Raw genomic sequence first — 57,671 nt, 5'->3', positions numbered from 1 at the left:
GCACACGGTGCGAACCAAGGCATACGGACTCAAGCGCATCGACCATCCGGAACTCGGCTCGCTCACCCTGTCGTACGAGATCACCCGCTTCCCCCAGGACGCGGAGCTGAGTCTGCTCGTCTATACGGCGGCTCCGGGGACGCCGGAGGACAAGGCGCTGCAAAGCCTGGCGGTTTAGAGGTGGCGCGGAAAGGGGTGCGGTCAGGGTCGGCGGTTCGGGCGTTCGTCCCAGCGGTGAGTCATCCATGCTTGCCGGATCAGGCTGCGCACGGTGATGACCGTGTCGGTGAGGTCGAAGAATGCGTTGACGACGGGGGCGCGCCGCTCGTAGCAGCGGGCGCGCCGGTGGAAGGCGTTCTGCCATGCATGGGTGCGTTCGACGGCCAGCGCTGACTGGCGTGGATGGGCGCCTTCTCGCCTTTGTGCGCGATGGGGCCGTGCGGGCGCGTTCGAGCTTTTCAGGCCCTGTTTGCCGCGGTCGACCGGGGAACGCCCGGCCACCTCACCGCCTCCTGGAGCTTCGGTGATGGAGCCGTCTACGGCGATCTGGTCGAGGACGAGACCGACGATCCGGTCGTAGGCGTTGAGGGCGATTTGCTTGAGTCGGGCGAAGACGCCCAGTCGTATCCATTGGTCGCGGCGGCTGCGGATCATGGTGGCCGAGCAGGTTGTGTCGGCGATCGCCTCGTAAGAACAGCCGAAGCGCAGGAGTTGCAGCATCTCGTCGAAGATGATCCGGTCGCTGATGCATCGGCGGTGGCAGCCAAGTGGATGATCCGGGTGGTATTCCGGGCGCTCAGGCAGCAGGACCGCGAATTGGTCCCAGAGCGGCTCGGTCAGCCATGATGGAAGCGTAGGCACGGGTCTTGTCGGTGATCACAGAGCGTCAGCAACTCCGTGATCAACGGGACCTGTGCCCGCTCGGCTACCTACCTTCCCAACCGCGCCTGTCCGCGCGGCCGAACGGCGTTGTCAAGCTTACGGTTACTTGCGCCATCCACTCCCGTGCCCGCCGTTTCCGGCGCTTCAGCCGGTCGTGTTCCCGACAGGCCCGGCGAACCAGGGTGGTCGACCTGCCCCCTCGACAACGCGCGTGCCGGCAATGGCTGAGGAACTCTTCCTACGGAGCCTCTGCGCACGGATGGCGAGAGCGTGGCCACTCAGATGCTGTTGGCGATGCGCTCGTGGTCCCGTTCGCCCTCGCGGGTCTGGATACCAGCGGCGAGCAGCTTGTGGGCGAGCTCGGTGACCTCATCGCCGAACGCCGCGAACAGACCCTCGTTCTCAACGGCGTACGCCGCATGAGGAATCGGCTGCGCGACCGCGTCGACCGCAGCCTTGGTAATGGGGATTACTTCTGGCCGCAGGCCGGCGATCCGTCGGGCGAGGGTGTCGACGAAGGAATCGAGTTCCGCGGCGGGCAGGGCACGGTTGATCAGACCGTACCGTTCCGCGAGCTCCGCGCCCACGAGTTCGGCGCCGAGGATGAGCTCCAGCGCGCGGGCCCTTCCAGCCAGGCGCGTCATGTTCACCGTGCCGCCGCCTCCGGGGAGGATCCCCATCAAGGACTCAGGCTGCGCCTGCCCCGACGTGCCGATCGCCGCGAATCGCATGTCCAGGTACATGAAGAACTCGTTGCCCGCGCCGCGTGCGAAGCCGGCGAGCTTGCCGATGGTGATCTGCGGCAGTGAGCGGACCTCCTCGCTCATCGCCTGGAGGATGTTCAGGCCCTCGGGGATGGCCGAGCCCGGTGCGGCCGCGATCGCGGCGCGAGTGGCTGCGGGCAGCGCGTCGGGGTCGGTGAGGTAGGCCATGTCACCGTGCGCAACGAAGAACTCCGGGTCGGCACTCTCGAAGACAATGACGCGGACGTCGGCGTCGTCCCGCACACGCGCGACGAATGCCCGGAGCGACGGCAGGAGGACCGCGTCCATCAGATTGAGCGGCGGGTGATCGATTGTCACCGTCGCGACCCCGTCCGAGACGTCGATCGTCAGGGCGGGAAGGTCTTCGTAGCTCATGAGGTGGCTCCATTTCGCGGTAAGGGACGGCCCGTGACCCGACCGGGCCGTCCGGCTGGGGACAGTCGCGAATCGCAGCATCACGACTGACACTGAGTATCAGGTTAGGAACCTGTGCTCGAAGAAGCAAATGAGTGTGTCGGAGTACACTCGTCCCCATGAGCGCAGCGCCAGTCGGTACCCGTGAGATCAGCCGCCACGCGGTGCGAGCAGAGCTGGCCCGCGTCGCGTTCAACCGGTTCTGCCTCACCGGCTTCAACCAGGTCACCTTCTCCGACCTCTCCGAAGCCGCCGGAGTGTCGCGGAGCACCTTCCTGCGCTACTTCGGCACCAAGGAAGACGTGGTCCTGTTCGTCTTCGACCCTGTCGGTGACGTCATCACTGACGCGCTCGATGCCGAGCGGGCCAACCAGGACGACTGGAGCAGGCTGCGCAACGCCATGGAGTCGGCCGTGACGTTCCTTGTACGCGACGTCCAGGAACTCGTGACGATCCTCGGCCTCATCGAGCAGACCCCAGCCCTGTGCGCACGCCTCCGCGAGAAGCAGACCGAATGGCGACCGGAGATCGTCGCCCGACTGCAGAAGACAACCCCCTCGACCGTCGGCTCATCGATCATCGCCAACGTTCGCGTAGCCGCGGCGCTCGAAATCCTGTGGATCGTCCTCGCGCAATGGAGTGCGAGCGACGGCCAAGAGGACCTTGGCAAACTGCTGGACGCTGCGTTCGCCGCCTTCTCGACCCCGACCTGCCAGCAGACGGACGCTCCGTCGTAAAGGGCCGCGGCGGCGGCTTCCTCGGCGGTGCCGAAGCAGCCGAAAGGAGTGGTTGACCCGGCGGCGGTGATCGCGTCGTCGGAATCCAGCCCCGGCCGCGAGTGCGGGAGTGTGCCGATCCGGCCGACGTGGACGGTGTCCACGCGCAGTCATGCGGGCCGGCGAGGCCCCCGCAGCGCCTGTCTGCGCGACCTCTTAGGTGTATTGCCGCACTCCGAGATCGCCGTGCCCGCGACGGCTCGACCAGCGCCGGGGGAGGGCTACGGGCGCGACGCACGCGCACCGGACGCGGCCTCGCCGCGCAGGCGACCGAGTGAGCCGCCGAGGTGTCCGTACCGCGGGGAAGGCGTCCGGCGCCGCCGGAGTCAGCCCGACTTCGGCGGCTTCTGCGTGTCGAAGGCGAAGACGGTGTTCTTGGCCGCGGTCACGATCAACGCACGCCCTACGACGGTCACGCGCGGGCTCGTGCCTTGCTCGCCCGTCAGACCGTCGGCCTGCGGATCTGTTGTCCACAGAGATCTGCCGTCGTGTGGCGACAGCGCGACCACCCGGCCGGTGGCCGAGCTGAAATACAGTGCGTCGGCTCCCGCCGTGGGGCCCGACGCGCCCTCCACGCCCGTCTGCCGCGACCACTTCGTCTTGCCGGTCGCGGGGTCGAGCGCCGTGACGAGACCGGTCTGCCCGCTCACGTAGACCGTGCCGTCCGCCATGCCGGGCGTCCCCGCGTATGTCTTCGCCAGCCGGGAGTATGTGACCTTCCGCGAGGCCGGGTCGACCCGCGCCACCCCGTCGTATCCGGCCAGCGCCGTTCCCTCCATATGTGCCAGAAGGAGTACGAGCTCGCCGTCGGCGACGCCCATCGGGACGGCGGGGCCGTTGACCGCGATGGGCCCGCTCAGTTTCCCCGAGGCGCGGTCGACCGGGTACAGAGTGGGGTGGCGCACCTCCAAGGCGTCCACCTCCGTATTCGTCGCGCACATAGCGAAGAGCTGTGGGCCCACTGGGACGGGAGCGCACTGTGTGCCTGAGGGGAACGGCGTCGTCCACGTGACCTCACCGCTGTGCGCGTCCCGGGCCTCGAAGCGGGAGTTGGAGGCGTCGACCGTCACGACGGCGGAGCCGACCACCAGGGCGTCCCGAGTCCGGCCCGTGACGGCCGTCGACTGGGCGCCGGACGGCACGGACCACAGCTCCTGGCCGGTGTTCGCGTCGATGGCCACCACCTCGCTCGGAGGGTCCTGTGGGGCGTCCTCGGCGGCGAAGCGGTAACCGAGCACCGTGTCGTCGGTGGCGCCCACCAGGTGCATGCCCTGGACGGGGACGCCCGGGCTCTTCGCCGTCCACACCCGCGAGCCGTCCTGGGCCCTGATACGGGTCGCGACAACACTGCCGCCCCCGCAGAACACCGCGTCGCCGCGCGCGACGCACCGCAGCTCGTCGGGGATGTCCTCGCGACCGCCCGGCACGGTCTCGCGCCACGGCTCGAAGCCCGCCGGAAGTGCGGCACCGGACGCCGCGACACCGGGCGCCGCAACGCTGTTGCGGCTGTCGTCGCCGTTGTTTCCTCCGACGCCGCCCGCCCGCAGCGCGGCGACTCCCCCGCCGATCGCCGCCACCGCGACCGCGGCGGCGAGCACAGTCCGCCATCGGCCGCGCAGACGGCGGCCGATGGGGGTGCCCGTGCTCCCTGTATCGGGACCGGCCGGTGCGGCGGTCGGGGCAGTCGGCGCCGGGCTGGCAGGCGCCGGGGTGGCAGGCGCCGCGAAGTTATGCTCGGTGATCATGTCGCGGGTGCGGCCCGCGCCGACTCCGTTCGTGTCGGTCCCGCCGACGTCGGCAGGCAGATCGCGCAGCAGCACCAGGAGTTCGTCCGCCGAGGGGCGCCCCCCGGGATCCTTGTCCAGGCACGGCTCGACGACCGCGCGCAAGGCCGCCGGCACCGAATCCAGCGACGGCTCCTCGTGCACCACCTGATACGCCGTCAGATAGGGGCTGTCCGCGTCGAAGGGCCCGTGGCCCGTCGCCGCGTACACCAGCAGTGTCCCCAGGGAGAAGACATCGGACCGCGGCCCCACACCACGCGGCGCCTGCAACTGTTCCGGCGACATGAAAGGCGGCGTGCCGATGACCCGTCCTGTCATCGTCAGCGTCTGCTGGTCCACGGCGCGCGAAATGCCGAAGTCGATGACGCGCGGGCCTTCGGGCGAGAGCACGACATTCGAGGGCTTCAGGTCACGGTGGACAACGCCCACCCGGTGGATGTCGCGCAGCGCCTCCGCCAGCCCGATGGCGAGCCTTCTCAGCTCCGGCCCGTTCAGCGGGCCCTTCGCGGCGATGTGCTGGGCGAGCGTGTGTCCCTCGATATAGGTCGTCGCCATCCACGGCTGCTCGGCCTCAGGGGCAGCGTCGACCACGGCGGCGGTGAACGCGCCGCTCACCCGCCTCGCGGCCGCCACCTCCTGCCGGAAGCGGATGCGGAACTCGTCGTCCCCCGCGAACTGCTGGTGGATCAGTTTGATCGCGACAGGTCGCCCCGAACTCGTACGGGCCAGAAAGACCGTGCCCATGCCACCCGAGCCGAGCCGCGCCTCAAGCGGATAACCGCCGATCTCAGCTGGATCGCCTACGCGCAGCGACACTCTTCCCCACCTCCCGTCCCCCGTGTACCACGGGCCCGCGTACCTGTCCTGCAACAAACTAGCCGAAGGGCTGTGGGGCAGACGGACCCGGGCAGCGCGGAGGCGGCGGAGCGGGGCGTACTTCAGGTTGGCCAGGTGGCCCGGAGGATCCGTTCGTACGGGTCTGCCGAGCCACCCACCGGTACGTCAGGCCGTGTTGGCGTCGCCTCGGCGGCGGAACCACCACAGACCGCCGCCGATGAGGGCGAGGACGACTACCACGAGGGCGGCGATCAGGACTGGACTCGATCCGTCGTCCTCCTTGTCGGCCGTCGCGGCTTCGGCGGGCGTGGCCGACTGCTTGTCCGTCGGTTCGCTCGCCGCCGGGCCGGCCGGCTCGGTCGTGCTCGGCTCCGCGGCCGGGCTGGGACTGGCCGGCTTTGCACCGGGCGCCGCGGGCTTGAGTTCAAGCATCGGCGCGGGGCTGCCGTGCTCGCCTTCCGCGGGCTCTTCCAGTTCGATCCATCGGTCGACGCGCCCGTCGCTGTAGGTCTGGAGCGTTTTGAAGGCCAGGGACTTGGCGTCCGGTAGCTGTCGCACGGTCACGGCGTAGGCGGCGTCCTTACCGACGGCGACCTGGGGGCCGCCCACGATGTAGCCCCGGTCCGTGGCTTCGAGCTTCCAGCCCGTGGGGCCCTCTTTGTAGGTGACGTCGGCCGGCGCGATGCCTTCGGGCAGGATCACCTCCAGCTTGGCGATCCGTGCCTTGTCGGACTCCGTCTCGGCGGTGAAGTTCAGGGCGACGTTCTCGGCGAGAGCGCGGGCGTCCTTCGCCTCGACTTCCACATGCGCCGACGCCGGAGCGGCGAGAGCGACGGAGGCGGCGAGAGCGAGGACGGTGATGGCGGACAGGCGTCGCGCGGTGTGCGGCGCGGTGAATCGGGACACGGGTAACTCCCATGATGGTGACGGGCGTACGGGCACGCGGCAGCGCGCCCCGAGGTCAGGTGGCCGGGACGGGTCCAGCCGGAGGACCTCGGCGCACCACCGCGTGCGCCAGTACCAGGGAGTTGTGCGGGGGTGACTGCGCCCGCGCTCCGACGGGTCGCAGAACGCGCGGCACGGTCGGCGGTACTCCTGCCGGGATCAGTCGTACGAGCACCTCGACGATCACATCGCCGAGGTGTTCTCCGGCCGCCCGGCACGCGGCGTCCGCTCGCTGCAGGCACCACGCCACCAGAAGGGCGGCCGCTATGTGCGCCGCGGTCATCGAGGTTCCGTGGTGCCCCGAGTGCCCTACCTCGTGGGCGTCGAGCGCCGCGTCATGGCCGGTCATCATGTGCGGATCAGTCGCCTGGTGCCCACCCGCCCGCGCGAGCCAGAAGTGCAGGGCGGTCTGTGTGGCTCCGGTGGCCGACATCACGGCGGGCAACGACCTGGGCCTGCGGACGGCAGGCATGGTCAGGAGGAAGAGCAGGACGAGCGCGACCGGGACGCTCCGCCAGGGCACTGGATGCCCTGAAGCCAGATGGTGTCCGGTGACGGCCAGCCCGGTACTCACCAGGGCGAACACCGCGGCGCGGACAGCCGCGACCGGCGCACCGGCCGGCGGGTCCGAGCCGGCCCGGCGCGCAGCGCGCAATCCGCTCGTCCACGACATGGCGGCCCCATCATGCGGCATGACCACCGGCTGCGGGTACGGACTTCCGGTATGTCATACGGCGTCCGGGACACGGATCGCTTCTCGGCCACAACTCAAGCCCGTCACACGCCGGCCCGCTCTCCCGGCGGCGTTCCCGCCCAGGCGTCCCACTGGTGGCTGAGGGCCTTCCCGCGAGCGGACACACCTACGATGTGTTCATGCCCGGACGCGCAGAACCCTCACCAGCAAGCGACGCGCATCAGCACACGCCCGGCGTCCGTGAGCTCGCCGCGGCGGCGTCGGTCTTCTCCCTGCTCGCCGACCCCACGCGGCTGCATCTGGTGTGGCTGCTGACCCGTGGTGAGTCGGATGTGACCGCGCTGGCGGAGGCGTGCGGGGCGGCGCGGCCCGCGGTGAGTCAGCATCTGGCCAAGTTGCGGCTGGCGGAGCTGGTGCGGGCGCGCAAGGACGGCCGTCATGTCGTCTACGCGCTCACGGACGGACACCTGCGCCGCCTGGTCGTTGAAGCGATCAGTCATGCGAACCACCAGGTCACCGGCGAACCCTGGCACGACTGAGCACTCCCGCGGATTTCCTCCTGGCCGGATCCGGGTCTAACGTGTGCATGGATGCGCACACGTGCACTAGATTGACGAGCGTATCCCGACAGCCGGTCTAGGGAGCACGTCGCATGCTCGTTGTGCTGCGCAACCGCACGTATCGGCATCTCTTCACGGCCCAGGTCATCGCGCTCGTTGGAACCGGTCTCGCCACGGTGGCCCTGAGCCTGCTCGCCTACGACATGGCCGGCGCGGACGCGTCCGCCGTCCTCGGCACGGCCCTGGCGATCAAGATGGTCGCGTACGTGGGCGTCGCCCCGGTCGTCGGCGCGTTCGCCGACCGGATACCGCGCCGTGCGCTGCTGGTGTCGATGGACGTGACCCGAGCCGGTGTGGCGCTCTCCCTGCCCTTCGTCACCCAGGTCTGGCAGGTCTACGTCCTGGTCTTCCTGCTGCAATGCGCCTCGGCGGCCTTCACTCCGGCGTTCCAGGCGACGATTCCGGACGTCCTTCCCGAGGAGCGCGACTACACCCGCGCGCTGTCTCTGTCGCGGCTGGCGTACGACCTGGAGAGCCTGTTCAGCCCGGCGCTGGCCGCCGCGCTGCTGACCGTGATCTCCTACAACTGGCTGTTCGCCGGCACCACGGTGGGCTTTCTCGCCTCGGGGGCACTGGTGGTCTCGGTGCTGCTGCCCCGGCCGACGCCGGTCGAACGCGGTGGTGGCGTGTACGCGAAGGCGTCCTTCGGTACGCGGCTGTTCCTCGCCACCCCCAGACTCCGTGCCCTGCTGGCGCTGGACCTGGCGGTCGCGGCGGGCGGCGCCATGGTCATCGTCAACACGGTGGTGCTGGTGCGCGACAACCTGGACCGGACCGTCGGCGACGTCTCGCTGGCGCTGGGCGCCTACGGAGCCTGATCCATGATCGCCGCGCTGTCGCTGCCGCGAGTACTCGACCGCGTCAATGACCGTACGGTGATGCTGCCCGCGGCCTTCATCCTGACCGGGGTGCTGATCGCCCTTGCCTTCGGTACCACCGCTGCTCCCGGTCTCTGGGCCTGGCCCGCCCTGTTGGCCGCCTGGACGGTGCTGGGCGCCACGTCCTCCGCGATCCTGACTCCCAGTGGACGGCTCCTGCGACGCTCCGCCACGGCCGCCGATCTTCCGGCCGCCTTCGCCGCACAGTTCTCACTGACACACAGCTGCTGGCTGCTCACCTACCCACTCGCGGGCTGGCTGGCGTCAAAGGGGGGCATGCCCATCGCGACCGCCGCACTGGCCGCTGTCGCGCTCTCCGCCGCCGTCACCGCACGGGTCATCTGGCCGCGCGAAGACCCCGACCAGCTCGACCACCTGCACGACGAACTCCCCGCAGAGCATCCGCATGTACGGGACGCGATCCCCACCCGTGACGGATGGTGGCACGGCCACGACTACCGCATCGATTCCCTGCACAGCCGCTGGCCCTCACCCCGCCGGGCCTCCGAGAGCGTCTGACCGCCGGGTTCCACGGAGGCCCCGGGAGATCAGTCTTCGAGTTCTCGCCGGACGCGGCGGGAGGGGGCGAAGGTGTAGAGGTCGAGGATCTCGGGCGGGTCGGCGAGTCCGGGGCCACCGTTCTTCACCCAGGTGGTGATGTCCGCGACGGCGTCGAGGTCGTTGACCAGGCCGAGCCAGACCGGGCGGCCACCGGCCCGGCGTCCCTCGGCGGAGGGCTGGATGACAACGACATTGGCCTGTTCGCAGGCGTCCAGGCAGTCGGTACGCCGTACGGAGGCCACGTCCGCCAACGACGCGCGCAGATCGGCCAGTTGAGCGACATGGTCAAGATGCGGGACTTTGGGGGTGCCGCAGCAACAGCCCCGGCAGACGGTCACGGTGGGACGCGCCGCCCCCGGCGGGCTGGCGGCCTTCCGGCTACGGCGGCTCATCGCGCGTCTTCCGTACCGGCGGGTGTGGCGGCGCGGCGCCAGGCCGCGTCGCGGAGCAGACGCAGGCCGTTGAGGCCCACGATGACGGTCGAGCCCTCGTGCCCCAGGACGCCGAGCGGCAGGGGCAGATGGCCGACGAGGTCCCAGATGACCAGGCCGGAGATGAACACCCCGGCGATGACCAGGTTCTGGATCACCAGGCGGCGGGCCGCGCGGGAGAGTGCGACGACGGCCGGCACGGTGGCGAGTTCGTCGCGGACGATGACGGCGTCGGCGGTCTCCAGGGCGAGATCGGAGCCGGCCCGGCCCATGGCGAGTCCGGTATGGGCCGCCGCCAGTGCGGGGGCGTCGTTGACGCCGTCGCCGACCACCAGCACCTTGCGGCCGGCCGCCTCCGCCTCCCGTACGGCCGCGACCTTGTCCTGTGGGAGCAGTCCGGCGCGGACGTCCGTGATCCCGGCCTCCGCGGCGAGGCGGGCGGCGGCTCGCGGGTTGTCGCCGGTGAGCAGGGTGGGGGCGGTGCCGGTCAGAGTGGTGAGAGCGGCGACGGTGGCGGCGGCGTCGGGGCGCAGCCGGTCCGCGATGCCCAGCACCCCGAGGGGGACACCGTCGCACTGGACGAGGACCGCGGTGCGGCCACCGTCCTCCAATTCACCCACGGCCAGAAGCACATCCGGGTCGGCCGTGTCGGAGTCGGCTTCCGTGAGGAGACGCGCGGGCGCGCCGACGGCGACCGTACGGCCGTCGACGACGGCGGTGACTCCGACGCCGGGGGAGGAGGAGAAGTCCCCTACGTCCGGGAGGACAAGGCCCCGTTCCCGCGCGGCGGTCACGATCGCGCGGGCGAGCGGGTGCTCGCTGGGATGCTCGGCCGCCGCCGCCAGGCTCAGCAGTCCGTCCTCGGTCAGCCCGTTCTCGGCCAGTCCGGCACCGGGCAGTCCGGCACCGGGCAGGGGACGGATGTCGGTGACACGGGGGGTGCCTTCGGTGAGTGTGCCCGTCTTGTCGAGAGCGACGGCGTCGATCTGGCCGAGCCGTTCCATGACCACGGCGGACTTGACCAGTACGCCATGGCGTCCCGCGTTGGCGATGGCGGACAGCAGCGGCGGCATCGTGGCCAGCACCACGGCGCACGGAGATGCCACGATCATGAACGTCATCGCCCGCAGGAGCGCGTCGGTCAGGCTCGCGCCGAAGGCCAGGGGTACGCCGAAGACCGCGAGGGTGGCGAGGACGATACCGACCGAGTACCGCTGCTCGACCTTCTCGATGAACAGCTGGGTCGGCGCCTTGGTCTCGGAGGCTTCCTCGACCATCGCGACGATCCGGGCGATCACCGAGTCGGACGCGTCGCGCTCGACCTTCACCCGAAGCGAGCCGGTGCCGTTGAGGGTCCCGGCGAACACCTCGTCCCCGGACTCCTTGGCCACCGGCAGCGGTTCACCGGTGATGGTCGCCTGATCCACCTCACTGGCGCCGTCCAGTACCCGGCCATCGGCGCCGACCCGCTCACCGGGCCGGATCAGGAGGGTGTCGCCGACCACGAGGTCCGCCGTGGCGACGGTCTCCTCCCCGCCGTCGTCCAGCAGCCGGGTCGCGGTCGCGGGCGCGAGATCGAGCAGGCCGCGCACGGAGTCCGCGGTACGGGCGGTGGCCAGCGCCTCCAGCGCGCCGGACGTGGCGAAGATGACGATCAGCAGCGCGCCGTCCATCACCTGGCCGATCGAGGCCGCTCCGATCGCCGCGACGATCATCAGCAGATCGACATCGAGGGTCTTCTCCCGCAGCGCCTGGAGCCCCGCCCAGGCGGGCTCCCATCCGCCGGTCGCATAGGCGAGCGCGTAGAGCGGCACCCAGGCCCATGCCGGGGCGCCGGTCAGTTGCAGGGGCAGCGCGATCAGGAAGAGGACCAGCGCCGCGGTCGCCCAGCGGGCCTCGGGCAGTGCGAACACGCGCGTACGACGCCGGGGAGCGGCGGCACCCCGCCCGGCCGTGACCGAGGCAGCGGGGTCGGTGAGCGTGGAGGACATGGAGGCGGATTCCTTCGGCAGCGGACGGCACGGAGCAGCGCATCCACCATACAAGAAAGAATGAACATGTCTTCATTTGTAGTCGGTGTCTCGCTGTTACTCACGATGCGTACCTAATACATGCTCGCGTGCGCGCATGTGCACATAATGGAGCGAGTGGGCAGTGTCCAACCCGCCTGCCCTGTACGCGAGGTCCGGAAGGTGTGAGTTGCCGTGAGCGAGACAAGCGCACCCCGGGAACCGCACGACCATGACCACGGAGGCCACGGACATGATCACGGTTCGGGCCGATGGGCGAGGATCAAGCATGGTGTCGCACATGTCGTGACCCCGCACAGTCACGAAGCCGCGGACAAGGTCGACCCGGCGATGGAGTCCTCGGCTCAGGGCGTGCGTACTCTGTGGATCTCGCTCGCCGTGCTGGGCGTCACGACGGTGCTGCAGGCCGTGGTGGTGGTCGTGTCCGGATCGGTCGCCCTGCTGGGGGACACGGTCCACAACGCGGCCGACGCGCTGACCGCCGTGCCGCTGGGCATCGCCTTCGTCCTCGGACGGCGGGTGGCGACCCGCAGGTTCACCTACGGCTATGGCCGGGCCGAGGACATCGCGGGCATCGTCATCCTGCTCACCATCACCGCGTCCGCCGTGCTCGCGGCCTGCACCTCGGTGGACCGGCTGCTGCATCCCCGTCAGATCCTCTACCTACCGGCGGTCGCGGCAGCGGCGGTCATCGGGTTCATCGGCAATGAGTGGGTGGCTCGCTACCGGATCAACACCGGCCGGAAGATCGGGTCGGCGGCGCTGGTCGCCGACGGTCTGCATGCCCGCACCGACGGCTTCACCTCGCTGGCCGTCCTGTTGGGCGTCGGCGGGGCCGCGATCGGCTGGCCCCTCGCCGACCCCATCGTCGGCCTGCTGATCACCCTCGCCATCCTCGCGGTCCTCAGGGACGCCGCGAAGGAGATCTTCCGCCGCCTCATGGACGCCGTCGATCCCGCCCTGGTCGACCGCGCCGAGGAGGCGTTGCGCGCCGTGCCCGGCGTGGTGGAGGTCGGCGAGCTGAGGATGCGGTGGATCGGCCACCAACTGCGAGCGGAGGCGGCTGTCGTCATCGACGGTTCCCTGAGCCTGTCGGCCGCTCATCAAGTAGCCGTCGACGCCGAGCACGCCCTGCTGCACGCCGTCCCCCGCCTGACGGCCGCCCTGATCCACCCCGACCCGACCTGTACGGACGGGGAGGACCCGCACGCCACTCTCGCCCACCACGGCAGGGCGGGGTGATCGCGGCCCTGCGTACCCGCCGCTGACGGTCACTGCCCTGTACGGTCCGCCGCGGTACGCGTGGCTTTGTTCACCCGAATCATGGGCAGCACCGCTTTCTACCGCTTTCTCCGCGCCACCGGCACCTCGCAGGGGGCCACCGAGCTCGCGTGACAGAGGAATCCGGCGCGGAGCCGGTGCCGGATGGTGCCGAGAGTCACCGCCGTCGTTCGTCTCTACGATGTTGGCGTCGGCCATCAATTCGGTGGCCAGGCAGGGGTTGAGACCACCGGGGGAGTGTCTTCGAGGTCCCGTCCGCGCGGCGCTGTGTGGTGCGCACGCTTCCTAGGGCAGTGCGGGAGGGGCGGGCTCCGTCGTACCGCGCCGCGCCACGAACACGAACTCCCTGCCCGGTCGGTCGGGTGCGTCGCGTACGTCCTCGACGACGAAGCCGTGCTCGTGCAAGTCCCGTTCGATCTCCGTACGTTCGCGGAAGCGCAGTGTCGATTCCGAGGTCAGTACGTCCCCGTCCGCGGCGAACACGTGCGTACCCCGGAAGCTCACCAGCGGCAGGCTCACGTCCGTCAATTCGGCCCAGGTCTCGACGTGGCCGACGCCCGGGATGTCCGTCACGCGGTACGTGGTCTCGCGCGTCCACTCCGCCCACTCCTCCCACACGCGCCGCGCCGGATCGCGCGTCTCGAAGACAAGCCGCCCGCCGGGCCGCAGCGCCGCGTACGCGCCGCGCAGTGTCGTATGCCACGCCTGGGGATCGGCGATCGCCTGGGCGACGTTCCCGGTCATCGTCACCAGGTCGGTCCGCATGGGCGGCAGGTCCCCCGCGTCGCCGTCGAGCCAGCGCACCCGCTCCGCGCCCGGTTTGCCGCGCGCGACGTCGACGGACGCCCGCGCGGGATCGATTCCGGTGACCGTCATCCCGCGCTCGGCGAGCAGCAGTGCGAACACGCCCGTACCGCACCCGATGTCCAGCACGGACCGTGCGCCGAACTCCTCCGCCATCGCGAGATACGCGTCGAGATCGCCGCGGTCCGGATCGAGTGGGTCGTAGATGGCGGCGAGGCGCGGATGCCCGAAAGATGCGTCAACCATGGAGGCGAACGTAGATGACCCGAGCCCGTGCGGCCACCGCATTTTCGGGTGACGGCGCCGGGCGGGCGCGGCGTGTCCGCCGGGAGTCCGCGATCCGGCGCGAACCGCGGACTCTCAAGGCGGCGCGCTCCGGCGGGGAGCGCACCGCCGGTCAGCCGGTTGCCCGCGATTCCAGCATTCCCCTGGCCTCGGCGACCACGGCTGGGTCGGTGACGAAGTACGTGTCCTGCTCGGCGGAGGCGCTGGAGGCGCCGAGGGGGATCCACGCACCCCCGCGCCGGGGTTCGGCGCGGCGCTTGGCGGAGAGGTGGACGGCGGCGACACCGGTGGCGGTCAGGGCCGGGATGTCGGCGGGGCGCACCCCGCCGCCCGCCATCACCTGCACGCCGGGCGCGGCCTCGACCATGGCGGCGAGCGCGGCGAGTCCTTCTCCGGCGGCCGGGGCGCCGCCGGAGGTGAGCACCCGGGTGAACCCCAGGGCGGGCAGCAGCGCGGCGGTGGCGACCGGGTCCGCGGACACGTCGATCGCGCGGTGCAGGGTCACCTCGACGGGGCGCCCCGCGTCATGAGCCGCCGCGGCGAGGCGGGTGACGGCGTCGATGTCGAGGCCACCGTCGGCGGTGAGCGCGCCGATGACCACGCCGGAGGCGCCGGAGGCGATCACGGACCGCACCTCGGCGACCATCAGGGCGATCTCCTCGGCGTCGTGGACGAAGTCGCCCGGCCGGCAGCGGACCAGGGCCTGCACCGGCAGGCCCACGGCGGCGACCGCCTCGACGAGGGCGGCCGACGGGGTCAGACCGCCCAGTTCCAGGCCGGTGCAGAGTTCGACGCGATCGGCTCGGTGGTCGAGGGCGACACGGGCACCGGCCGGCGAGGTGACGGCGATCTCCAGTGCGGGCCGGCGGCCCGGTCCGGCCGGTCCGGGCCGCCCGAGTCCGGCGATCTCGTCGGCCGCCACCGGTGCCGGAGCTCGGTCCGCACCGGCGGCGCGGGGCGGGCTGGGAGGCCGGGGGGTGTGGTCGGTCATTCGTCGTCCCCGGTGAGCGGCTGGTCGGAGGCCGGGATGATACGGGCCGTCAGGTCCGGGTCGGCCATGTCGCGGTCGAAGGGGAACATCGGGCGGCGGATGCGACGGTGGCCGAGGCGCACCAGGTCCTGGTCGACACCGCCGGGAGTGAGGGCCATCTTCCAGCCGACCGACATGTCGAACAGCTCGGGCTCCAGGTAGCCGATCTTGACGATCACGATGTCGGCGGAGCGCGGGTCGAGGTCGAGGTCGGTGAAGTCGTGCTCGTGGTGGTACGGCTTGCGCAGCCTGGTGAGGATCGCGTACACGCTGCCGGTCCGGATGACGACCTCGGTCTCGGCGTCCCGGTCGCCGTGCCGGATCGCGTGGACCACACCGGTGAGGGTGACGGGGCCGGCGTGCCGGTCGTCGACCTCGGCGCCGGCGGTGACGGTGACGGTGGCGCCGACCCCGGCGGCGACGGCGGTCTCGACAGCGGCGGGGCCGGGTACGGAGGCGTAGATGACGGTCGGCCCGTCCTCCCGCTGGAACTCGGGGCGCTCCAGCAGCCGGGTCAGGCCCCAGGTGACGTCACCGGCGCCGCCCGCGGTGGGGTTGTCGCCGGTGTCGCTGATGAAGTACGGCCGCTGGTCGGAGGCGAGGGCTTCGTCGAGAAGTCCGTCGTAGGTGCCGGTCCGGGCGACGAAGTCGAAGTCGTGGCGGGCGTTCCAGAAGCCCCGGGCGAGTCGTTCCGCCCCGGCCGAGACCGCCGCCGCGTCGTCGCCGGTGACGACCACGACGGCGCGGTTGCGGGGTTCGTCGGCCCAGGCGTAGCCGACCCAGATGGCGGCATCCGTCACGCCGTCGGTGGCCTCGATCTCGTCGATCGCCGCATACACGCTCTTCGCGGGTTCGATCCGGGTGGAGGTCTGCTCGCCGGCCAGCAGCACCGGGACCGGCACCCATGCCTTGACCGGGCGGGGGGCGCCGGACGCCAGCAGGTCGACCAGGTTGCGGACGGCACGCTCCTTGGTCTCCATGTGGTCCTCGTGCGGGGCCATCCGGTAGCAGGTGATCAGGTCGCTGCGGTGGGCGAGTTCGCGGGAGACGTTGCCGTGCAGGTCCATCGAGGTGGAGACGATCACGTCGGGGCCGACGGTGGCGCGGATCCGCGCCAGCAGCACGGCCTCGGCGTCGTCGATCCCCTCCACGGTCATGGCGCCGTGGATGTCGTACCAGAGGCCGTCCAACCGGGGCAGCGCGGCGACGCGCTCGATGAGCTCGTCGGTGAGCCCGGTCCAGGCGGCGGCGGTGACGGTACCGCCGGGCAGTGACTTGCCGACCAGCGCGCCGTGCCACTCGGCGGCCTCACGCAGTTCCTCGCCGGGGGCGAGGAAGGGGTACCGGTCGAAGATCTCGGCGCCGCGTGCGGGGTGGAAGGCGGGGGCTTCGGTGCGAGCCGGGGAGAAGGTGGAGGACTCGATGCCGAGCCCGGCGACGGCGATGACCGGGCGGGCGGCGGGGGTGCGGGTGTGCGACATAGCTCCTCGGACGGGGTGTGGTGCGTGAGGCTCGTTCCGCGGCCCGCCACGGGGGGCGTGCCGCGGACTTCGATACCCGGGCGGGTGCGGGGACTTCGGGAGCGCCCCTGGACAAGGCCCCTGGGCAAGCCCCCTGGACAAGGCCCCTGGGCTCAGCGTTCGGGCGCGGGGGCCGGGAATCGGTGGATCGTCCGGGAGCCGTGGTACGGGCCATGGCTCCCGGACGGTTGCTTCGTCGTGCGCAGGGACTAATTTCCGCGACAGTGAGGCTTTTTGCAGCGGCGTCAGATCCTTTCGCGGCCCGTGCCGGTGTGCTGCCGGTCGGCGCCGGGGGTGGCGCGGCCGATGTCGCCGAGGGCGCGGGTCAGGGCGAGCCGCAGGGCGAAGAGTCCGGCGCCGACCAGACCGGCGTCGGCGCCGAGACTGGCCCGCTCGATGGTGAGGTGTTCGGTCACCAGCGGGTGGCAGCTCTCGTAGAGCTTGCTGCGTACCGCGGCGACGAACGGTTCGAGGGTGGACAGGATGCCGCCGAGGTAGACGGCGTCAGGGTTGAAGAAGTTGACGTTCGCGGCGAGCACTTGGCCGAGGTGGTCGCCGGCCCTGCGGACGGCGCGGGTGGCCTCCGGGTCGGCGTCGGTGGCGAGCCGTACCACGTCCTCGGGGCTGGCGACGTCGAGACCGCGTTCGCGCAGGATGCGGACGAGCGCGGCGCCGGACGCCACGGTCTCCAGGCAACCGGTGTTGCCACAGGAGCAGGGGATGTCGGCCCCGCCGTCGATGCGGATGTGGGTGATGTCGCCGGCGGCTCCGGTGGCGCCCCGGTAGAGGCGGCCGTCGGCGATGACGCCGGCACCGATCGCCGAGCCGATCTTCACCATGATCGACTGCTGGTGCTCGGAGCGCCTGGCGCTCTGCTCGCCGACCGCCATGCAGTTGGCGTCGTTGTCGACGGCGACCGGGATCCCGAAGCGCTCCTCCAGCCAAGGGCCCACCGGGAAGCGGTTCCAGCCGAGCATCCGGGACGGCAGGACGACGGCGCCGGAGGCGACGTCCACCGGTCCGGGCAGGGAGAGCCCGACGCCCCGCAGCCGGTCACGTCCACGCCGCTCGGCGAGGGATTCCAGGTGCTCGACGAGCCTCGGCAGGGCGGCCTCGGGACCGTCGGAGACCTCGAACGGGACGTTGGTGACATCACGGACATCACCGCCCGGGAGCACCACACCGATCCGGGCATGGCGGCCGCCGACGTCGGCGGCGACCGCGTACTCGTCGTTGCTGCCCGCCCTGAGGACCCTGCGGGGGCGGCCGCCGGTGGAGGACTGGGTGCCCTCTTCGGCGATGAGTCCGCGCTCGACCAGCTGGGCCACGGTGAGGGAGATGGTGGAGGCGGCCGTGCCGAGGATTTCCGCGAGTTCGGCGCGGGACGACGCCTCGCCCGACGCGACGAGTTCGAGGACCCGTGTGGCGAGGGTGGTCGAGCCCTTCTGGGACACGCTCTTGGGGGTCTTGCGGTCCCGAGCACTTATTTCAGTCATGTACGAAGTAACTTCCGCAACGGTGGGTGTGACGGAGACAGTACGCCCGCCCGGACGGGTGGGGAACAGCCTCACGAAGAAAGTGGAGAACGTCGACGCGAGTGAAATCGCCTCAAATCGCTACATAGACACCTCCTGAGACAGCTGGAGCGGATGGGCGTGACGTTATCGAGATCGTGGAAACTTACTTTTTACTAATTCTTGTTTGTTTGTTCGTCCCGTCCGTCGTTGACTGTCGCCGTACGCAGCGCCGACCCCGCGGCGCCGACCCGGTCTCCCGGGACGTATGCGGGTCCTTTCACTCTGAGGAGAGTCATGTTCCTTGCTTACACGGCCGTCGGCCGCCGCTGGGCCCTCGTCGCGGGTGCCGCCGTCACCACCGGCGCGCTGCTCACCGGCTGTTCAGGCGGATCGTCGTCCTCCGGCTCGGCGTCGTCCGACACCATCAACTACGCCCTCCCGGCGAACTTCACGCCGAACTGGATCCTCCCGGTCGGCACCGCCTCGCACCTGAACACCAACAACTCCTCCATATCCCAGGCCGTCTGGGAGCCGCTGATCGCGTACGACGGCTCCACCGGCAAGGTCGGATGGAACAAGGACAACTCGCTGGCCACCGACGCGAAGTTCGCCGCGGACAGCAAGAGCGTGACGATCACCCTCGGCGATCGTCACTGGAGCGACGGCAAGCAGATCACCTCACGCGACGTGGAGTTCTGGTTCTCTCTGGTCAAGGCCAACAAGGAGGACTGGGCAAGCTTCAGCCCGGGCAAGGCGCCGGACAACTGGACCTCCTTCAAGACGATCGACGACACGCACTTCACGATCACTTTCGACAAGGCGTACAACCAGGAGTGGATGCTCGCCAACGAGCTGAGCATGATCCGCCCGATGCCGCAGCACGTCTGGGACAAGACCGGCGACTCCGGCGCCGTCTCCGACCTGGACCGCACCGCCGCCGGCGCCAAGAAGGTCTGGACGTATCTCAACAACGCCGCCAAGAAGATCTCCGGCTACGCGACCGACCCGTTGTGGAAGACGGTCAGCGGCCCGTACACCATCAAGTCGTTCTCCACCGCGGGCAAGGTCGAGCTGACCGCCAACGCAAAGTACGACGGCGGGGGCAAGGCCAACATCAAGAACGTCAATCTGCTGCCCTTCACCACGGCCGACGCCGAGGCGAACGCCCTGCGCGCCGGCACCGTCGACTACGGCTACATCAACGCCACCGACCTGAGCCAGGAGTCGTCCTTCAAGGCCAAGGGCTACTCGGTGAAGCCATGGACCGGCTGGGCGATCACCTACATGCCGTACAACTTCAACAACCCGACCATGGGCCCGGTGTTCAAGCAGCTGTACGCCCGCCAGGCGATCCAGATGTCGGTGGACCAGGCCACCCTCTCCAAGGTGGTCTTCAACGGCACCGCCGTCCCCACCTACGGACCGATCCCGCAGGGTCAGGACTCGTCCTTCGTCTCCCCGGAGCAGAAGACCAACCCGTACCCGTTCGACACGGCCAAGGCCAAGAAGCTCCTCACCGACCACGGTTGGACGGAACAGGCCGGCACCATGGTGTGCACCAGCCCCGGCACCGGCGACAGCCAGTGCGGCGCGGGCGTCGACAAGGGCACCAAGTTCGAGATGCAGGTGCTCTCCCAGTCCGGCTCGACCGTGACCGACAACATGATGAGCGCGCTGCAGTCGTCGTTCGCGAAGACCGGCATCACGTTCAGCATCAAGACCGCCCCGGTCAACTCCGTACTGTCGCAGTCCGGCCAGTGCACCGCCGGCGAGTCGAGCTGCACATGGCAGCTGTCCTTCTTCGGCACCGCGGGCAGCTGGTACTTCCCCGCCTACCCGAGCGGTGACTCGCTCTTCGCCACCGGTGGCGGTTCCAACTTCGGCAGCTACTCCAACGCCGAGGTCGACAAGCTGATCACCGAAACCACCACGTCCTCCTCGAACGAGGCGGTGCAGAAGTACAGCGCCGCGCTCGCCAAGGACCTCCCCGTGATCTGGCTGCCGGAGCCCGACTACCAGATCTCCGTGGTCAAGGACGGTCTCGGCGGCTTCGCCCAGGACTCCCTCGCCAACTTCCACCCCGCCATGTGGAAGTGGACCAAGTAAGCCCGGTCGGTGCCCGCGCGGGCCTGCGGAGTCGTCCGTCCACCCGGCCGGCCGACCCGGGGCCCGCGCGCACCCCCAGGGCGTGTCTTCAAAGTAGCGCCGTCCGCCCGCAGGGCGGGCCCGGCGCCCGCCGCGGAGCGGCTGATGTCACCGCGGTGCGTGCGATCGCAAGGCGGAGGGTCTCCCCAGTACTGGACGTACTGGGGTGATCCGACAACGCAGCGAGCGTGCGTGCCGGGCGTCGCCGGGCAGGCGGGACTTTGAAGACACGCCCTAGCGCCCCCGCCGCACTGGCACCCGCCACGCCGACACCCACGTCGCAGTGACGCCCGCGCGCACCACGAAGACGGAGCGACCGGAAAACACATGAGCACTTCCTCGTATCTGATCAAACGCGTCCTGCAGGCCGTCGCGGTGATCGTCATCGTGACGATCGTCGTCTTCGGCCTGCTGCACGCCCTGCCCGGAGGCCCCGCGCGCGGGATCCTCGGGCCGCAGGCCACCGCACAGCAGATCGCCCACTTCAACCACGAACAGGGCCTCGACAAGCCCCTGCCCGTGCAGTACTTCTACTACCTCGGCCAACTGCTGCACGGGGACCTCGGGACCTCGTACACCCTCAACGAGCCGGTCTCCCAGCTCATCACCGAGCGGCTGCCGAAGACCTTGGTCCTCACCATGCTGTCGGCTCTCGTCGGCCTCGTCCTCGCCATCCCGATGGGCATGTGGCAGGCGGTTCGCCGCAACAAGCCGGCGGACTATGTCATCACCACGCTGAGCTTCATCGCCTACTCCACACCCGTGTACTTCCTCGGGCTGATCCTGGTGCTGGTCTTCAGCCAGGGACTGGCGTGGTTCCCGTCGCAGGCTCCGCAGGGCGAGACGCTGGGCCAGGTGCTCTCAGAACCGCAGGCCCTGGTACTGCCCGTGGTCGCGGGCGCGGCCTCCATGGTCGCGGTGTTCAGCCGCTACATGCGGGCGGCCACCCTGGAGAACCTCTCCGAGGACTACGTCCGCACGGCCAGGGCGGGCGGCTCCCGCTCCCGCGCCATCCTGTGGCGGCATGTGTTCCGCAACTCGCTGACGCCCGTGGTCGCCATGCTCGGCTACTACGTGCCGGTGCTCTTCGGCGGTGCCCTGGTCGTCGAGCAGCTCTTCAACTACCCCGGCATGGGGCTGCTGTTCTGGACCGCGGCGCAGTCCTCCGACTACCCGGTCCTGCTGGGCTGCGTCCTCGTGATCGCCGTCGCCACCGTCGTCGGCACCCTGCTCGCCGACATCGTCCAGCGGATCATCGACCCCCGAGTGAAGGCAGGCCGGGCATGAGCGCCGTCATCCAGCCGGACATGGCCCCGGCGAAAGCCCGCCCGCCGCGTGAGGCATCCGGTGCCCGGCTCGCCGTCCGCCGCTTCCTGCGCAACAAGCTGGCCGTCGTCGGACTCGCCGTCGTCGTCTTCTTCTTCCTGTTCTGCTTCGCCGGTCCGCTGGTGTACTCCACCGACCAGACCCACACCATGCTCCAGCAGGTCAACCTCGCCCCCAGTGGCGCGCACTGGCTCGGCACCGACGCCGTCGGCCACGACGAGCTGGGCCGGCTGATGTACGGCGGCAAGGTCTCCCTGACCGTCGGCCTCGCCGCGGGCGTCCTCGCCACCGTCATCGGCACTCTGTGGGGCGCCGCCGCCGGTTACGCGGGCGGCTGGATCGACGCCGTGATGATGCGGATCGTCGACGCCGGCATCGCCATCCCCGCGCTGTTCATCCTGCTGGTGGTCTCCGCCATCACCACGCCGGGCCTGACGGGTCTCGTCGTCATCCTGGGCCTGGTGTCCTGGCTGGTGCCGTCCCGGCTGGTCCGCGCCGAGACGCTGACCCTGAAGAACCGGGACTACGTCCTGACCCTGCGCGCCACCGGCGGCACGCACGCCCGGGCGATCCTGCGTCACATCCTGCCGAACTCGGTCTCCACCATCATCGTCGCCGCGACCTTCCAGGTCGCCGACGCCATCCTGCTGGTCGCCTACGTCTCCTATCTGGGCATGGGAGTGCGGCCGCCACAGACCGACTGGGGCGGCATGCTCTCCGCCGGTCTCACCGCCGCCTACTCCGGCTACTGGTGGCTCATCCTGCCGCCCGGCCTGGCCATCATCCTCGTGGTGTGGGCGTTCAACGCGATCGGGGACGGACTCCGTGACGCATTCGATGTGAGGGGACGCGGATGACCGCCACCACCAAGGACTCCGCCGCGCGCACCGCGGCATCCGGCCCGATCCTCGAACTCGACGACCTCGGCGTCGTGTTCACCACCGAGACCGGCGACGTGCCCGCGGTCAAGGGCGTGTCCCTCCATGTCGAGCCGGGCGAGACCCTGGCCCTGGTCGGCGAGTCCGGCTCCGGCAAGTCGACCATCGCGCTCGCCGCGATGGGCCTGCTCGCCGGGAATGCCCGTGCCACCGGCAGCGCCGTCATCGCCGGCACCCAGATCGTCGGCGCCTCGGAGAACCGCCTCGCGACGCTGCGCGGCAAGACCGTCTCCATGGTGTTCCAGGAACCGGCCACCGCACTCGACCCGCTCACCCGGATCGGGAAGCAGATCACCGAGGTGATCCGCAACCACCGCGAGGTGTCCGCCAAGGACGCCGCCGCCGAGGCCGTCGAACTGCTGCGCCGTGTCGGCATCCCCGAACCGGAGAAGCGCGCCCACACCTACCCGTTCCAGCTCTCCGGCGGACAGCGCCAGCGGGTCGTGATCGCCATGGCCATCGCCAACGAGCCCGGCCTGCTCATCGCCGACGAGCCGACCACCGCCCTCGATGTGACTGTGCAAGCCGAGATCCTCGACCTGCTGCGCCGGCTCGCCGCCGAGACCGGCACCGGCGTGCTGCTCGTCACCCACAACATGGGCGTCGTCGCCGACTTCGCGGACCGGGTGGCCGTCATGTACCAGGGCGAGATCGTGGAAACCGGACCGGTCGAGGACGTCCTGCTGCGCCCCGCGCACGACTACACCCGGCGCCTGCTGGCCGCCGTACCCCGGCTGTCCGTCGCCGGGGCCGCGGACGGCACCGGCCGGCCGGCCGCGTCCGTGCCGGCCCGGACGAACCCTTCCACGGCCGAGCCGTCGGCCCCGCCTGCCGGGACCGGCGGACCCGAGGCCGAACCGGTGGTCGAACTGCGTGACATCAACGTGGTGTTCGGCCGCGGCAAGGCCGCCGTACGCGCCCTCGACGGAGTGTCGTTCCGGGTCGGTCCGGCGGAGACCCTGGGCCTGGTCGGCGAGTCCGGCTCCGGCAAGTCCACCGCCGCCAGGGTCGCGCTCGGCCTGATCCCGCCCACCTCCGGCACCGTCTCCCTGTTCGGCGCCGACCTCGGCCGCACCCGCGCCCGGGCCCGCCGCGCCCTGCGGGCCGGCATCGGTGTCGTCCTCCAGGACCCGGTGGCCTCCCTCGACGCTCGGATGACCGTCGGCGAGTGCGTCGCCGAACCCCTCCGGGTGCACCGTCGCGACCTGTCCGTCAAGGACCGGCAGGCCAAGGTCGCCGCCGTCCTCGACCGGGTCCGGCTGCCACGCGAACTCGCCCGCCGCGCGCCCCGCGAACTCTCCGGCGGACAGCGCCAGCGGGTCAGCCTGGCCCGGGCCCTGGTCCTGGAACCCCGGCTGCTGGTCGCCGACGAACCCACCAGCGCGCTCGACGTGAGCGTGCAGGAAGCGGTCCTGGAGGTCATCACCGAACTCCAGGACGAACTCGGCTTCGCCTGCCTGTTCGTCTCCCATGACCTCGCCGTCGTGCAGCACTTCGCGCAGCGCGTCGTCGTGATGCGCGCGGGCCGCATCGAGGAGCAAGGCACCACCGGGACGACCCTGCTGCACCCGGAGACCGACTACACACGCCGTTTGCTGGCCGCGGTGCCGGTACCCGACCCCGTGGTGCAGCAGGGCCGCAGAGCCGAACGCCTGGCCATCATCGCGGCCGGCCGTACGGAGGCCCAGGCGTGAGCGGACCTCTTTCTCCGCCCCGCACCCCGCGGGACCCGGCGATTCCCACCACCCTCCGGCCGCTGATCGCCGGCATCGACATCGGCGGCACCACCACCCAGGTGGTGGTCTGCTCGGACGATCTGACCGTCCTCGACGGCGCGGAGGTCGCCACCCCGGCGCTTGAGGGCGGCCGGGCCATGGTCGGCGCCGCGCTCGACGCGCTCGCCCCGTTGCTGGCCCGTACCCCGGGCCGCCTGGTGGGCGCCGGAATCGGCGCCGCCGGGGTGGTGGACTCCGTGAACGGCCGCATCCTGGTCGCAAGCGACTCCTTCCGCGGCTGGGCCGGCTTCGCTGTCACCGCCGCCGTCGAGGAGGCCCTGGGCGTCCCGGCCTTCCTGGACAACGACGTCAACGCCTTCCTCTACGGGGAGGTCTGCGCCGGAGCCGTACGCGGCGAGGCCGACGTCCTCGGCATGACCCTGGGGACCGGTGTCGGCGGCGCTCTGTGGACCAACGGCGCCCTGTTCCCGGGTCCGCACGGCGCGGCCGGCGAGATCGGGCACATCCCCGGCTTCGGTGACCTCCCCTGCTCCTGCGGCGGCCGGGGCCACCTGGAGACGTTGGCCTCCGGCCGTTCCATCACGGCTCGTTACGCCGACCGCACCGGCCACCGCCTCACCGCCCGTGAAGTCGCCGAGGCCGCCACCGAGGGTGACGAGAACGCGCTCGCGGTCTACCGCGCCGCGGGAACGGGCATCGCCCACGCGATCGTCATCACGGCGGGCGTCGTCGACATCACCACGGTGGTCGTCGGCGGTGGCGTCAGCCGAGCCTGGCACCTGCTGGAGCCCGCCATCCTGTCAGCCCTCGCCGTCGAACCCCCGGTCAGCGGCCACCCCGTCCGCCTGGTCCGGGCCGCCCTGGCCTCCGACGCCGTGGCGGTCGGCGCCGCCGCCCGCGCCCGACGTGAACTGGGCACGGAGGTGAGGGCGACGGCGTAGGGACAGCACCACCGGCCGCCGGTCCGCGGGCCCGACCCGCGGACCACACCGGCATGGCGGCCCGGCTGGTGATGTGCGACGCACGCCCCATCGGCGAACTGGCGACCCGTACCCGCCGTCGACTCGCAGCGGTTGACTCTTGGTCGTTGACCAACTTTACTGAGAGGAGGAATTGGTCACTGACCAAAATTGGAGGTGGTGAAGGGTGCCCGGAATCAAGGCGCTGATCTCCGGCGCCGGTATCGCGGGCCCGGCGCTCGCCTACTGGCTGGCGCGGTACGGGGCGCAGGTCACGGTCATCGAGTCCGCGCCCGCGCGCCGCACCGGCGGGCAGCTGATCGACATCCGCGGCAGCGGGCGCGACGTGATCGCCCGGGCGGGCCTGGCCGAGGTGGTTCGTGCCGCCCGCACGAGCGCGGACGGGCTGTCGTTCGTGGACGCGCGAGGACGGCGGCAGGCATCGGTCCGGGCGGACGGCTTCGGCGGGGACGGGCCGGTGACCGAGACCGAGATCCTGCGGGGCGCGCTGGTGGAGATCCTCCACGAGGCGACCGACGCCTCGGTCGAGTACGTCTTCGGCGACCGCGTCGACGCACTCGACGACCGACGCGACGGCGTGCACGTCACCTTCGCGAAGTCCGCGCCACGCCGCTTCGACGTTGTGGTCGGGGCCGACGGCCTGCACTCGGGCGTGCGCGCCCTGGCGTTCGGCCCGGACGGCGCGCGGCTGCGCCACGTCGGCTACTACCTGTCGTTCTGGACCGCGCGGAACACGCTGGGGCTGTGCGACTGGACCGAGGTGTACTCCGAACCGGGCCGCACCATCGGAGCCCGCGCCGTGAACGGCAACACGCAGCTGATGGCGTTCCTCTCGTTACGCTCCGCCCCGTTCCGGTACGACCCTCGCGACACCGCCGCGCTGAAGACCGTCGTGCGCTCGCGCGCCGCCGGGATGCGCTGGCACGCCGACAAGCTGATCGCCCAGTTGGAGGACACCGCGGACTTCTACTTCGACGCGTGCAGCCAGGTGGTCCTGCCGCGCTGGTCGTCGGGCCGCATCACCTTCCTCGGCGACGCCGCGTTCTGCGCCTCGCCCATGTCCGGGCACGGCACGACCATCGCGCTGGTGGGGGCCTACGTTCTCGCCGGCGAGCTGGCCCGGGCGCAGGGGGACGTCGCCGCCGGGCTGCGGGCGTACGAGGAGCGGCTGCGCCCGTGGATCACCCGAGTCCAGCGGTTCGGTCAGCACAACGGCAGGACCATGACGCCGCGGACGCGGGCCGGCATAGCGTTCCGGCGCGGCGTGGTGGCGCTCCAGGAGCGGCTGCCGCTCGGCGATCTGCTGCTGCGCGACCAGATCCGTCTGTCGAACGGCTTCGCGCTGCCCGACTACACCCTCTACGAGAGGACACGGCCGTGATCGAGCATGTCGACCCGCCCGCGCTGGCCCCTCCGGTCGGCGGCCTCTACCACCATCTCGCGATCGCCCGTACGGGATCCGTCGTCGCGATCGCGGGACAGGTCGCCCTGGACGCCGAGGGCCGGCTCGTCGGCGAGGGCGATCACGTGTCCCAGGCCGAGCAGGCGTTCCGCAACGTCGCCACCGCGCTGGCCGCGGTCGGCTGCGGCCCGCACGACCTGCTGAAGAACACCATCCACGTCGTGGGGCACCGCCCCGACCTGGTCGAGCCGGTCTTCGCCGCCGGACGGCGGGCCTTCGGCGGCCACTGGCCCCGCAGCGCCAGCACGTTCATCGGCGTCCAGGCGCTCGGCCGACCCGAATGGCTCATCGAGGTCGACGGCCTGGCCGTCGTCCCCGCACACTCCCCGCTCACCCAGCACGACCGGCGGGCACCGACCTGCACCGAGGAACACAGGAGCACGACATGACCACGAAGACGAAGGCATGGTTCATCACCGGCGCCTCCAAGGGGTTCGGCCGGCAGTGGACCGAAGCCGCCCTGGAGCGGGGCGACCGGGTCGCCGCCACGAGCCGCACCGCCGGCGCGTTCGACGACCTGGTCGACGCCCACGGCGACAACCTGCTGCCGATCCGGCTGGACGTCGTCGACCGCGCGGCCGTCGACGCCGCCGTGCGCCGGGCCGCCGACCACTTCGGCCGCCTCGACGTCGTCGTCAACAACGCCGGCTACGGCCTGTTCGGCATGGTCGAGGAGATCAGCGAGGAACAGGCCCGGGCACAGATAGAGGTGAACCTGCTCGGCCCGCTGTGGGTCACACAGGCCGCGCTGCCGCACCTGCGCGCCCAAGGCGGCGGACACATCATCCAGGTCTCCTCGATCGCGGGCGTCTTCTCCCTGCCGGGCCTGGGCGTCTACCACGCCTCGAAGTTCGGCCTGGAGGGATTCACCGCCAGCCTCGCCAAGGAGGTCAAGGACTTCGGCATCAAAGTCACCCTCGTAGAACCCGCCGGATACGCCACCGACTGGGCCGGACCCTCCTCCGTCCACGCCGAACCCCTGCCCGCCTACGACGGCTTCCGCGCTGCCATGCAGCGCCCGGCCGGAGTGCGCGGCGAGCCCACCGCCACCCGCGCGGCGATCCTCACCGTCGTCGACGCCGACGAGCCGCCCCTGCGGATCTTCTTCGGCAAGGGACCTCTCGATGTGATCCGGGCGGAGTACGCCTCCCGCGTCGACGAGTGGGAGCGCTGGGACGCGGTGTCCCAGGCCGCGTTCGGCGCCTGAAGAGGGCCTGAACAGGCCCGCTTGTACCATGAGCCGGTAAAACGCGGTGGGTGACGGAGAACGGAACGGGACACGAGGATGCGCTGGACGCTGGACGACGTGATCGAGGCGGCGTTCACCACGCTCGAAGCCGAAGGGCTCGACAAGCTGACGCTGCGCGGGGTCGCCCGCACCCTCGGCTCCCACCTCAACTCGGTGAGCTCATACGTGAAGACGAAGCAGACGCTCATCGAGACGATGGCCGACCACATCGTGGGCTCCGTCGACGTCACCCACCTGCCCGACGAACCCGTCGAACGGGCCCGCACGGTCGCCACCCGCTACCGGGACGCCCTGCTCGCACACCGCGACGGCGGCCGCCTGGTGGCCGGCACCTTCACCGGCACGGGCAAGACCCTGCGCGTCGGCGACACCATCGCCGGCGCCCTGCTGGACGCCGGACACCCCGAACCGGACGCCGCCCGCCTGTGCTGGTCGATCGTCTACTTCACCCTCGGCCTCACCCAGGAACAGCAGACGCCCTCCGACAACCCCCGCGGCTCGTTCCAGGAACTCGTCGCCACCGGCGGCTACCCCGCCCTCGCCCGGATCGGCGAACACCTCATGGTCGGGGACTCCTTCGACAACCGCTTCCACTACGGACTGTCACGGCTGCTGCCCCCAAGAGCCTGAACCCGCGAACACGGGACGAGACGGCAGTACCGCTCACGGCGGACTCCGGGCCGCCCGCGGGCGCGTCGGATCGTCGCCTCGTCAGCATGCGTCGCTGGGCGTACCCGCCCTTTCGAGGAGTTGAGCGGTAGCCGCCCACAGCCGCCGTTCCCGGTCGCGGTCCTGGGCGACGGGCCGTACCTCACGCACCTTGTCGATCACCACGAACTCGCCGTCGCGCAGGTTCGCCCACGTGTCGTCGAGCGCGACCGAGGCCAGCGCCGGCCCGGAACGTTCCGGGGTGGCGACCCCCGGCAGGCGCGCCAGGCCGCGCCCCACCGTCCGGATGGCCCGGGGCGCTCCCCGGCCCAGTGCGGTGCCGGGCATCCAGCCGGGTTCGAACACCGAGACGTTGATGCCGGGTCCGGCGTGGCGCTGGAGCTCGTGGGCGTAGTACAGGATCGCCAACTTGGCGTTGGAGTAGGCGACACCGGTGGACTTCAGGCCCGGATTCTTCTCTCCGGTCCCGGCCCTGGCGATGTCGACGGGGTCACGCCACTTCGCGGCGGGGACGCCGAGGATCCGTCGGTAGATATTGGCGTGGTAGGTGTTCGAACCGAGCAGCACGACACGGGCGGGCGCGGTGAATGAGCCGAGCAGGTCGCCGATGAGCTGGGTGTGCGCGAGATAGTTCACGGCGAAGGTCATCTCGTAGCCGTCGGCCGAGGCGACGCGCGTGTCGGCCGACATCTGGCCGGCGTTGGCGACCAGCGCCCGCAGGGGCCGTACCGCTCCCGCGTCGAGCAAGGCACGCGCGGTGGCCGCCGCAGCCCGCACATCGGCGAGCCGGGACAGGTCGCAGCCGACCTCGTGGACCGTGGCGCCCCGCGCGCGGGCCTCGTCGGCGACCTCCGTGAGCGCCTTTCCGGCGCGGCCCACCAGCAGCAGGTCGGGGCGCTCCCCGTCCGGGCGGTCCGCCATGGCGAGGGTGGCGGCACGGCCAAGGCCCCTGGTCGGGCCGGTGATCAGAACAGTTCCAGTTTCCGAGACAGTCATGGGCCGAGTTTCGGACACCGCAGTGCGGTCAACCAGTCGTCGCGTTGTCGTAGGAATACCAGGGCCAGGACAACGGCGACACCGCCCCGCACACTGAATACATGGAGTCGTGGGAGTTCGGCCGGATGGTGCGCCGGTGGCGTGACCGCGTGGCGCCCGAGACCGTCGGTGTTCCGGCCGGCCGGCGCCGCCGGGCGAGCGGGCTGCGACGCGAGGAGCTGGCCGGGCTCGCCGGGATCTCGACCGACTACCTGACCCGGCTCGAACAGGGGCGGGCGACCGCACCCTCGGCACAGGTCGTGGGGGCACTCACGCGGGCACTTCGCCTGTCCGACACGGAGCGCGACCTCCTTTACCGGCTGGCCGGTCACACAGCTCCCGGGCCCGACATCGTTTCGTCGCGTGTCGCGCCGAGCGTGCAGCGACTGCTGGACCGGCTGGCGAACACCCCGGTCGCCGTGTACGACGCCACCTGGACCCTCGTCACCGCCAACGCGCCCTACGACGCGCTCATGGGCGAGACGTCGACCTGGCACGGCATCGAACGCAACGCCATCTGGCGCAACCTCGTCGGACTCCGCAACCGCACCGTACACACCGCGGAAGAGCAGGCCGGCCACGAGGCGCGACTCGTCGCCGACCTGCGGCTGACCGCCGCCAAGTACCCCGCCGACCGAGCGTTGCGGCGGCTCATCGGCGAGCTCTCCGACCAGTGCCGGCGCTTCACCGACCTCTGGGAATCCGACGACCCGGCTCCGCTCCCGGACCCGTCACGGCGGAAGGTCGTCGATCACCCGGTGGTCGGCCGGATCACACTGGACTGCGACCCGCTCATCGTCGCGCTGGACGATCTGCGCATCATGGTCTACACCGCCGAGCCCGGCACCGAGGACGCCGATCGTCTCGCGCTCGCCATCGTTCTCGGCACCCAGACGCTCGTCTATTGACCCAGGCCGTGTCTGTTCGCGTCCTGGATCACTCGAACCCGCGCGCCGTGCCCCGTTCGAGCCGGTAGCCGTGCCCCCGCAGCGTGGTGATCCGAGGAAGACGGTACGGCTGTGCCACCGCCGGTGGCTGATGCTCCGCGTCGGTCAGACGGCGTCTCAGTCCGGCCATGGTCACATCCAGGGTCTTCGTGGAGCCGAACCAGTTCTCGTCCCAGACCTCGGCCATCAGTGTCTCGCGCGACACGGCCTCTCCCACGTGCCGGGCGAGCACGGCGAGCAGTTCGAACTCCTTGGGCCGCAGCGTGATTTCCCGGCCGCGAAGGGTGCACCGCCGCGCGGTGATGTCGATGACGATGTCACCCAGCGGGATCGGCATCTGGGGCTCGGCGCCGAGGGTTCGGCGCCGCAGATGGGCTCGCAGCCGGGCGAGCAGCACGGTCAGGCTGAACGGTTTGACGAGGTAGTCGTCGGCCCCCGCGTCGAGTCCCGCGATGACGTCGATGTCGTCCGTGCGGGCGGTGAGGATGACGATCAGCAGCTCGGGGAAGCGGGCGCGCAGGGCGCGGGCGACGTCCAGCCCGTCCATGTCGGGCAGGCCCAGGTCCAGCAGCAGGACGTCGTACGGGGTCCGCGCGGCCTCGGCGAGCGCGCCCGCGCCGGTCCTGCTCCAGGCGGGCGCGTAGCCGTTGCCGCGCAGTCCGGTTTCCAGATGGCGGCCGATGGTGTCGTCGTCCTCCACGACGAGGACGTGGATCCGGCCGCTCTCCGGTCGGGTGGGCGTGCGCATGAGGTGCAGCGTAGAGCGTGCCGGCTCACTCACAGATCGCGGAGCTCCTCGACGGCGGGCCGGGCGGCCCGGCGCACCCCGTTCAGGGCCGCGGCCAGCACGGCCGCCGCCGCGGCGACGGCGGTCAGCGTCAGATAGCCGCCGGGCACCGCCAGGGTGTCGGGCGGCGGATCGAACACCCCGGTCAGGACCTTGACCAGCATCTCCGACAGCACCCAGCCGATGAGCGCGCCCCCGGCCAGTCCGCCGGCGCTCAGCAGCAGTGCCTCGGTGATGACCATGCCGCGCAGTTGACGGCGTGTGGCGCCCAGGACGGTGGCGATGGCGAAGGTGCGACGCCGTTCCGCCAGACCGAGCGCGAGCGCGAGCCCGCCCGATCCGGCGGCCAGCAGCACCGCGAAGACCAGCTCGATCCGGGTCAGCCCGGACAGGTCCACCGAGGTCAGGCTGGTGCCGACGGTGCCGCGGGTCTGGGTGAGGTCGGTGACCGTGGCACCGGTACCGAGCCGATGCCTCAGCTCTGCCGCGACCCGCTTGTGGTGGGTGCCTCCGGTGTCCAGGAGGAACGCGCCGATCGCGTCACTGCCGGTCGCCTCGGCGACGTAGGACGCGTTGGCGACGAAGAAGCTGTCCTTCGGCGCGGTCGGGAACTCCTTCGCGACCCCCACGTAGTGGAAGGCGACCGTGCGCAGCGCCTTCGTGCGGGCGTCCTGGATCCGCAGATTGATCCTGTCACCGGGCGCGAGCTGGAAGTCCTTGACGGTCTCCGCGCTCACCAGCAGTCCGTCGGGCTGGTCCGCCAGGCGTTTCATCAGCGTCGCGGCGCTGCCTCCGGAGAAGTACGCGTCCCGCAGCGAGGTGGCCGAGGAGATGGTGTCCGGGCGCACACCGTAGAGGTCCTGGAGATCGGAGCCGACGTACGCGAACCGGTGCTGGAGCGGTTCGACATGGTGGACGCCGGAGACCTTCAAGGCGTCTGCCGCGCTCGGAGGCGTCCGCGCTCCGGGCGGCTCGGTGACCGTCACATCGGCACCGTTGGTGAGACGCGCGTCGACCTCCGCCTGCTGTTTGTACGTCGCGTTGAAGGTCGCCGTCGACACGGCGAACGACACGGCGAGGGCGAGCAGCACCACCGCGCGTGCCAGCGGTCGTCGGCGCCGTGCGAGTACGGCGGCGGTGGTGCCGGCCAGGTGGGAGGCGAACGGACGCGACAGCCGGGTCAGGATGGAGCGGCCGTGGGTGAGGGCGAGCAGTGTGAGCCGCCATATCAGCAGCGCCGCGCCGATCCACAGCAGTGCCGGGCCGAGGAAGGCCCAGTACGAGACCGAGATGTTCGGCACTCCCTCCGGGGCGAGGACCAGGGCGTACTGGTTTCCTGACGAGGCGCGGAACACCAGCCAGGAGCCGATGAGCAGGGCCAGGTCGAGCCCGTAGCGCAGCCACCAGGGGGAGCCCGTGCGGCGTTCGGCGCGGCGTGTGTCCGCGACCGTCACCGTGCGCAGGTCGCGCAGTGCGGGAACGAGCACGGCGCCCGCGGCCACCGCGACACCGAGCAGGAAGGCGAGGACGTACCAGAGGATCCATTGGCCGGCGCTCGTCCCGAACGAGGCGGATCCGAAGGCGACGCGGCCCGTCAGCGCGGCGATGCCGAGTCCGGCGGCGCCGCCGCAGACCCCCACCAGCGCGGCCTCCAGGCCGGACAGTGAGGCGATCTGCCGCGGCCGCAGTCCGCGCAGCCGGAGCAGGCCCTGCTCGTGGCGTCGGCGCTCGCCGCCCGCGGCGGCGACCGAGGAGGTCAGCGCGGCGGCCAGAACCGCCCCTGGTACGCCCAGGAACAGGAAGAGGATTTGTGCGTACAACGCGTCCTGACGGGCGGAGTCGAGCGCGGCGCCGAGGTTGTTCCCGACGATCGCCCCGCCTGAGGAGCGGGCCTCAAGGTTGTGTGCCGAGCCGGTCACCGTGGTGAAGGCGGCTGCGGGGTCGGCGGGCAGCCGGGCGTCGCGCGCGGCGTGGATCTGCGTGGTGACACCGGTGGCGTGCCCGGTCAGGGATGCGAAGGCGGCGGAAGGGAGCAGCAGTACGTTGTCGGGCGGCGCGGCGGGCTGGGTCTGGCTGGGGGCGCCGACCTTCTGGAACAGCGAGTCGGCCTGCGGGAGGTCGACGACTCCGGCCACCCGTACCTGTCGGGTGCCGGCGCCGGGGAGCTTGACGCCGATGGTGTCGCCGGGCGCGGCACGCAAGTTGGCCGCGGTCTGCTGGGCCAGCAGAACGCCGGTGTCGCTTCCGGTCAGGTGACGCACCGCGCCCGGGAAGAGGTGCTGGTAGCCGTCCGGCAGGCCGAGCACGACGCCGGGTCCCGTCGTCTGCGTACTGCCCTGGACGGTCGCCGCGAACGAATCGCTGCGGGCGAAGCCGACCGGGACGGCGCCGCGGACGCCGGGCGTCCCGCGCACCAGCGAGAGCATCGCGTGCGGGTCGGCGCCCGGCTGTACCTCGATCTGCCAGTCGACGGCGACCGAGCGCACGGCGCGCTGCGTCATGGTTGCCTTCGACGCGGTCAGGAAGGACCCGAGCGAGGCGATGAGGGCGACGGCCAGGGCGATCCCGGCGAGGGCGGCCAGGAGCCGTCCGGTGCGGTGGCGGGCGAGACCGCCGGCCCATGCGGTGATCATGATGTCTCCTGCGGTTGCGGGCCGTTTGCCGCCGTGCCCAGCAGCCGGCCGTCGTTCATGGTCAGCCGGGTGGTCAGGCGGGCCGCGACCGCCGGGTCATGGGTGGTGACGACGAGGGCGGCGCCCGTGCGGTCGGCCGCGGTCAGCAGAGCGTCCAGGACGTGCCTGCCGGTGGTGTGGTCGAGGCGGCCGGTGGGTTCGTCGGCGAGGATGAGCCGGGGTGCCTGGGCCAGTACCCGGGCGGCGGCGACGCGCTGTGCCTGACCGCCGGAGATCTCCTCCGGCAGCCGGTCGGCCAGGTCGGCCGCGTTCACGAGCGCGAGCGCCTTGACCGCCTCGGTGCGGGCGCGCCCGTCCGGCATCCCGGCAAGCACCAGCGGGAGCGCGGTGTTCTCGGCCACGTCCAGGGCCGGGATCAGGCTGTCGCTCTGGAAGACGAGTCCGATGCCGTGCGGACCGCCGGCGGCGGGCCAGGTCACGCTGCCCTTGGTCGGCTGTTCCAGGCCCCCCAGCAGATGCAGCAGCGACGACTTGCCCGAGCCCGAGGGCCCGACCACGGCGAGCCGGTCGCCGGCCCGCACCCGCAGACTCGCCCCGTGTACCGCGACCACGGCGCCCGCTCCCTGGCCGAAGGTGAGCGCGACGTCCTGGCAGGCGACGAGCACGTCGGTGGACGCCGACGAGTGTGGCGCGGGCTCGCCGCGCGCCGGTGTGGCCGGTGTGCTCGCCGGCCTCCGGGGGTTACGCGGTGCCATCGCCGGCCCTCCCGTCGTCCAGGGCGATCACCCGGTCGGCCACCCGGACGGCCTGCGCGCTGTGCGTGACGATGAGGACCGCGCAGCCAAGGGCGGCACGGTCGCGCAGCAGCTGGAGGATCAGGCGTTCGGTGGTGCCGTCGAGCTCGCCGGTGGGTTCGTCGGCGAGCAGTACGTCGGGGGTGTTGGCGAGCGCGACGGCCAGGCCCGCCCGCGCCAGCTCCCCGCCGGAGAGCTGCCGGGGCAGCGCGTGGGCGCGCTCCGCGAGGCCGACCTGGTCGAGCAGGTTTCGGGGCGACGCGGCCGGCCGGCCGCGCACGGCGCTGTGCGCGAGGCGGATGTTGTCGCGCACGCTGAGATGCGCGACCAGATTGCGCGTCTGCAGCAGTACGCCGATACGGCGGGCCCGCAGCCGGGCCCGCTCTGTCTCGGGCCGGTGACTGATACGGATGCCCGCGACACGCACCTCGCCGCCCGACGGCTCGTCCAGACCGGCCAGACAGGACAGAAGCGTGGACTTCCCCGCCCCGGACGGCCCGACGACGGCGACGGTCTCACCGCGCCGCACCCGCAGCGACACCCCGCGCAGCGCGAGCGTCTCCTCCTCGCCGGCCCGGAAGAAGCGGTACAACTCCCGGGCGCAGAGGGCGACATCGGCCTCCAGGGCCGTATCCGCATCCGCATCCGGATCCGCGTTCACGTCTGCGCCGGGAACACCGCCGGCCGAGACCTGACCTCGCATCATGGCCCTCACTTCCACGCGAAGGAGTCGCTGATGATGCGCCAGGGATCGACGTTGTCGGCGTTCACCGGCCCCGACAGGGTGAGGTCCACTTCATGGCCCTGCCGGTAGAACGCGTACCGCTCGAACGCGTCGCGCACGACCTTGCCCGTGACCGCATCGGCGGCCGAGTCACCCTGGTACGTGAGCAGGACGGCCGGGCCCGAGTGCCGGGTCACCCGCGAGGCCCGGGGGTCAGCGAACTTCGGTACCTGGCCGCGCAGTTGAGGGACGACCTCGGTGTTCACCGAGGCGACGCCCGGGGCCGTGGAGGTGGTCGCGGTGGAGATCTGGACCCGGTTGAGCTTGTCCGTGAACACCGCCGTGCCGCCCTTGACCGTACGGGCCCAGCCCTCGGGGACCTTCACCGTGAAACCGCCACCGGACGGCCCGTAGGTGACGAAGGCCTGATTGTCGGGGATGTCACCGGGCGGATTGGACTCGGTGGGCGCCGGGGCGGCGCTGTCGCCGCTCGGCGAGCCGGATCCGGCACCGGTGGACGACCCGGACCCGTTCCCCGACGAACACCCGGCGGTCACCGTCGCCGCCAGCACGAGCCCGACGACACCGATGGTACGTACGCCTGCCATGGCCACTGCCCTCCTGAGAATGCCCTGCCGAGTCACCCCTCCGATGGGCGGGTGGATGGCCGGGCGGTCATGGCACCGACGCTAGGAGCCGGTGGGTTAACAGCCTGCTCGGCCCGGGTTAGACGACGGCAAAAGCGTGCGGGGCACCCCATGGCGGGGCGGGCGGGGCGCATGATGAGGGAATGAGACAGCGTGTCGCGCGGGTGGCCGTCACCGCGGTGCTGGTCGCCCTGGTCCTCCTCGCGACCCCCCTTGCCCTCGCCATCCGGTCCTCCCTGTACGCCGATCAGCGGGACACCCTTGAGCGGGCGGCCCTGGCCGCCGCCGTCCATGTCAACGCGGACTACCGGACCGGTGACCCGGCCGAACTGCGGGCACCGGGAGCCGGTGAACGCGTCGGCCTGTACGACCCGGGACAGGCGCTGCGAGCGGGCACCGGGCCCCGGGCCGGGGACACGATGGTGCGCCAGGCGCTGCACGGGCTGATCGCGCGGACCACGACGGGCAGCGAGCTCGTCGTCGCCGTCCCCGTCTCCCACAACGAGGAGGTCATCGGCGTCGTCCGGGCCTCCTCCGCCGTATCAGCCGTGCGTGAGCGAGTGTTCCTCGGCTGGGCGGCGCTCTGCGGCGCGGCCCTGCTCGCCCTCACCGTCGCCGTCCTTGTCACCCGCCGCCAGGCGCGGGTGCTCGCCGCACCGCTGGAGGACCTGTCCCGGCACTGCCGGGCCGTCACCGAGGGGGATCTGACCGCGAGGGCGGCGCCCAGCGCCATCGCCGAGATCGACCAGGTGGCCCGTACGCACAACGACATGCTGCACAGCCTGGCCGAACTCCTGCGCCACGAGCGGGACTTCACCACCAACGCATCACACCAGCTGCGCACGCCCCTCACCGGCCTCCAGCTCACCCTGGAGTCGGGTCTCGAACGAGACGACGCACAGCTGCGGCCCGTGGTGGAGGAGGCCCTGGCCGCCACCCGCCGCCTGCACCGCACGGTGGAGGAGGTGCTGCGGCTGGCCGGATCGGGCGGCCTGCCGTACCACGCGGTGCCGGACCGCCCCCTGGACCAGATACTGGAGGAGGCCGTACAGCGCCGGCACGGGCTGTTCGCCCAGGCCGGCAGACGACTGGAGTACCCGCTCCAGGACATCCCGGCCGGTGTACGCGTGCCGGGCGGGCCCGTCACCGAGATCCTCGGCGTCCTGCTGGACAACGCCCACGGACACGGCAGCGGCAGCGTCCGGGTCACCGTCCGTGATCTCGGCGACGCCCTCGCGATCGACGTCGGCGACGAAGGCACCCTGCGCACCGATCCGGCGCGCCTGTTCTCCCGCGGGCACACGGGCGGCGACCCGGTCTCCACCGGCGGTACGGGCATCGGCCTCGCACTCGCCCAGGATCTGGCCGTCTCGCTGGGCGGCAGGCTCTTCCTCGCCGGCGGCGACCCCACGACGTTCACCCTCCTCATCCCGGTCCGCTCGGTCGAGTAGGCGTACCTCCTCGGCGGTCAGGATGTGTTCAGGATCCGGCTGGCAGGGTCCGGAGGCATGGCATACGAGACTTCTGACATCACCGGGGCAGGCGGGTCGTACCGACGAGCCGAAGCCGCTCCCGGCCACCGCCTCCGCCTCCGCCGGAACAAGGTTCCCGAGGTCACCGCGTACTTCTGGATCATCAAGGTGCTGTGCACGACGGTCGGCGAGACCGCGGCCGACATGCTGAACACCAACCTGGGGCTGGGCCTGACCGGGGTGTCGCTGCTGATGAGCGCACTGCTGGCGGGGGTCCTCGTCGTCCAGTTCCGCACGAAGGCCTACCGGCCGGGCGTCTACTGGCTCGCCGTGGCCCTGATCAGCGTCGTCGGCACCCTGATCAGTGACAATCTCACCGACAACATGGGCGTACCGCTGGAGGCCAGCACATCCGTGTTCGCGCTCGCCCTCGCCGTGGTCTTCGCCGTCTGGTACAGCCGCGAGAAGACCCTGTCCATCCACAGCATCGACACGGTGTCCCGCGAGGGCTACTACTGGCTGGCCGTGCTGTTCACCTTCGCGCTTGGCACCGCGGCCGGTGACCTCGTCGCCGAGCGGATGGCCCTCGGCTACTGGGTCTCCGCCGTCCTGTTCGGCCTCGCCATCGCCGCGATCGCCGTCACGCGTCTCGCGCTCGGTCTGAACGCCGTGCTGAGCTTCTGGATCGCGTACATCCTCACCCGCCCGCTGGGCGCCTCGATCGGCGACTACCTGTCGCAGCCGACCGGCGACGGCGGCCTCGGCTTCGGCACCGTCGTCACCAGCGTTCTCTTCCTCGCCGTCATCCTCGGCCTGGTCGTGTACCTCTCGATCACGCGCCGCGACGTCATCAAGGCGGACCGGCTCAGCCCGGAGGCAGGCTGACCACGAAGGCCGCGCCCGGGGTGTGCCGCTCTTCGTGGTGCACCTCGCCGCCGGCCGAGCGGGCCAGGCGTCGCGAGAGCGGCAGCCCGAGGCCCGCTCCGCCGTGCCCGTCCCCCGGATCGGCGCGGCGCCCCGGCTGGAACAGCTGCGACGTGAACGACGCGGGTACGCCCGGACCGTCGTCCACGACCTCGACCCGTACACCGTCGGCATGCGGGCGCACCCGGATCTCGACCCGCTCCCGCGCGTGCCGCAGCGCGTTGTCGAGCAGGGGACTGACGATGCGCTCCACGAGGGGCCCCGGCACTCCTGCCGACAGGCCGGTGTCCTGTCCGGAGAGGACGACCGTCACCTGCCGCGGCCTGGCGGCACTCGCCGCGAGCCGCCGCAGGACGGGCAGTACGTCCGTGGAGCCCGGTACGGCGACCATGCTCTCGCGGGCGTCATCGAGGAGGGTGTCGCAGATCGTGCGCATGGACCGGGCGGCGTCGAGGATCGCCGCGTGCGTGGCCAGGGTGTCCGCGGCGGAGCGGGGGCGGGTCTGCCACCAGTCGAGTTCGGCGATGATGAGGGCGAGCGGATTGCGCAGCTCGTGCGAGAGCTCCCGGGTGAGCTGCCGCTCGTGCCGCAGCAGTGCCCGGATACGGTCCAGGAGCGCGTCCAGCGACCGGCCCAACTCGGCCAGTTCCCTGGGCCGTTCCCCGTTCCCGAAGCGCTCGTCGGAGGCCGTCGCGCTCCACCGGCCGGCGTCCTCGGTCATGGTGGCCACGGGGCGCAGCGCGCGCCGGACCGACAGCCGCGTCAGCGCGTAGGTGCAGGCCAGCATGACCGCGTCGAGCGCGAGCGACGCGTAGAACAAGGTACGGGCCGAGCTTCGATAGGGCGAGAGGTCCAGCGCGGTGACGACGGCCATGTCCTGCTTGCCGCCCGGCACCGGCCGCACACACAGCCGGACCGTGCCGTGGCCCCGGGCGGTGGCGCAGGCCGGTCCGCCCGCTGCGGCCAGCCGGCCGGCGGCGCGGGTCAGCGAGCCGTTGGCCGTGGCGGACCCGGGCTTCTCGATGAGCCGGCCGCCCGCGTAGATCCACACGTTCGTGTCGAGCAGTTCCTCGCCCGGCGACTCCCTGACGTTCACCCGGGGCCCGATCGTGTCGACGGTCGCGGCGACCACCGCGGCCCGCGCGCGCAGTTCGTCGTCGGCCTGGCGTTGCAGATGGCGCTGGACAACGGCGTTGAACACGACGGTGAGGATCACCATCAGCAGCGTGGCGGTGGTCAGCGCGACCAGGGAGAGCCGGCCGCGCAGGGTGCGCGGCCGGCACCGGGAGAGGAACGCCTTCATGACAAGCGGTGCCCGACGCCGCGCGCGGTGGTGACGCTGAGCGCGCTGCCGCCCGCACGGAGCTTGCGGCGCAGCCGGGTCACATACTGGTCGAGCGTGTTGTCGCTGACCTGGGCGCCCTCGGGCCAGCCGACCCTGATCAGTTCCCGCCTGCTCACGATGCCCCCGGACGAGGCGATGAGAGCCGCGAGAAGCCGGAACTCCGTGGGCGTGAGGCCGACCTCGGTACCGCGTACCGACAGACTGTGTCCGACCGGGTCCAGCGTCACATCGCCGGTCGCCGCGACCGGTACGGGACCGGCGCGCTTGAGGGCCGCCCGCAGCCGGGCCGCCAGCTCCGCCAGATGGAACGGCTTGGGCAGGTAGTCGTCGCCCCCGGCGGAGAATCCGGCGAGCCGGTCCGTGAGGTGGTGATGGGCCGTCAGGAAGATGACGGGCCAGAGGAGGCCTCTGGCCCGCACCGCCTGGCAGACGTCCCGGCCGTCGGCGTCAGGCAGTCCGACATCGATGACGGCCGCGTCGACGACGTCACCGGCCAGCCGCAGCGCCGTCGCCCCATCGGGGGCCGGCGCGGTGCGGAAACCCTCGTCACGCAGGCCGCGCACCAGGACGTCACGCAGGGCGTGATCGTCCTCGACGACCAGAATCCTGTGCGGCATGATCCTCCCTGGTCCACCCGTGTACGTCGTCGCCCACGTGCCGTGCCACAGGACCGCGAGCTGTGACGCGGTAACCAAAGGTGGGGCCGTCGCTCGTGGCCCCGACCCGTGTGACTACAATCCTGTAGACGGTCTACTGAACTGTAGACGATAGCTCGGCGAGGATCGTTCCCATGGACCAGGATCGTTCCCATGGACCAGCTCGAAGGACGAACGCCGGCCGACGGGTGAGCTCGGGGCCGGCATGACGGCGGCACTGTGGTCGGCCCGGGAAGCCGCTCACCACCGGTGGGCGGTCGACAGATCCTGACCCTCGGCCGTCGCCTGGAACTGGCGAGCCGGTCGAGCCTCAGGGGGCACCACGGCTCCGGCTCGGGTCTGGGACGGGCAGCTGTCCGCCTCAGAGGTGTACTACCCGGAAAACCGCTTGCCCGCGTCAACCGTCGTGATCATCCTGGTCCGATGGACTTCGAAGATGCGGCGCGAGCGTGGCGTGAAGATGGCTTCGTCATCCTCCCTGGCTTCATCCCACCCGATGAGCTGAAGTCTGCGGCGGACGAACTGGATCTGCTGTTCCCGTCCGCCGAGGGATTCCACGACGCAACCGATGCGCGCCGCGAGCGCTTCATCGGCGACCAGTTCGCCGGGATCGACTACTTCCCGTTCGCCAGCACGGAGATCAGCCTCCTGGCTGTGAACCACCGGATCCTGACCCTCGCCGAGACGCTGCTGGAGGACGACGGCGTCCAGATCTACGGGGCGGAGGCATGGGCGAAGTATGCCGGCGCCAGCGACTACGACCAGGACCTGCACCGCGACTACCTGGGCCACACTCTCCTGGTGCCCAGCACTGCGCCCGGCTTCCGCCAGCTGGAGATGTTCGTGTACCTGGCGGACGTGCCCGAGGAGTTCGGCCCGGCGCACCTCGTCCCGCGGAAGCACACGGCCGACCTTCCCGCCGTGCCCGACAGGTATCTGCGACCCGGCGTCGAAAGCAGGAGCCGCTTCCACGACGGCAGCGGCAGCCCGCACCTGTACGGAGCGCAGGTGTCCGCGGCCGGTCCTGCCGGGACAGTCGTCGCCTTCGAGATCGGCACCGTTCATCGCGGCACGGCGATGACCGCGCCGCGCGGCGCCCGCTACACCATGCACCTGAACTTCCGTCCCTCCGGTGTCCAATGGGGGCAGCGCCGGGGCTGGGCCTACTCCGCCGGTCAGCGGGACTGGTTCACGTTCGTCGAGCGGGCCACGCCGCGCCAGCTCCAGGCGTTCGGGTTCCCGCCGCCTGGACATCCGTACTGGACACCGGAGACGCTGGCCGGGACGGCGCTGCGGTATCCGGGGCTCGACCTCACGCCGTGGCGCCAGCCTGGCTGACCCCCTGCCGCATGGGGTGGACATATGGACGGGGTCGGTACGGACCGCACGGCATGCCGCCCGACGGCACACCCGACGAGCCACCGTGTTCCTGACCGCGTACACATGCCAGGCGTCATCCCTCGGCCACCACGGCGACCTCGCCCGCCGGGACGGTGATCATGCCCGGTGAACGGGTGCCCGAGAGGACATCGATCCCGGTGGTGGCCACCTGCGCGGGGTGGTCGGTGTGGTTCACGGCGAAGAGCCAGGTCATGCCGTCGGGGTTGGTTCGGCGGGTGACCTCCACTCCGCCGCCGGCCCCTTGGACCGGCGCGGCGCAGCCTGCCTGTGCGGCCCACCGGGAAAGGAGCCGCAGGAGGGAGGTGGAGTCCGGGCGGGTGGCCAGGTAGCGCGCGGTGCCGCGACGGAGGATGGCCGGGCCTCCTCGCGCGGGTCCGTCGAGGAATCGGCTCTCCACCTCGGTGCCCGGATCGGGCAGGACGCGCTCGGCCCACAGATGGCCGGTCACGTCGTCGTCCAGGCCGACCGATGCGCCGGAGGCGAGCGGAAGGTATTCGTCCACCCGCAGGCCGAGCAGGTCACGCAGCGCGCCGGGGTACGGGCCGGGGTGGACGCGGTCGTGCGGGTCGACCACTCCGCTGAACGGGCCGACGACCAGGTGGCCGCCGCGTGCCGTGTAGTCCTCCAGCGCCCTGGCCGTGTCGGTGGACAGGGCGTAGAGCGAAGGCACCAGCAGGAGGCGCTGTTCTCCTGGAGCCGGTACCACGTCGCAGGACAGACCGAGGCTCCACAGAGCGCGGTGCCAGTCACGAAGAACGCCGGAGCAGGTCATGTCGCCGCTGGGCCGGTGGGGCAGTTGCAGGGCCCACATGGCTTCGTAGTCCAGCAGGAGGGCGATGTCGGCGGGCGGGCACGTGCTGCCGGCGATGTCGGCGAGGCCGGCCACGGTGGTGCCGAGGGCTTTGGCCTCCCGCCAGATCCTGGTGTCCTCCCCGCCGTGGGGAACCATCGCCGAGTGCCATTTCTCCGGGCCGTAGGCGGACTGGCGCCACTGGAAGAACAGGGCGCCGTCCGCGCCGCGGGCGAGGTGGGTCAGTGTGTTGCGGGTCATCTCCCCCGGGGTTTTGGCGACGTTGCGGGGTTGCCACTGCACCGCGGAGGTGGAGTGCTCCATGAGGATCCAGGGCGCTCCGTCCGCGAGACCACGGGTCAGGTCGGCGGCGAAGGCGAGGTCGGCGGCGCGGTCGGGGTCCTCGGACATGAGGTAGTGGTCGTTCGAGACGATGTCGACCTCGCGCGCCCAGCGCCAGTAGTCGCTCCAGCGGAGCGCGCTCGCCGTGAAGTTGGTGGTGACGGGGCGGCCGGGGGAGTGGGCGCGTACGATGTCCCGCTCCGCGCGGAAGCAGGCCAGCTGCTCGCTGTCGCTGAAGCGGTAGAAGTCCAGCCAGAGCCCCGGCGAGAGGCTGCCGGTGCTGGTGCGCGGCGGGGTGACCTGGCCCCAGTCGCTGTAGCGCACTCCCCAAAGGGCCGTGCCCCAGCGGCCGTTGAGGGCGTCCAGATCGTCTCCGTAGGTGGTGCGCAGCCAGTCGCGGAACGCGTCGGCCGAGGTCGCGCACCAGCAGTGGGCGTTGCCGTTGGCGTACTCGTTGTTGATGTGCCACATCACCACGGCCGGGTGATCGCCGTAGCGTTCGGCGAGGCGGCGGGTGACCAGCGCGGCGCGTTCCCGGTAGGCGGGTGACGATGCGCAGTACGCCTGACGGGAGCCGGGCGCGAGCGTACGCCCGTCGGCCGTGACCGGCAGCGATTCGGGGTGGGCGTGGGAGAACCACAGCGGGGGTGCCGCGGTGGGCGTGGCCAGGTCGACGGCGATGCCCGACGCGTGCAGGAGAGCGATGACCTCGTCGAGGCCGGAGAAGTCAAAGGCGTCCGGCCCGGGTTCGATCCAGGACCAGGCGAAGACACCGAGGGTCACCAGGTTGACGTCGGCCTCGCGCATCAGGCGGACATCGTCCTTCCAGATCGCTCTGTCCCACTGCTCGGGGTTGTAGTCGGCGCCGTAGGCGGGGCGTGGAATGCGGCCCCACGCGAGACGCGGGTGGTCGGATCGCGGCATGGCGAAGCTCCTGAGTCCTGAGCTGCGGACAACGCGGTCGAGAAGCGGGCCGGTGGGTGCGATCGGCGAGGGCACCGGGACGTCCCAGGAGCCGGCGGTGGACGCGTTGCCGGTTACTGCTCGACGCGGGGTCCAGGAGGCGGCGGTCGATGCCGCCCGCGGCGACGAGCGCGCTCAACTTAGGCGGGCCGCGTCGAGGTGTCAATGAGTGTGTCGTGCCGTAAGTCCCGTGCCTCGGCGTCCCGTTGAGCCCACCGCTGAAGAGGGGTGGCCGAAAAAAACCTTCACGTCACACTCTTGACGCACCCTCGCAACGTCCGTACGTTCCCTGGTCATACGTAGAAGCGGAGTCCCAAGGGTCTCCCACGGTCGAGGTCATACGTATGCGCAATTCTTCCGTGCCCAGCTCAGCCCTCACGAGGAGCCAGGAGTCAGCCATGCCCACGAGAAGAGTCTTTCTAGCGCGCACCGCCGCGGCGGCCCTCGCGATCCCTCTCGGAGCGAGCGCCTGCACGGCTGGTACCGGCGGAGCCGGGGCGGGAGGCACGGGCACACAGGCGCTCGTATTCGGCAAGACCGACGGCGGGACCACCTTCGTCCGCAACTACAACATGTTCGGCCCCGCCACCCAGAAGTCCCCCAACAGCGAGTTGATCTATGAGCCGCTGGCGCGTATCGACTACAGCGACGGTGCGAAGGTCAAGCCGTGGCTGGCCGAGAGCCTGGAGTTCGACGAGGCCGGCACCACCCTCACCGTGAAGCTGCGTGACGATGTGACGTTCTCCGACGGCAAGCCCATGACCGCCGACGACGTGGTCTTCTCCCTGGGCGTTCCTCTCAAGGACCCCGCCTTCAACACCGGTGGCACCACCTACGACCGCGTCACCAAGAAGGACGCCACCACCGTCACCGTCCACTGGCAGCGCCCCGCCTTCAGCGAAGTGGGTCAACTCGCCTCCCCGCAACTGCCCGTCGTGCCGCGGCACATCTGGGACGGCAAGGACCTCAAGAGCTGGGCCAACCCGGACCCGGTGGGCACCGGCCCGTTCGTCCTGGAGCGGTTCGCGCCCCAGCAGGTCACGCTCGGCGCCCGGAGCGACTACTGGGGCGGTCGCTTCGCGCTGAAGCAGCTCAAGATCATCCCGACCAGTGGCGATTCCGTACGGGCCCAACTGCTGCGCGGTGAGGTGGACTGGGCACTCGTGGCCTGGAACGGGGCGGAGCAGGAGTACGTCGGCAAGGACCCCGAGCACCACCTCTACCAGAAGTACGCCACAGGCGGCGCCTACTCACTCTTCTTCAACACCGGCCGGGCCCCCTTCGACAATGTCCATCTGCGGCGGGCGCTCGCGATGACGATTCCGCGCAAGGACATCGTCACCACGCTCCAGCGTCCCGGTACGGAGGCGGGTCCCACCGGGCTGGTCGACGAGATCTACGCCGACGCGATCCTTCCCGAATACCGGCACAAGGTGCAGGAGCTGGACGCCGCTGAAGCGCGGAAGGAACTGGCGCTCAGCGGCTTCGAGGTCAAGGGCGGCGAACTGGTCAAGGACGGCGAGTCCTACGCTCCGAGGCTGTCGTTCAACCAGGACTTCGGCTGGGACCCCTATGCCAACATCATGATCCGCAGCTGGAAGAAGCACCTCGGGATCGAGGTGAAGTCGGTCGGTGCTCCCAGCGCCAATCTCTACGAGCAGCAGCAGACCGGTGACTTCGACCTCACCATCAACTTCACGGGCGGCGCCGGAGTCGCCGGCATCTACAGCGCGCTGAGCAGCCGGGCCTACCGCCCGCTGGGCGAGACGGCCGCCACCAACGTCGGCCGCTGGAAGGACAGGGCCACCGACGCCGCGATCGAGAAGCTGCTGGAAACGAACGATCCGGCGGTGGCGCGGAGCGCCGGGCACGAGCTCCAGAGGATCGTCGCCGAGCAGGTGCCGTACAGCCCCATCTACAACAGTTACTGGTTCATAGCCATCAGCGCGGACCACTGGGCCGGCTGGCCCACCCCCGAGGACTTCGGCTACGTACCGTTCCCGGGCCTGGGCCCCGACACCACGCTCACCCTCCTGAACCTGAAGCAGGCCACCAAGTGACCGCGGCGACCACTGCCACGGAGCCCGCCGCGCCCGCCGCGTCTGCCGTGCGCCGGGCCGTGGCTCCCCGGCGCTGGGGATTCCTGGTGCGCCGGCTCGGCTTCTATCTGGCCGCCGTCTGGTCGGCCATCACCCTGAACTTCTTTCTGCCGCGGCTGATGCCGGGCGACCCGTCCGCCGCGATCGTCGAGAAGCTCCAGCGGGTCAGCGGCCAGCAACTGTCGCCCAGCGCCATGGAGTCGATCCAGAAGGTCTTCGGCGACCCGGACGCCAATCTCGGCCGCCAGTACCTCGACTACCTGGGCCAGTTGGCGCGCTTCGACCTCGGTGTCTCGGTCAGCAACTTCCCCATGCCCGTCAGCGACCTGGTGTGGCAGGGTCTGCCCTGGACCATGCTGCTGGTCGGCACGACCACCGTCATCGCGTTCGTCCTCGGCACCGGCATCGGCGCCGCGGCCGGCTGGAAGGCGGGCGGCCGCTTCGACTCCGTGATCAGCCCGCTCACCACATTCGTCTCGGCCATCCCCTACTTCTGGATGGCGCTCCTGGGGCTGTGGCTCTTCGCCTTCCTGCTGGGCTGGTTCCCGCTGTCCGGTGGATACGACGCCGACCTCCCGATCGGCTTCTCCCCGTCCTTCCTCCTCAGCGTGCTGCACTACGGCGCCCTTCCCGCCGCCACCATCATCTTCTCGGCCTTCGGCGGCTGGCTGCTCGGCATGCGCAACATGACGGTCACCACCGTGCGCGAGGACTACGTCCTGCTCGCCCAGGCCAAGGGCCTGTCCAACCGCAGGGTGATGCTCCGCTACGCGGCCCGCAACGCCGTCCTGCCGAACTTCACGGGCTTCGCCCTCGCCCTCGGCCACGTCGTCGGCGGGGCCCTGCTCACCGAAGTCGTCTTCAACTACCCGGGCATCGGCTATCTGCTCTACACCTCGCTCCAGCAGCGCGACTACCCGGTGATGCAAGGGGTCTTCTTCCTCATCATGCTGACCGTCCTGCTGGCCAACCTGCTGGCCGACTCGGTGTACACCCTGCTCGACCCGCGTATCAGAGAAGGAGGGTGACGGGCAGTGCGCACCGCGTTCCTCGCCAGTTGGAAGGTCCGTGCCGGCCTCGCCATCCTGGCCCTCTTCTGCCTGCTGGCCGTGCTCGGCCCCTGGCTGGCGCAGAGTCTGCTCGGCATCGACCCGCGCGCCAACGACACCAGCGTCATCGCCCAGCCGCCCGGCGGCGCACACCTGCTCGGCACCGACCAGTTCGGCCAGGATGTCCTCGCCCAGGTCATTGCCGGCGCCCGGGGATCGATGTACGTCGGACTGCTCGGCGCGGTGGTCGGCACGGCGATGGCCATCCTGATCGGCGTGCCCGCCGGATACTACGGCGGCCGGGTCGACGCGGCCCTGAACTTTCTGACGAACCTGTTCCTCGTCCTGCCCGTGCTGCCGCTGATCCTGATCGTGGCCGGCTATCTGGAGGGCACGGGACTCACCACCATCGCCCTGATCATCGGCTTCTTCGGCTGGTCCGGCGGCGCCCGCACGCTGCGCGCCCAGGCCCTCAGCATCGCCAACCGCGACTTCGTACGGGCCATGCGCATGCTCGGTGAACGAGGCCGCCGACTGGTCTTCGCCGAAGTGCTGCCCCATCTGACCGGCCTGATCGCGTCCATGTTCCTCCACGCGATGATCGGCGCGGTGATGGCCGAGGCGGGGCTGGCGTTCCTCGGTATCTCCGACTCCTCGGCGATCAGCTGGGGAACGATGATCCAGTCGGCGCAGCAGCAGAGCGCCGTTCTGCGTGGCCTGTGGTGGTGGTTCGTCCCGCCCGGCCTGTGCATCGCCCTGATCGGTACGGCCGCCGCCCTGGTCAACTTCGGCGTCGACGAACTCGCCAACCCGAAGCTACGGGTCGCCCGCACCGCGTCGGTACGGCGCGCAAAGCGGCTCGCACGAGTGGGCGGTGGGGCGTGATGACCGTGTCTCCCGCGCCGCCGCGCCCCCTGACCGTTCCGCCCGGAGGTGGATTCCGATGACCGTACAGGCCGAGCAGCACACGCCGTCCGTGGCCCCCGCCGGGCAGGCCGTCCTCGACGTACGCGGCCTGACCGTCGAGTACGCCACCGACAGCGACCCCGTACGCGCCTGCTCCGACGTCTCCTTCACGCTGCGCCGAGGTGAGATCCTCGGCGTCGCGGGGGAGTCGGGATCGGGCAAGTCCACGCTGATCACCGCCCTGACCCGGCTGCAGCGCCCGCCCGCCGTCACCATCGCCGGGCAGATCCTCTTCCACGGCCGGGACGGCGGGCCGCCCGTCGACCTCGTCACGCTCGACGCCGGGCAGCTGCGCCGCTACCGGTGGACGGCGCTGTCCATCGTGCTGCAGTCCGCGATGGACGCGCTCAATCCGGTGATGCGGATCGGTGCCCAGTTCGCCGACGTCCTGAGGGCTCGCGACCGGTCGATGAGCAAACGGGCCGCCTGGGCACGGGCCGCGGAACTGCTCGCCCTGGTCGGCATCTCGGCGGACCGCTACCGCGACTACCCGCACCAGCTCTCCGGCGGTATGCGCCAGCGCGCCGCCATCGCCCTGGCCCTGGCCTGCCGCCCCGAGCTGGTGGTGATGGACGAGCCGACGACGGCGGTCGACGTGGTGATGCAGCGGCAGATTCTCGCCCAGGTACTGAGGCTGCGAAGGGAGTTGGGATTCTCCGTGGTCTTCGTCACTCACGACCTGTCACTGCTGCTCGAACTGGCGGACCGCATCGCCATCATGTACGCCGGCCGCATCGTCGAGGTGGGCGACGCGGCAACCCTCTACAGCGCCCCGAAACACCCCTACACCCAGGGTCTGCGGGACTCCTTCCCGCCTTTGCGCGCCCCGCTGCGCACCCTGCGCGGCATCCCCGGCATCCCGCCCGACCTGCGCCGCCCACCGGCCGGCTGCCCGTTCCACCCGCGCTGCGCGCGGCGGACGGACGGCTGCGACCAACGGCTGCCGGTCCTGCTGCCGGTGGGACCGCGGCCGGGGCACGAGGCGGCATGCCTGCTCAACGAGACCGGGGCCCGGACCGGGACCGGGAGCCACAGCGCCGAGACGGGAGGCGGAATCCGATGAGCGAGATCCTGCGCGAGAAAGCGCCGGCGGCGGAGGACAAAGCGGAGGAGGCGGAGGAACCGGAGTACATCCTGGAAGCACGGGACGTCTCCAAGCACTTCACCGTCCGCGGTCCGCTCGGCCGTACCTCCGTCGTCCGCGCCGTCGAGGGCGCGACCGTCCGCCTGAAGCCCGGACAGATCCTGGCACTGGTGGGGGAGAGCGGCAGCGGCAAGACCACGCTGGCTCGGATGCTGGCCCGCTTCCACGAACCGACGCGGGGCGAGATCGTGCTGCGGGGCGAGCCCGTGGGCCGCGGCCGGCGGGCACGGCGCGCCTACCACTCCGAGGTGCAGCTGATCTTCCAGGACCCCTTCGGCTCGCTGAATCCGCTGCACCGCGTTCGCTACAACCTCGACCGTGCGCTGCGACTGCACCAGCCGCACCTGAACGCCGCCCTGCGCGAGAGGAGGATCACCGAATTGCTGGAAGGGGTCAGCCTCACCCCGGCCGCCGAGTTCGCGGCGAAGTTCCCGCACGAACTCTCGGGCGGGCAGCGCCAGCGCGCCGTCATCGCCCGGGCGCTCGCCGTGGAGCCCAGGGTGCTGCTCGGGGACGAGCCGATCTCCATGCTGGATGTGTCGATCCGGCTGGAGATGCTCAACCTGCTGCAGCGGTTGCGCACCGAGGACGGCCTCGCGCTGCTGTACGTCACGCACGACATCGCCGGCGCCCGCTATCTGTGCGACGAGATCGCCGTGATGTACGCCGGGCAGATGGTGGAGTCGGGCCCCAAGGAAGAGGTGATCGCCTCCCCGCGGCACCCGTACACCAAACTGCTCATAGAGTCTTCCCCGGACCCCGAGCGCTCAGTGGGGGACCGCGAAACCCTCTTCGCGGGGGCCGACGAGCTGGGTGAGCCGCCCAGCCTGATCGACCCGCCGGCCGGCTGCCGGTTCCACCCCCGCTGCCCGTTCGCGATGCCGGAGTGCCGCGTCGAGGCGCCGCCGCGCACTGAGTTGGGCAACGGGCACTGGGCGACGTGCTGGCTGCACGTCAGGGGCAGGGCCGGGGAACTGGCCGGGACGACACACGCCGCGGCGACCGCCGCCCGGCGCGAGACGCTGCAGGGAGCACCGTGACAGCACGACGGCGTGAGAAGGCGCCCAGCCAGGCGGACGTGGCACGGCTGGCCGGCGTGTCCCAGTCGGCGGTGTCCCGGGTGATCAGTGGCGACGCGGCGACCGCACGGATCCCCGAGGAGACCCGGCAGCGCGTCTTCGAGGCGGTGCGTGAACTGGGTTATGTCGCCAACCCCGCTGCCCGCGCGATGCGCAAACGGCGCAACAACCTCCTGGGCGTGCACACCTTCGAACGTGTCTTCCCGCGCGCACGCGAGGACTTCTACTTCGAATTCCTGCTCGGGGTGGAGGAGCGGGCCGAGGAAACCGGCTTCGACCTGGTCCTGTTCACCTCGACCGGGTCCGGCACCGACGGCGAACGCAAGATCTACAACAACGGCACCAACCGGCTCAATCTGGCCGACGGGAGCATCCTGCTCGGCGTCGCCACCGACCGCGGGGAGCTGGTCCGCCTCTGGTACGAGGGCTACCCCTTCGTCCACATCGGCCGCCGCGAGGTGCCCGGTGCGGAGATCCCGCAGATCATCCCCGACTACCGGTCGGCGAGCGCGCGGATCGTCGACCGGCTCGCGCGCCACGGCCACCGGCGACTCGGCTACGTACGCGACTGGCAGGAGATGGAGCCGTACGAGGACCGCCGCGTCGGGTACGCCGACGCAGTCGAGCGGCTCGGACTGACCGACACCTCGCCGGGTTCCCGCGGCACCGTGGGCCTTGACGGAGCCTGGCTCGACGAGGTGGCGGCCGGCGCGGTGACCGCGATCGTGGTGGAGTCCGTGGGGCTCGCGAATTCCCTGCGCGAGCAACTGGCCGCCCGCGGGCGGAAGATCCCCGACGACGTGTCCGTCGCCGTGCTGGAGGCGGCGCCCGCGGACCTGTCCGGGCAGTGGGACTCCCTGGTGATTCCCCGAGTGGAGATCGGCCGTCTCGCCGTGGACCGGCTGCAGGCCATGCTCGACGACCCCGGGCTGCGGACCGGCAGCCTGCTGGTGCCCTGCCCGCTGATACCCGGCACCACCATCACGGACGCGAACGAGTAGGCCCGAGCACCACGCGACACCGGCCGGCACCACCGGGCAGCTGACACCACCCGGCACCCCGGCGGCTCCGGACCGCGCCGACAGGCGGGTGGCGCCGTCCGCCGGTCCCGGCTGCCCCGAACCCGATGGCCGGCCACCCCGAATACTCCGACCGGCACCACCGGCACAACCGGCAGAAGGAACCCCAGCTCCCATGAGAGAAATGCGAACCGAGGTCCTCGTCATCGGCGGCGGCCTGGGCGGCGTGGCCGCAGCGCTCACCGCCGCCCGGCTCGGCCGGACCGTAGTGCTCACCGAGGCCACCGACTGGCTCGGCGGACAGCTCACCGCACAGGCCGTGCCGCCCGACGAACATCCCTGGATCGAAGGCCCGGCCGCCCCGCCGGGCTACGCCGAACTGCGCCGCCGCGTACGCGACTACTACCGTCGCAACTACCCCCTCGGACCCGATGCCGCACAGGACCCGCTGCTCGACCCCGGCCTCGGCGTCGTGAGCCGGATGTGCCACGAACCGCGCGTGGCCGTGGCCGCCATCGAGGAGATGCTCGCCCCATGGCGGTCCTCCGGCGCGATCACCGTCCTGACCGGGTACGAGCCGGTCGCCGCGCACACCGACGGCGACCGCGTCGATGCGGTCACGCTGACCGATCCGCGCGAGGGACGCGAGATCACCGTCCACGCCGCCTATGTCGCCGACGCCACCGAACTCGGCGAGCTGCTGGAACTGGCCGATGTCGAGCATGTCTTCGGCGCGGAGGGCCGCGACGAGACCGGGGAGCCGCACGCGCCCGAGACCGCCGATCCGCTCGACCAGCAGGCCGTGTCCTGGTGCTTCGCCCTGGAGCACCGGCCAGGCGAGGACCATGTGATCGACCGGCCCGCCGCCTACGACCACTGGCGCACGGCCGTCGCCCCGTTCTGGCCCGGTCCGCAGCTCTCCTTCACGGACGTCGTTCCCATCACCCTCCAGCACCGCACCTGGACGCTGATGGACGCCGACCGAACGCCGGGCGACCATTTCGACCTGTGGCGGTTCCGCCGCATTCTGGCCCGCGAACAGTTCACGCCCGGCGCCTTCGCCTCCGACCTCACCGTGGTCAACTGGCCGCAGATCGACTACTGGGAGGCGCCACTCCTCGGTGTCGACGCCCAGCAGCGACGGAAAGCGCTCGACGCCAGCCGCGACCTCTCGCTGTCCTTTCTGCACTGGCTGCAGACCGAGGCCCCCCGCCCCGACGGCGGCACCGGCTGGCCGGGACTGCGCCTGCGACCCGATGTCACCGGTACCCCGGACGGACTGGCCAAGGCGCCCTATATCCGCGAATCGCGCCGTATCAGAGCCGAGTTCACCGTCGTCGAACAGCATGTGGGCGTCGAGGCCCGGCCGCCGGGCGCCGGCGGCGCGGTGTTCCACGACAGCGTGGGCATCGGCGGCTACCGCATCGACCTGCACCCCAGCACAGCGGGCCGCACCTACATCGACATCGAGTCCTACCCGTTCCAGATTCCGCTGGGCGCCCTGATCCCCGTACGCGTCGACAACCTCCTGCCCGCCAACAAGAACATCGGCACCACACACATCACCAACGGCTGCTACCGGCTGCACCCCGTGGAGTGGGCCATCGGCGAGGCGGTCGGCGCCCTCGCCGGATTCTGCCTCGACCGGGCCCTGCCGCCCCGCAAGGTCCGCTCCGACCAGACCCAACTGGCCGACTACCAGCGGCTGCTCAGCCACACCCTCGGCATCCAACTGGCCTGGCCGGAGGAGATCCGCAGCCGACCGCACCACTACTGACCTACCGCGCACGCCATCGGCCGTCGCCCGACGACCACGTCAGCTCCCGCTCCCCGGTCCCCTGACAACAGGGGCGCGGGTCCGATCCATCCCTGAGAGGAATCCGCCATGAGCGGCCATGACCACGAGTCCCTTATCGGGGAACTCCTGGGCCGGATGACCGTAGAGGAGAAGTTCGGCCAGCTGCAGCAGTTGGCCTGGGCCTGGGACACCGGGCCGGGCGGTGGCGGCACCGAGGCGACCGAGGCCGCCGCCCGCAAGGGCCTGCTCGGCTCGGTGCTCAACGTCGTCGGCGCCGGGGCGAGCAACGCGCTGCAGCGCATCGCCGTCGAGGAATCCCGCCTGGGCATCCCGCTGGTCTTCGGCCTGGACGTGATCCACGGCTACCACACCACGTTCCCGATCCCGCTCGCCCAGGCCGCCGCGTTCGATCCGTCGGTGACCAGGACGGACGCCGAGGTCTCCGCACGTGAGGCCCGCTCCAACGGTATCCACTGGACGTTCTCCCCGATGATGGACGTCACCCGCGAGCCGCGCTGGGGCCGGATCGCCGAGAGCATCGGTGAGGACCCGTATCTGACCACCGCCTACGCCGTGGCCAAGGTACGCGGCTACCAGGGCGACGACCTGACCGCGCCGGACCGGGTCGCCGCCTGCGCCAAGCACTTCGTGGCCTACGGCGGCGCCGAGGGCGGCCGCGACTACAACACCGTCGACGTGTCCGAGCAGCGGCTGCGCAACCTCTACCTGCCCCCGTTCCAGGCTGCCGTCGACGCCGGCGCGGCCACCGTGATGGCCGCGTTCAACACCATCAGCGGCATCCCCGCCCACGCCAACCCGCACACCCTGACCGGCATCCTCAAGGACGCGTGGGGCTTCGACGGCGTCGTGGTCAGCGACTGGACCGGAGTCCTGGAACTGATCGCGCACGGCGGCGCGGCGAACGAGGCCGAGGCGGCACGCCGCTCCCTGACCGCGGGAGTGGACATGGAAATGGTGTCCACCGCCTTCGTCGACCACGGGCGTGACCTGCTCGCCTCCGGGGCGCTGACGCGGGAACGGCTGGACGACGCCGTGGCGCGGGTGCTGCGCCTGAAGCTCCGCCTGGGCCTGTTCGAGCGCCCGTACGTGGAAGAGAGCGCGGCGCTGACCGCCCCGAGTGCCGAGTCGCGGGCGGCGGCGCGCGAGGTCGCCGGGCGCTGCCTGGTGCTGCTGAAGAACGACAACGACGTCCTCCCCCTCGACGCGTCGGACCTGCGTGCGCTGGCGGTCGTCGGCCCCTTCGCCGACTCGGTCGATCTGCTGGGTACGTGGTCCCTGCCCGGCGCGCCGGAGGCGGTCCCCGTGCTGGCCGGTCTACGTGCGGCACTGCCGGACACCGACATCCGCCACGCCGCCGGAGTGTCCCCGGAGGGGCTCGACACCGCCGGCATCGCGGAGGCGGTGGCGGTCGCCGAGGCCGCCGACGCCGTGGTGCTCGTGGTGGGCGAGCCGTCCGCCATCAGCGGGGAGGCGGCCGCGCGCAGCGAACTGGGCCTGCCCGGCGCCCAGGAGCGACTGGTCCGAGCGGTCGCCGGCACCGGCAAGCCCTGCGTGGTGGTGCTGGTCGGCGGACGTCCGCTCACGATCGGCACGTGGGCGGACCAGGTGCCGGCGATCGTCATGGCCTGGCACCCGGGCATCGAGGCCGGCCCCGCCGTCGCGGACGTCCTGACCGGAGCCGTGGTTCCCGGCGGCAAGCTGCCCGTGACGTTCCCTCGCGCGGTCGGCCAGATCCCGTTCTACTACAACCACGAGACCACCGGGCGCCCGTACGACCCCGCCGCGCCCGAGGTGACGTACGTATCGAAGTACCTCGACCTCGCCGCCGGTCCCGAGTTCGCCTTCGGCCACGGGCTGAGCTACACCACCTTCTCGCTGGGCGAACCCCGGTTGAGCCGGGAGCGGATCGGGGTGGCGGAGCTGCGGGCGGGGGCGACGGTGGAGGTGACCGTCCCGGTCCGCAACACCGGTGAACGCGAGGGCGATGAGGTGGTCCAGCTCTACCTCCAGGACCTTGCCGCCACCATCGCCCAGCCCGTTCGCCGGCTGCGCGGCTTCTGCCGCGTCAGGCTGGCGGCGGGGGAGGAGCGGCAGGTCCGCTTCACTCTGGGCGCCGAAGACGTCGGCTACTGGACCAACGATCCGGCGGGCGAGTTCGTCGTGGAGCCGGGCGAGATCCACCTCCACACCGGTAACAGCTCACGGACACAGGCCCGGTGCACGCTCCTGATCACCTGACCGCCTCATCAACCGATCAACCACGAGTCGTCACCTGCGTGCCCGTGCGTCGTCACGGCTCGCAGTGGGGAGGAATCATGAGAGCAGGAATTGTCGCGGCAGCGGTGGCCCAGGGGATGCTGGGCCTGCTCCTGGCGGGTACCGCCACGGGCACCGCACACGCCGCCACCACCACGTACTACGTGTCACCCACCGGCAGTGACAGCAACAGCGGTCTCTCGCCCGACCAGGCATGGAAGTCGGCCGGGAAGGTCAATGGATTCACCTTCCCGCAGGGCAGCGTCGTCTCCTTCCAGGGCGGGCAGACGTTCACCGGCTGCCTGGTCTTCGACGGGGACAACGTCCCCGCGTCCTCGGCATCGACGCCCTTCAAGGTCACCTCCTACGGCACCGGGCAGGCCACTCTCACGTCCAACTGCACCGGGGACTACTCGGCGGCGGTCACCGCGGACAACGTGAGCGGCTTCCAGCTGGTCAATATGAAGCTGGTCAACGGCGGCACGACCGCGGCCGGTGTGCTGTTGCAGAACCAGAAGTCGGCGACGGCGGCCAAGGGCCTGAAGGTGACCGGCTCCGACATCTCCGGCTTCGCCACACCGAGCGGCAGCGGCAGCACCTTCGGCGGGCAGATCATGGTGCTCGGTTACGCGGTGAACGGCAACAGCGGGCCGTTGGACGACGTGCAGATCCTCGACAACAAGCTGCACGGAGCCGCCGTGACCTCGAACGCAGGACCGGGCGTCTACGGCTGGGGCTCGGGGATCAACATCACCAACGTCAGGGTCGAGGGCAACACCGTCTACAACCTCGGCATGGCGGCCCAGAGCACCGGGGCCGCGCTGACCGCGAACGGCTGGAACGGCGCGGTCATCCAGCACAACGTGGTCCACGACATCGGTGCGAACGTGACCTCGTGCGGCGGCGCCAGCGGCATCATGACGTACACCTCCAACGATGTGACGATCCGCCGCAACGAGGTGTACAAGGTGCAGCCGGTTCCGGCCTATACGGCCGGGTGCGACTGGGACGGGATCGACCTCGACGGTGGCACCACGAACTCGGTGGTGGAGTACAACTACACGCACAACAACGCCGGCAGTGGTCTGCTGGCCTACACCTCGACCGTCGGCTCACGGGTGTGGGGACCGAACACCTACCGCTACAACATCTCGGAGAACGACGACTGGGCGAACGCCCAGGGCGGTCTGTTCGACGTGGTGCCCAACGCGCCGAAGAACCCGCTGTCGATCTACGGCAACACCTTCTTCACCAACAAGGACCAGAGCGCGAACAAGAGGACGGGCGCCAGCGCGTGCTTCATGTTCGGCTACACCTCCGGGACCTGGGCCGCCGGTTCGCAGATCAAGGACAACATCTGCCACATGGCCAACAAGGGCACGTACGGCAAGACCGGCCAGCTCTACTACAACCCGTACGGACAGACCGGCATGACGCTGTCGAACAACCTGTACTACGGGACGAACACCGGTGGTTGGCGCTGGAGCGGCACCACCTACAGCGATTTCGCCGCGTGGCAGGCGGCCGGCCTGGAGTCGGGCGCGGTGTGGGGCGATCCCCTGTTCACGTCGCCCGGCGCGGGCGGCACCTGCTCGTGGTCGCCGGACTCGGGCACCGGACCGCAGCCGTGCCCACAGGCGTACACCCTCAAGTCCGGCTCACCGGCGCTCGGCGCGGGCACGGCGGTGTCCGGCAACGGCGGGATCGACTATTACGGGACCCCCATTCCCGGCAAGCCGAACATCGGGGCTGACGCAGGCTAGAGCCGCGACGAAGTAGATGTTCTCGCGGTGGGCGGTGTCGCGTTTCTCTTACCGCCTTTCGTCGAAGCCGGGTGGCCGTCCGCCTTGTGTTCCTTTGCACGGGCGGGCGGCCCAAGGTTGCCCCCCCAAGAGTCCCATCGCGTCCTATCGCGTCCCATCGGACAGTGAGGTGAGTGAGGTACCCATGAAGATTCGTCTGTTTCTGGCTGTCGGCGCGCTCGTCCTGAGCGCCGTTCCTGGCATGGCGTCCGCGGCGACCGGCCACGATTCCACCGGAGCAGCGGCAGGGAGTTCCTTGGCAGGGGATCCCTTGGCCGCGCAACCAGTCCTGCTCAACCAAAGCGGCTTCGGCCTCGGCGAGTCCAAACGGTTCACCGCGCCGCGGGCCGAGGACGGTGCGACGTTCACCATCACCGACGTATCCGGGAAGGTCCGGTACCGGGGCAAAGTCAAAGGCAA

General features: G+C 70.9%; 46 protein-coding genes and 2 pseudogenes (2 of these 48 cut by a window edge). 28 read left to right on the top strand and 20 right to left on the bottom strand.

The window, feature by feature from the left end; genetic code table 11:
• Positions 1–178, top strand: the 3' end of a protein-coding gene (locus M1203_RS23955; RefSeq protein ID WP_249951840.1) for a helix-turn-helix transcriptional regulator. Its footprint begins 641 nt before the window's first position; the window shows 178 of its 819 coding nt (coding positions 642–819); the start codon falls outside the window, past its left edge; the stop codon is at positions 176–178.
• 23 nt (positions 179–201) lie between these two features.
• Here the strand turns inward: M1203_RS23955 and M1203_RS23950 are convergent.
• Both M1203_RS23950 and M1203_RS23945 read right to left on the bottom strand, forming a co-directional pair.
• A pseudogene (locus tag M1203_RS23950) lies at positions 202–861 on the bottom strand (transposase).
• A gap of 299 nt (positions 862–1,160) precedes the next feature.
• Positions 1,161–2,021, bottom strand: coding sequence for an enoyl-CoA hydratase/isomerase family protein (locus M1203_RS23945; RefSeq protein WP_249951839.1), 861 nt, complete (start codon positions 2,019–2,021; stop codon positions 1,161–1,163).
• A 158-nt stretch (positions 2,022–2,179) separates the two neighbouring features.
• Here M1203_RS23945 and M1203_RS23940 point away from each other — a divergent pair, with 158 nt between their 5' ends.
• Positions 2,180–2,797, top strand: coding sequence for a TetR/AcrR family transcriptional regulator (locus M1203_RS23940; RefSeq protein WP_249951838.1), 618 nt, complete (start codon positions 2,180–2,182; stop codon positions 2,795–2,797).
• A gap of 365 nt (positions 2,798–3,162) precedes the next feature.
• Here the strand turns inward: M1203_RS23940 and M1203_RS23935 are convergent, their stop codons facing one another.
• The 3 genes from M1203_RS23935 to M1203_RS23925 form a co-directional block, all read right to left on the bottom strand.
• Positions 3,163–5,436, bottom strand: coding sequence for a serine/threonine-protein kinase (locus tag M1203_RS23935; protein WP_249951837.1), 2,274 nt, complete (start codon positions 5,434–5,436; stop codon positions 3,163–3,165).
• 186 nt (positions 5,437–5,622) lie between these two features.
• Complete coding sequence (locus M1203_RS23930) at positions 5,623–6,363, bottom strand: DUF1775 domain-containing protein (RefSeq protein WP_249951836.1); 741 nt, start codon at positions 6,361–6,363, stop codon at positions 5,623–5,625.
• 55 nt (positions 6,364–6,418) lie between these two features.
• The gene (locus M1203_RS23925) at positions 6,419–7,075 is read right to left on the bottom strand and encodes a hypothetical protein (RefSeq protein WP_249951835.1); all 657 of its coding nucleotides are present in this window, start codon (positions 7,073–7,075) and stop codon (positions 6,419–6,421) included.
• A gap of 200 nt (positions 7,076–7,275) precedes the next feature.
• Here M1203_RS23925 and M1203_RS23920 point away from each other — a divergent pair, with 200 nt between their 5' ends.
• Entirely contained in the window at positions 7,276–7,635 is a 360-nt protein-coding gene (locus M1203_RS23920; protein WP_249951834.1) for a metalloregulator ArsR/SmtB family transcription factor, read from the top strand.
• 113 nt (positions 7,636–7,748) lie between these two features.
• Positions 7,749–9,113: pseudogene (locus M1203_RS23915) on the top strand (MFS transporter).
• A gap of 29 nt (positions 9,114–9,142) precedes the next feature.
• On the opposite strand, the gene M1203_RS23910 reads toward M1203_RS23915, so the two are convergent.
• Together M1203_RS23910 and M1203_RS23905 are read right to left on the bottom strand one after the other, a co-directional pair.
• Entirely contained in the window at positions 9,143–9,547 is a 405-nt protein-coding gene (locus tag M1203_RS23910; protein WP_249951833.1) for a (2Fe-2S) ferredoxin domain-containing protein, read from the bottom strand.
• Positions 9,544–11,577 carry a heavy metal translocating P-type ATPase gene (locus M1203_RS23905; RefSeq protein WP_249951832.1) on the bottom strand — a complete coding sequence of 678 codons (2,034 nt, stop codon included), beginning with the start codon at positions 11,575–11,577 and terminating at the stop codon, positions 9,544–9,546. Before M1203_RS23905 ends, M1203_RS23910 begins: the two co-directional genes overlap by 4 nt.
• A gap of 213 nt (positions 11,578–11,790) precedes the next feature.
• Between M1203_RS23905 and M1203_RS23900 the strand changes: the two genes are divergently transcribed.
• Positions 11,791–12,858 carry a cation diffusion facilitator family transporter gene (locus tag M1203_RS23900; protein ID WP_374403769.1) on the top strand — a complete coding sequence of 356 codons (1,068 nt, stop codon included), beginning with the start codon at positions 11,791–11,793 and terminating at the stop codon, positions 12,856–12,858.
• A gap of 324 nt (positions 12,859–13,182) precedes the next feature.
• On the opposite strand, the gene M1203_RS23895 is transcribed toward M1203_RS23900, so the two are convergent.
• The 4 genes from M1203_RS23895 to M1203_RS23880 form a co-directional block, all read right to left on the bottom strand.
• Positions 13,183–13,947, bottom strand: a complete 765-nt coding sequence (locus tag M1203_RS23895) for a bifunctional 2-polyprenyl-6-hydroxyphenol methylase/3-demethylubiquinol 3-O-methyltransferase UbiG (protein ID WP_249951831.1) — start codon at positions 13,945–13,947, stop codon at positions 13,183–13,185.
• A gap of 151 nt (positions 13,948–14,098) precedes the next feature.
• Positions 14,099–14,977: a copper homeostasis protein CutC gene (locus tag M1203_RS23890; protein WP_249951830.1), complete on the bottom strand. Its 879-nt coding sequence runs from the start codon at positions 14,975–14,977 to the stop codon at positions 14,099–14,101.
• Positions 14,974–16,497, bottom strand: a complete 1,524-nt coding sequence (locus M1203_RS23885; protein WP_249951829.1) for a M81 family metallopeptidase — start codon at positions 16,495–16,497, stop codon at positions 14,974–14,976. Before M1203_RS23885 ends, M1203_RS23890 begins: the two co-directional genes overlap by 4 nt.
• Positions 16,498–16,781: 284 nt before the next feature.
• Positions 16,782–18,032: an ROK family transcriptional regulator gene (locus M1203_RS23880; protein WP_249951828.1), complete on the bottom strand. Its 1,251-nt coding sequence runs from the start codon at positions 18,030–18,032 to the stop codon at positions 16,782–16,784.
• A gap of 315 nt (positions 18,033–18,347) precedes the next feature.
• Here M1203_RS23880 and M1203_RS23875 point away from each other — a divergent pair, with 315 nt between their 5' ends.
• The 9 genes from M1203_RS23875 to M1203_RS23835 all read left to right on the top strand — a co-directional run bounded on the left by M1203_RS23875 (position 18,348) and on the right by M1203_RS23835 (position 28,519).
• A complete protein-coding gene (locus M1203_RS23875) occupies positions 18,348–20,159 on the top strand; it encodes a peptide ABC transporter substrate-binding protein (RefSeq protein ID WP_249951827.1) in 1,812 nt (603 codons plus the stop codon).
• Positions 20,160–20,525: 366 nt separating this feature from the next.
• Positions 20,526–21,485, top strand: coding sequence for an ABC transporter permease (locus M1203_RS23870; protein ID WP_249951826.1), 960 nt, complete (start codon positions 20,526–20,528; stop codon positions 21,483–21,485).
• Positions 21,482–22,381, top strand: coding sequence for an ABC transporter permease (locus M1203_RS23865; protein ID WP_249951825.1), 900 nt, complete (start codon positions 21,482–21,484; stop codon positions 22,379–22,381). Before M1203_RS23870 ends, M1203_RS23865 begins: the two co-directional genes overlap by 4 nt.
• Positions 22,378–24,156, top strand: a complete 1,779-nt coding sequence (locus M1203_RS23860) for an ABC transporter ATP-binding protein (RefSeq protein WP_249951824.1) — start codon at positions 22,378–22,380, stop codon at positions 24,154–24,156. The genes M1203_RS23865 and M1203_RS23860 overlap by 4 nt, the downstream gene beginning before the upstream one ends.
• A 62-nt stretch (positions 24,157–24,218) precedes the next feature.
• Positions 24,219–25,139, top strand: a complete 921-nt coding sequence (locus M1203_RS23855) for an ROK family protein (protein ID WP_249952011.1) — start codon at positions 24,219–24,221, stop codon at positions 25,137–25,139.
• Positions 25,140–25,344: 205 nt separating this feature from the next.
• Positions 25,345–26,559: an FAD-dependent monooxygenase gene (locus M1203_RS23850; protein WP_249951823.1), complete on the top strand. Its 1,215-nt coding sequence runs from the start codon at positions 25,345–25,347 to the stop codon at positions 26,557–26,559.
• Positions 26,556–27,029: a RidA family protein gene (locus M1203_RS23845; RefSeq protein ID WP_249951822.1), complete on the top strand. Its 474-nt coding sequence runs from the start codon at positions 26,556–26,558 to the stop codon at positions 27,027–27,029. Before M1203_RS23850 ends, M1203_RS23845 begins: the two co-directional genes overlap by 4 nt.
• On the top strand, positions 27,026–27,847 hold the full coding sequence (locus M1203_RS23840; protein ID WP_249951821.1) for an SDR family NAD(P)-dependent oxidoreductase: 822 nt from the start codon (positions 27,026–27,028) through the stop codon (positions 27,845–27,847). Before M1203_RS23845 ends, M1203_RS23840 begins: the two co-directional genes overlap by 4 nt.
• A gap of 78 nt (positions 27,848–27,925) precedes the next feature.
• Positions 27,926–28,519, top strand: coding sequence for a TetR/AcrR family transcriptional regulator (locus M1203_RS23835; protein ID WP_249951820.1), 594 nt, complete (start codon positions 27,926–27,928; stop codon positions 28,517–28,519).
• Between the two features lie 81 nt (positions 28,520–28,600).
• On the opposite strand, the gene M1203_RS23830 is transcribed toward M1203_RS23835, so the two are convergent.
• Positions 28,601–29,554, bottom strand: a complete 954-nt coding sequence (locus M1203_RS23830; RefSeq protein WP_249951819.1) for an SDR family NAD(P)-dependent oxidoreductase — start codon at positions 29,552–29,554, stop codon at positions 28,601–28,603.
• 101 nt (positions 29,555–29,655) lie between these two features.
• On the opposite strand from M1203_RS23830, the gene M1203_RS23825 reads away from it, so the two are divergent.
• Positions 29,656–30,501 carry a helix-turn-helix transcriptional regulator gene (locus tag M1203_RS23825; RefSeq protein ID WP_249951818.1) on the top strand — a complete coding sequence of 282 codons (846 nt, stop codon included), beginning with the start codon at positions 29,656–29,658 and terminating at the stop codon, positions 30,499–30,501.
• Between the two features lie 28 nt (positions 30,502–30,529).
• Here M1203_RS23825 and M1203_RS23820 read toward each other — a convergent pair whose 3' ends face one another.
• The 5 genes from M1203_RS23820 to M1203_RS23800 are packed head-to-tail and all read right to left on the bottom strand — an operon-like array spanning position 30,530 to position 36,086.
• Positions 30,530–31,288, bottom strand: a complete 759-nt coding sequence (locus M1203_RS23820) for a response regulator transcription factor (RefSeq protein ID WP_249951817.1) — start codon at positions 31,286–31,288, stop codon at positions 30,530–30,532.
• Positions 31,289–31,317: 29 nt separating this feature from the next.
• Positions 31,318–33,960: an FtsX-like permease family protein gene (locus M1203_RS23815; RefSeq protein WP_249951816.1), complete on the bottom strand. Its 2,643-nt coding sequence runs from the start codon at positions 33,958–33,960 to the stop codon at positions 31,318–31,320.
• On the bottom strand, positions 33,957–34,715 hold the full coding sequence (locus tag M1203_RS23810; RefSeq protein ID WP_249951815.1) for an ABC transporter ATP-binding protein: 759 nt from the start codon (positions 34,713–34,715) through the stop codon (positions 33,957–33,959). The genes M1203_RS23815 and M1203_RS23810 overlap by 4 nt, the downstream gene beginning before the upstream one ends.
• Complete coding sequence (locus M1203_RS23805; RefSeq protein WP_374403903.1) at positions 34,702–35,457, bottom strand: ABC transporter ATP-binding protein; 756 nt, start codon at positions 35,455–35,457, stop codon at positions 34,702–34,704. The genes M1203_RS23810 and M1203_RS23805 overlap by 14 nt, the downstream gene beginning before the upstream one ends.
• Before the next feature lie 8 nt (positions 35,458–35,465).
• Positions 35,466–36,086 carry a hypothetical protein gene (locus M1203_RS23800; protein ID WP_249951813.1) on the bottom strand — a complete coding sequence of 207 codons (621 nt, stop codon included), beginning with the start codon at positions 36,084–36,086 and terminating at the stop codon, positions 35,466–35,468.
• Positions 36,087–36,268: 182 nt separating this feature from the next.
• On the opposite strand from M1203_RS23800, the gene M1203_RS23795 reads away from it, so the two are divergent.
• Positions 36,269–37,576, top strand: coding sequence for a HAMP domain-containing sensor histidine kinase (locus M1203_RS23795; RefSeq protein ID WP_249951812.1), 1,308 nt, complete (start codon positions 36,269–36,271; stop codon positions 37,574–37,576).
• Between the two features lie 57 nt (positions 37,577–37,633).
• On the top strand, positions 37,634–38,482 hold the full coding sequence (locus M1203_RS23790) for a hypothetical protein (RefSeq protein WP_249951811.1): 849 nt from the start codon (positions 37,634–37,636) through the stop codon (positions 38,480–38,482).
• On the opposite strand, the gene M1203_RS23785 is transcribed toward M1203_RS23790, so the two are convergent.
• Together M1203_RS23785 and M1203_RS23780 are read right to left on the bottom strand one after the other, a co-directional pair.
• Positions 38,463–39,824: a sensor histidine kinase KdpD gene (locus M1203_RS23785; RefSeq protein WP_249951810.1), complete on the bottom strand. Its 1,362-nt coding sequence runs from the start codon at positions 39,822–39,824 to the stop codon at positions 38,463–38,465. The genes M1203_RS23790 and M1203_RS23785 overlap by 20 nt on opposite strands.
• Positions 39,821–40,483, bottom strand: a complete 663-nt coding sequence (locus M1203_RS23780) for a response regulator transcription factor (protein ID WP_249951809.1) — start codon at positions 40,481–40,483, stop codon at positions 39,821–39,823. Before M1203_RS23780 ends, M1203_RS23785 begins: the two co-directional genes overlap by 4 nt.
• 462 nt (positions 40,484–40,945) lie before the next feature.
• On the opposite strand from M1203_RS23780, the gene M1203_RS23775 reads away from it, so the two are divergent.
• Positions 40,946–41,860, top strand: coding sequence for a phytanoyl-CoA dioxygenase family protein (locus tag M1203_RS23775; protein ID WP_249951808.1), 915 nt, complete (start codon positions 40,946–40,948; stop codon positions 41,858–41,860).
• Between the two features lie 115 nt (positions 41,861–41,975).
• Here the strand turns inward: M1203_RS23775 and M1203_RS23770 are convergent, their stop codons facing one another.
• Entirely contained in the window at positions 41,976–43,979 is a 2,004-nt protein-coding gene (locus M1203_RS23770; RefSeq protein WP_249951807.1) for a beta-galactosidase, read from the bottom strand.
• Between the two features lie 437 nt (positions 43,980–44,416).
• On the opposite strand from M1203_RS23770, the gene M1203_RS23765 reads away from it, so the two are divergent.
• The 10 genes from M1203_RS23765 to M1203_RS23720 all read left to right on the top strand — a co-directional run.
• Positions 44,417–46,078 (top strand): ABC transporter substrate-binding protein, encoded by a 1,662-nt coding sequence (locus tag M1203_RS23765; RefSeq protein ID WP_249951806.1) that lies wholly within the window; start codon positions 44,417–44,419, stop codon positions 46,076–46,078.
• 47 nt (positions 46,079–46,125) lie between these two features.
• Positions 46,126–47,145 (top strand): ABC transporter permease, encoded by a 1,020-nt coding sequence (locus M1203_RS23760; protein WP_374403901.1) that lies wholly within the window; start codon positions 46,126–46,128, stop codon positions 47,143–47,145.
• Positions 47,146–47,151: 6 nt separating this feature from the next.
• Positions 47,152–48,051, top strand: coding sequence for an ABC transporter permease (locus M1203_RS23755; protein ID WP_249951805.1), 900 nt, complete (start codon positions 47,152–47,154; stop codon positions 48,049–48,051).
• A gap of 58 nt (positions 48,052–48,109) precedes the next feature.
• Positions 48,110–49,195, top strand: coding sequence for an ABC transporter ATP-binding protein (locus tag M1203_RS23750; protein WP_249951804.1), 1,086 nt, complete (start codon positions 48,110–48,112; stop codon positions 49,193–49,195).
• Positions 49,192–50,316 (top strand): ABC transporter ATP-binding protein, encoded by a 1,125-nt coding sequence (locus tag M1203_RS23745; RefSeq protein WP_249951803.1) that lies wholly within the window; start codon positions 49,192–49,194, stop codon positions 50,314–50,316. Before M1203_RS23750 ends, M1203_RS23745 begins: the two co-directional genes overlap by 4 nt.
• Positions 50,313–51,356 (top strand): LacI family DNA-binding transcriptional regulator, encoded by a 1,044-nt coding sequence (locus M1203_RS23740; protein WP_249951802.1) that lies wholly within the window; start codon positions 50,313–50,315, stop codon positions 51,354–51,356. The genes M1203_RS23745 and M1203_RS23740 overlap by 4 nt, the downstream gene beginning before the upstream one ends.
• A 202-nt stretch (positions 51,357–51,558) precedes the next feature.
• Positions 51,559–53,151 (top strand): FAD-dependent oxidoreductase, encoded by a 1,593-nt coding sequence (locus M1203_RS23735; RefSeq protein ID WP_249952009.1) that lies wholly within the window; start codon positions 51,559–51,561, stop codon positions 53,149–53,151.
• 108 nt (positions 53,152–53,259) lie between these two features.
• Positions 53,260–55,431: a glycoside hydrolase family 3 N-terminal domain-containing protein gene (locus M1203_RS23730; RefSeq protein WP_249951801.1), complete on the top strand. Its 2,172-nt coding sequence runs from the start codon at positions 53,260–53,262 to the stop codon at positions 55,429–55,431.
• Positions 55,432–55,508: 77 nt separating this feature from the next.
• On the top strand, positions 55,509–57,212 hold the full coding sequence (locus M1203_RS23725) for a right-handed parallel beta-helix repeat-containing protein (protein ID WP_249951800.1): 1,704 nt from the start codon (positions 55,509–55,511) through the stop codon (positions 57,210–57,212).
• 184 nt (positions 57,213–57,396) lie between these two features.
• A protein-coding gene (locus tag M1203_RS23720; protein ID WP_249951799.1) for a hypothetical protein crosses the window boundary here: on the top strand, positions 57,397–57,671 show its beginning. The gene runs 1,735 nt beyond the window's last position; the window shows 275 of its 2,010 coding nt (coding positions 1–275); it begins with the start codon at positions 57,397–57,399; its stop codon lies off the right edge, out of view.

Source organism: Streptomyces sp. 35G-GA-8, assembly GCF_023534745.1.
In the GTDB taxonomy this organism is placed as follows: domain Bacteria; phylum Actinomycetota; class Actinomycetes; order Streptomycetales; family Streptomycetaceae; genus Streptomyces.
Note: the sequence above shows the minus strand (reverse complement) of the source record. Positions and strands in the feature narration are given on the sequence as shown.

Coding starts and splice junctions, on each gene's coding strand:
- M1203_RS23835 (WP_249951820.1), top strand. CDS start 27,926: ATGCGCTGGACGCTGGACGACGTGATCGAGGCGGCGTTCACCACGCTC.
- M1203_RS23735 (WP_249952009.1), top strand. CDS start 51,559: ATGCGAACCGAGGTCCTCGTCATCGGCGGCGGCCTGGGCGGCGTGGCC.
- M1203_RS23730 (WP_249951801.1), top strand. CDS start 53,260: ATGAGCGGCCATGACCACGAGTCCCTTATCGGGGAACTCCTGGGCCGG.
- M1203_RS23770 (WP_249951807.1), bottom strand. CDS start 43,979: ATGCCGCGATCCGACCACCCGCGTCTCGCGTGGGGCCGCATTCCACGC.
- M1203_RS23875 (WP_249951827.1), top strand. CDS start 18,348: ATGTTCCTTGCTTACACGGCCGTCGGCCGCCGCTGGGCCCTCGTCGCG.
- M1203_RS23880 (WP_249951828.1), bottom strand. CDS start 18,032: ATGACTGAAATAAGTGCTCGGGACCGCAAGACCCCCAAGAGCGTGTCC.
- M1203_RS23810 (WP_249951815.1), bottom strand. CDS start 34,715: ATGGCACCGCGTAACCCCCGGAGGCCGGCGAGCACACCGGCCACACCG.
- M1203_RS23940 (WP_249951838.1), top strand. CDS start 2,180: ATGAGCGCAGCGCCAGTCGGTACCCGTGAGATCAGCCGCCACGCGGTG.
- M1203_RS23885 (WP_249951829.1), bottom strand. CDS start 16,497: ATGTCGCACACCCGCACCCCCGCCGCCCGCCCGGTCATCGCCGTCGCC.
- M1203_RS23745 (WP_249951803.1), top strand. CDS start 49,192: ATGAGCGAGATCCTGCGCGAGAAAGCGCCGGCGGCGGAGGACAAAGCG.
- M1203_RS23750 (WP_249951804.1), top strand. CDS start 48,110: ATGACCGTACAGGCCGAGCAGCACACGCCGTCCGTGGCCCCCGCCGGG.
- M1203_RS23805 (WP_374403903.1), bottom strand. CDS start 35,457: ATGCGAGGTCAGGTCTCGGCCGGCGGTGTTCCCGGCGCAGACGTGAAC.
- M1203_RS23790 (WP_249951811.1), top strand. CDS start 37,634: ATGGCATACGAGACTTCTGACATCACCGGGGCAGGCGGGTCGTACCGA.
- M1203_RS23830 (WP_249951819.1), bottom strand. CDS start 29,554: ATGACTGTCTCGGAAACTGGAACTGTTCTGATCACCGGCCCGACCAGG.
- M1203_RS23945 (WP_249951839.1), bottom strand. CDS start 2,021: ATGAGCTACGAAGACCTTCCCGCCCTGACGATCGACGTCTCGGACGGG.
- M1203_RS23775 (WP_249951808.1), top strand. CDS start 40,946: ATGGACTTCGAAGATGCGGCGCGAGCGTGGCGTGAAGATGGCTTCGTC.
- M1203_RS23800 (WP_249951813.1), bottom strand. CDS start 36,086: ATGGCAGGCGTACGTACCATCGGTGTCGTCGGGCTCGTGCTGGCGGCG.
- M1203_RS23865 (WP_249951825.1), top strand. CDS start 21,482: ATGAGCGCCGTCATCCAGCCGGACATGGCCCCGGCGAAAGCCCGCCCG.
- M1203_RS23910 (WP_249951833.1), bottom strand. CDS start 9,547: ATGAGCCGCCGTAGCCGGAAGGCCGCCAGCCCGCCGGGGGCGGCGCGT.
- M1203_RS23785 (WP_249951810.1), bottom strand. CDS start 39,824: ATGAAGGCGTTCCTCTCCCGGTGCCGGCCGCGCACCCTGCGCGGCCGG.
- M1203_RS23725 (WP_249951800.1), top strand. CDS start 55,509: ATGAGAGCAGGAATTGTCGCGGCAGCGGTGGCCCAGGGGATGCTGGGC.
- M1203_RS23840 (WP_249951821.1), top strand. CDS start 27,026: ATGACCACGAAGACGAAGGCATGGTTCATCACCGGCGCCTCCAAGGGG.
- M1203_RS23795 (WP_249951812.1), top strand. CDS start 36,269: ATGAGACAGCGTGTCGCGCGGGTGGCCGTCACCGCGGTGCTGGTCGCC.
- M1203_RS23780 (WP_249951809.1), bottom strand. CDS start 40,483: ATGCCGCACAGGATTCTGGTCGTCGAGGACGATCACGCCCTGCGTGAC.
- M1203_RS23920 (WP_249951834.1), top strand. CDS start 7,276: ATGCCCGGACGCGCAGAACCCTCACCAGCAAGCGACGCGCATCAGCAC.
- M1203_RS23820 (WP_249951817.1), bottom strand. CDS start 31,288: ATGCGCACGCCCACCCGACCGGAGAGCGGCCGGATCCACGTCCTCGTC.
- M1203_RS23860 (WP_249951824.1), top strand. CDS start 22,378: ATGACCGCCACCACCAAGGACTCCGCCGCGCGCACCGCGGCATCCGGC.
- M1203_RS23925 (WP_249951835.1), bottom strand. CDS start 7,075: ATGTCGTGGACGAGCGGATTGCGCGCTGCGCGCCGGGCCGGCTCGGAC.
- M1203_RS23765 (WP_249951806.1), top strand. CDS start 44,417: ATGCCCACGAGAAGAGTCTTTCTAGCGCGCACCGCCGCGGCGGCCCTC.
- M1203_RS23905 (WP_249951832.1), bottom strand. CDS start 11,577: ATGTCCTCCACGCTCACCGACCCCGCTGCCTCGGTCACGGCCGGGCGG.
- M1203_RS23890 (WP_249951830.1), bottom strand. CDS start 14,977: ATGACCGACCACACCCCCCGGCCTCCCAGCCCGCCCCGCGCCGCCGGT.
- M1203_RS23870 (WP_249951826.1), top strand. CDS start 20,526: ATGAGCACTTCCTCGTATCTGATCAAACGCGTCCTGCAGGCCGTCGCG.
- M1203_RS23895 (WP_249951831.1), bottom strand. CDS start 13,947: ATGGTTGACGCATCTTTCGGGCATCCGCGCCTCGCCGCCATCTACGAC.
- M1203_RS23825 (WP_249951818.1), top strand. CDS start 29,656: ATGGAGTCGTGGGAGTTCGGCCGGATGGTGCGCCGGTGGCGTGACCGC.
- M1203_RS23815 (WP_249951816.1), bottom strand. CDS start 33,960: ATGATCACCGCATGGGCCGGCGGTCTCGCCCGCCACCGCACCGGACGG.